Source organism: Enterobacter sp. RCC_40, from assembly GCF_041360735.1.
GTDB classification, from domain to species: Bacteria; Pseudomonadota; Gammaproteobacteria; order Enterobacterales; family Enterobacteriaceae; genus Enterobacter; species Enterobacter ludwigii.
The window spans coordinates 282,264-337,240 of sequence record NZ_JBFUPR010000002.1; the positions used below are offsets into that span (position 1 = coordinate 282,264).

Here is a 54,977-nt window from a genome sequence, read left to right on the forward strand (position 1 = left end):
TCTTCTCAGAGAGTTCTGCCTGGGTCATACCAAGCGCACTTAGTCTGGTTTTAGCCAGTTCGTTCCAGTGTTTTTTCATGACCTAAATAATACACCTTGTGTAGTTTACCTCAATGCACAATATGTACAATTTGTTTGATTGTGTAAACTACATAATGTACATTTGATTCTCCTTAGAGGAGGAACCATGAACAACCTTAGAAAATTAAGGCAATCGCTTCATCTTACTCAGCGTGGCTTGGCTGATGAAATTGGTCAAACGGTTAGTTCTATTGGCCATTACGAATCTGGTAGGCGAACTCCAGATATTAAAACATGCCATCACTTGGTAGAGGCTTTAAGCAAGAGTGGGAAGAAATTTTCTATTGAAGATATTTTCCCCCCAACGTCAGGAGGGTGACATGGCGGATGCAATCACTACCGAAGACCGATTTAAGCCGTTGGATATTGATTATCGCGATCCTCTCGGTGTGATTGTGCATATCACCGACTGGAATCGCGGTAAGCAGCAGGTTTTTTCGCTATGCCGGGCTATCAGCATGTGTGTGCAGCCGGTCTGGAAGTTTCAACAGTATTTCAGGAGGGTTGAGGAGTGAGCAATTTCTTACAACTCGTTGATCGCCCAATAGCCTTTCAGCGGTCGTTCGTTCGTCTTGGCGTTGGTATCACTGGTGCTTTGTTGCTGTCTCAGCTCGTTTACTGGCAAAACCGTATGGAAGGGCAATGGTTTTATAAAACCCAAGCTGATCTCGAGGAAGAGACAGGGCTTACCCGTTACGAGCAGGAAGGCGCTCGTAAAAAACTGGCTTCCTGTGGCGTACTGGAAGAAGCAAAGCGTGGCATCCCAGCGAAATTATATTTCAGAGTAAATCAGGAGCGTTTGGAAGAGCTTCTTGTCGGTAAAAGCCAACATACAGGTGTGGGGAAAACCAACAAACAAGGATGCGGAAATTCCGCAAACAGTGATGCGGAAAACCAGCATGCAGGTGTGGGGAAAACCAACGAGCAGTCATGTGGAAATCCCGCATCCATTCATACAGTAGATTACCAAGAGACTACACAGAAGATTAATACAGAGAATAAACCTCTTGGTGCATCGGCTGAAGCCGACACACCGAAAATGAAATCTTCAACTGACTATTCTCCTGCATTCGAAGAAGCTTGGCAGGCATACCCAAAACGTAGCGGTGGAAATAACAAGCTAAGCGCATTCAAAGCTTGGAACGCACGTATTAAGCAGGGCGTTCAACCAGAGACGATGTTGGCTGGTGTCAAACGCTATGCATCATTCATGGCTTCTGAAGGAAAGATCGGTACCTCATTCGTTAAGCAGGCTGCGACGTTCTTCGGACCGGACAGGCATTTCGATGAAGCATGGTTGGTAGAGACTCCAGCTGTCAAAGCCCCTACTCGACAAGAGCAGTCTCGTTACGAGTGGTACGCAAAGTCTGATGACGGCTCCGCTGAGGTGTTTATCAATCAGTCAGCGATCGATCGCATGAACCGTGGCGGGTACCGCCCATGAAGTTACTCCTCAAGCGTGTGCTGGTGGCCGGATATAACCACGGTGTTCTGCGAGAGGGATTCGTTACGTGGTGCTTTATCAAATTTGATTTACGGAGTGTCTGATGACCCCTGCTGAACTTTCAGAAAAACTATGGGATAACGCCGAGCGCGTCGCTAAATTTCTCCTTCCGAAAGGACATCTGGAGGGGAAAGAGTGGTGTGCAGGCAATACTAACGGTGACTCAGGTAAAAGCCTCAAGGTTAATATCGGTGGTAAAAAGTCATGGGCTGATTTCGCCAGCGGAGACAGTGGTGACCTGCTGGATCTCTGGGTGCTGGTGCGTAACTGTCAGTTGCATGACGCCATGCGAGAAGCGAAAGAGTTTCTTGGTCTGAAAGACGACGACCACCACTTCGAAGCGAAGAAAAAAACGTTCTCTCGTCCGACAAAGAAGGGTGTTAAATCGGCCAGTAAATGCTACGACTACCTTGCTTCGCGTGGCATTACCCGAGAAACAGCCGATCGTTTTAAAGTGACAGACGCGGTGGTCTGGTACCACGAAGAAAACCGCGAGGTGCCTGCAGTGGCATTCCCGTACATTCGGAACGGCGAACTGCTGCAGATAAAACGTATTGGTACCGAACGGCCAAACGGCAAAAAGCTGATCATGGCTGAAGCTGATTGTGAACCATGTCTATTTGGCTGGCAGGCGCTGGATAAAAACACCCGCCTGGTAGTGCTGTGCGAGGGTGAGATTGACTGCATGACCTTCACGCAGCTTGGCTATGATGCCCTGTCTGTTCCATTTGGTGGAGGCAAGGGTGCCAAACAGCAGTGGATTGAATATGAATACCACAATCTCGATCGCTTCCAGGAAATCTGGCTGAGCCTGGACAACGACGATGTAGGTCGTGAAGCTGCAAAAGAAATCGCCAGACGTCTTGGTGAGCATCGTTGCCGCATGGTTGAACTTCCGCACAAAGACATCAACGATTGCCTCATGAACGGCATGGACAGCGATTCCATTCTGGAATACATGGAGCGCGCTAAATTCTTCGATCCCGATGAGCTTTGCTCAGCAGGGGATTTGCTTCAGGAAACAATCGAGGCATTCGAACATCGTGATACCGGACTGTTTACAAGCCCATGGGCTTCGCTGAACAACAACTTTAAGTTCCGTGCCGGTGAGCTGACCCTCGTCAATGGCGTGAATGGGCATGGCAAAACAGAGCTCGTTGGACATATTGCGATTGATGCGATGAGTCAGGGCGTCAGGACTTGTATTGCTTCTCTGGAGCTTAAACCAGGCAAAATGCTTGCCCGACTAACGCGGCAAACCATCTGCACTTCCTCACCGAAGCGTGAAGAAATCATTATGACCAACGAATGGTTTTCTGACCGCCTTTGGGTATTCAAGCTCACTGGAACGGCCAAAGCAGACCGGCTTCTTGAGATTTTTGCTTATGCTCGGCGTCGATATGGCATTGAGCTGTTCGTCATAGATAACCTGGCGAAATGCGGACTGGACGAAGAAGACTACACAGGTCAGAAGGACTTCATCGATACGCTTTGCGACTTCAAAAACGAGCATAACTGTCACGTCCTGCTGGTTACCCATGCCAGAAAAACAAACGACTCCGCTCCAACCGGAAAGATGGACGTAAAAGGCACTGGTGCGCTAACGGATATGCCCGACAACGTGATGGCCGTCTGGCGCAACATTCCCCGCGAGCTGGCGCAGAGAAAAGCTGAACGCATGGGATATGAGAGTCTCGACAAAGATGAACAAGCCGCAATCAATCTTCCCGCTTCAATGATTCGTTTGTTGAAGCAACGAGAAGGGGAAGGATGGATCGGCGATATTGGAGCCAACTTTGACTCTCGCTCTCACCAGTTCTTGGAAGGCGAGAAAAAACCATTTAACTACCTGGTCGGTAAGCCGCAAAGCGAGCTTGATCTCGAATGGGAAGCCAGCAACGTGACGAGGGTTTGAGATATGGAACTGGAAGCATCACTAAAACATTTCAGCCCTCAGGGCATGCACATCAGCGACAGCGTAAATAAGACAGGAGCACAGAACAATGCGTGACATTCAGATGGTTTTAGAGCGCTGGGGCGGCTGGGCAGCAAGTGATAGCTCTGGTGTGGATTACTCTTCCATCGCTGCTGGCTTCAAGGGGCTTCTTCCTCAAACAAGTAAAACTCGTCTTTCATGCACCGATGATGATGCTCTGATTATCGAAGGGTGCTTAGCTCGGCTGCAAAAGCGTAAGCCCTATGAACATTCGCTCTTAGTTGCGCATTATCTCTATGGCATATCGAAGCGGAAAATTGCGAAAGCGCGAAAGAAAGATGAAAAGCTAATACGCATTGAGATTCAGATGGCAGAGGGTTTTATCGATGGTTGTTTGTCTATGCTAGATGTACGTTTAGAGATGGATTCTTAGTATTGATAGACTAAACGGTGTTCGAGGCCGTTTAGTCTTCTTTCGCTGTTCCGGAAGGTATGACTTCAACAGTTTTGCCAATATTGACAATTTTCCTAACGGTTTCCTCACGGTCTTGAATTAGCTCAGCTCTAAATTTCTCACTAACGTGGGGGCTTTTCAATTGTTCGTCGATGCCTTTCAAATCTCTTTCAAGCCTATTCCGTAGGGCTGCTTCAGCTGGTGATTCAAGTCCATGTCGATTAATAACGTACATCATTATATAGGTTGCACCAGCAGATACTAAAGGCGCGAGAGCGTACAAGAAAGGGCGCCACTCACTATTCTGTTCTGGTGCGAGAAGAGGGACTAAAGTCGTCAGAACAGCACCAAGGCCCCCAGTAGTGAGTCCGGAGTTGGTGCTTAAAATATTTTTCTTATCGTCGCTCATTTTTTTGAGTGCCCATGATTGGTTGCATCATCAATAAGATCAACGATTTTCTTGCCATCTTCTTGATCTAAACGAAGAGTGACAGTTTTTTCGAGCGAACGATTTTCACTGTAGAACCTAAGTTCCACAATCCTGGTAGGGAAAACCTTGCGCCACAGCAGCGAGGAGCCAGCATATACAAAGCGATAGAAGGTCGGAAGGCTTATGATTAGCCCCAACCAAAACACGATTTGTAAAAGCTGTTGCTGTATCATTAGTTTCTACCGTTGCTATATCAGTTTCTTCCCCTGCATCACTCGATGTCGAAGTACTTTTTTTATGACGTACTTTTCTGTCTTGCCACGGGCTGAAGTGGTACGGGTTGTTTCTAAAAGGACAGAGAACATGTCTTCACTAGTTACAGTCCCCTCGGCCATTCTTACTTTAGCTAAAAATTCATAGTCTGTAAGTAGTACGGAGTGCTCCTCTTGGTTGTAATCCATCCTCCAGCCTTTCTCGCTGTGGAAATTAACCTGAGTAAACTTAACATTAACTTCTTTTTCTTCAACGGTTTTTGTCAGCAGCGTTCCTCTTGGAAGCGGCTTAATCTCTTCGGTTTGATCGCCTTCAAGCTTCACCAATACTTCGTCATTCCCATCTACGATTTTGAAAACTGGAGACTCTTTTCCTTCAAGCGGACCTTGAACAACAGAGATCAAAGCATCACGAATCACTGGCTCAGTTACAAGTGTGGCAACAGCTGACGGACATTCGATATCTCCGTCCTCAAACTCAAGGACTGCCATATCTGTTCCAGCTCTTTTAGTTACCGAAACAACCTTTTTCGACCCCAGCTGCCTAATCAAAGACAACGCACTGGCGTGTGCAACTGCGCCAACAGTTCCCACTATCCCAATGGTTTTTAGAACATCTATTGCATCAGGTAAAAGTTGCACAACCGTATAGGCAATACCAACTGAACCTTTCTTGAGTGGCGCAGAAACTAAGACCTTAACCGATTTATTGCCATCGTTTAATAAATTATCGGCCTTATTAATTAGTGTCGTCATGGAAAGTATTGATTTTCCGAGATCTTCTGCGTCAATCGCATGTTTCGATAATTCTTTATCATCGGCGTCATAAAACACCTTAAAGGAAGTTGACTTCTCCATGACTTTCCTTGCTAGGCCCGATATCTTTAAGGCTCATAATGGATGGGGTTGGTTATTTAGATACGTAATTTACAGAGAAAAAAATACAAAATCACTAACGCGGTCCGCATTTTATCATTTACTGTGTTAAGAGTAGTCACTTCGACACACAGCTTAATCATCGAAACCCTGCTAGAAATAGTGGGGTTTTGTCGTATCTGGAGGCCAACTATGAAAGATAAAAAATGCTGGTAAGAGTCTCGGCAGATACCAGCATTCTGAAAGAGAAGGTTGATGCTTTACTTGAAGTGCTTCCCGAGCATGTCCCTGACGAGCTTCTCAGCATGATCACGGGCCTGCTTAGTGATATCGTCTTTGTGAACAGTTCGCCCACAATTGGTACAGGTGGAACCTTCAATATCGTCTACGCTCTTGATTTCAACGCCGCTGCGTACAGTCAAATTATGGCCGCAGCCAGGACACTTAAAATTAACCTTACTCATGAATAGCTTCCTTTTCTGATATGGTTACTTTTGGCGATTTAACGATATCAGACAGGATGCAAGGCAACCATAAAAACCACTGATATTGCGTGGGTAGTTTGACTTATGTATCATCTCGCCCCCGGCCATTTATCTCAGTTGGTCCGGGCGTGAGACTCATAATTGCCCGGTCGCTGGTTCAAGCCCAGCAAGGGCCACCAGACCGCCACTAGCTCATCGGGAAGAGCGGCAACTAAATGTTGTAGTACGAGGTTCGAGGCCCCGGTGGCGGACCAATGCCGACTTAGCTCAGTAGGTAGAGCAACTGACTTGTAATCAGTAGGTCACCAGTTCGATTCCGGTAGTCGGCACCATAAATAGATAAGGACTTCCAGATGATGGGATATGCGATTGGCAGCTTCTTCGGAATGATGATGATTTCAACCGCTTATGCATTCATATACACAAGGATTAGCAAAGCTTTATCTCTAAAGATAACTCAAGCTTGGGCTCATAGACCAGCAAGATTTATCATCCTCCTGATTTTCGCCGCCCAAGGAATAGTCTGTTTAGGAATGCACCTCATCAGCTTGTATCTTCTCTACCTTGGGGCGACATTTGAACCATATACTGGTTCCTATGGGTATGAATACACTGGAGAAGATAAAATATCGACAGCATGGATTTTCTTCGGTGCGGCCATGGCAACATGCTTGCTTGCAGACATTCTCAAAGGCATCTTCGTCTTAACGTTCGCTGACTAAGCCGCCTAAAGACACTAAGTGCAACAAATGAAGCTTTTCGGTCTGTGATGATGGGTTATCCTTAGTGGCTGAAAAGCGACCCAGTTTTGAATGGGCGCTGCTTTTCGCAAAATTGCTGTGTGAAAATACTGGCCTTTGGGTTCAGCGCTCATTCAAAAGCATCTCGTCAAAATCCAGTTAACCTCGGGTGGTTTGTTGGATGAGGTGCCTCATTCAGATAGCCTCGCCATCGTGCGGGGCTATTTACTTAATGCACCATGTAGTATTTCTAACGCCACTCCGTTCACGGCAGCTTTATACTCCTCTCGTTAGCTTGAGGAGATGAGTATGCAAGCAGGTTACTACTGGATTCAGCACTGCGGTACGGTACAGGTTGCCTATTACACCAATGATGTTGTTGATGACCTGGAAACGGGCAAGCCCATCACTGGAGTCTGGCATCTGACGCAGGGAGATGACATTTGTCATAACGGAGAAGCTGAGGTTCTCGCGGGCCCAATTTCTCCTCCAATTGGCTTATAAGATTTATTGCACTTCATCCTTTTCGAACTACTCTTCTAAATATCCGATGGAATGGATATGGAAGTGCTTGTACTTAGTGCTTTTTACTAACAGCGTGCATGCTGATAGTCTTTGATTGCCTGCTCTGTGAGTGGGCTTTTTTTTGCTCAAAGATAATCCATTGACCGGATGAATGAATGGCGCGTAAATTATTTCTGTGGTGAATCCCTTCTAAGCGAAGGGGCGTTCCAGTCAACTGCTATCTGCAGGTATGCGCGCGGCTTTGCTGACTGGGGTAGAGTCACCGGGAGGCACCCGGCACCATGACAACAACAATAAAAGATTCTAATTCCTTGAGAGCCTGCCATAAAAAGCAGGCTTTTTTTATGATTTTTTAAACTGCTGCTACGCTTGAAAAGTGAGTCGAAGTTAACTGTCTGATGGTTCTCCTGAACCATTGTGAATCAGCCCGATACTGCCTCACTCTGGCCAGTTAGCAAAACTCACGACTACCTACCTTACTTACTAATAGTCACTCATTAGCCCGCCTTCAAAAGCGGGCTTTTTTTATTTCAGGCTCCGGGAACCATCATCGACATGCCTACTTGTTAAATCGTCCCGAGGGCCTGATCCCTTACACACAGCACCCGCCCATAGCGAGGTGAGAGACGATGAAAATGCCACACAATCCAAACAACTGGCCTGACTGGCTCGAACTCTTCCAGAGCTGGTGGCGTGGAGAAACGCCGCTGGGTGCCGTACTGATGGCTTTCATCATGGCCGCACTTCGAATCGCCTACACGGGAGGTGGCTGGAGAAAAATATTTCTCGAAGGGCTCCTTTGCGGGGCGCTGACCCTGACGGTCGCCTCCGGGCTGGAATATATGGAATGGCCTAAATCGCTGTCGATTGCCATTGGCGGTGGCATTGGCTTTATCGGTGTTGAGCAGTTCCGCCGTTTGCTGCTTGGCATTTTAAACACCCGCCTGGGAGGTGGTAATGCAGCAAAATGATTTACGCTGGCTGGTTGAAGGCCGCAAATATATCGGGCAGATGGAAATCAAAGGCCCGCGCCATAACCCGTTAATTCTCCAGTTCTGGAAGGACATTAAACGAGGCGGTATTAAAGATGACGAAACTCCCTGGTGCGCTGCTTACGTCGGGTCAATGTTCGAACGCGTCGGCATCCGGTCAACCCGGTTCGAATCAGCCAAATCATACCTCAGTTGGGGAGTACAGCGTCGCGAACCAGCTTACGGATGCGTTGTTGTATTCAGTCGCGACGGCGGCGGGCATGTGGGGTTTGTCGTTGGACAGGCGGATAACGGTGATTTGATGGTGCTGGGCGGTAATCAGTCTGATGCCATCAACATTCGCGCCTTTGCCCGTTCCCGCGTCACCGGCTATCGCTGGCCTGTTAACGAACCTCTGGACAACAGGCCATTGCCGGTGATGAATGCGGCCAGTTCGGTAAAAGAATCATGATCCCGTTACTCCCGGCAGCGCTGAAATCCTCCTGGCGGGTGCTGGCGCTACTGCTCATAGCGGGAACCATTGCGATCCTCGCCATCAGGCTGGCGCACAGCCAGGCAGATAACCGCGTTCTGGCATCGGATAACCAGCTGCAGGGGCAGGTTATTGCGACGCAGGCGTTCAACTTCAACCGGTTCAATCAAATCGCTGAGCATGCCAACAGGCTGAACTCATTGATTGACACCGGCACAGAAGAAACCGTCATCAAATACCGGGAGATTCTCCGCCGTGAAAAAACATGTGATCTGCCTGTTCCTGCTGATATCGCTGGTGGGCTGCTCGAATACGCGCACCGTTTACGTGCCAGCGCCCTACACACCGATACCAACAGACCTGATGCAGCCGATGATCGTGCCGCTGCCGCCAACTCAATGACGTACTGCCAGGCGGTGCTGTGGGTTAAGCCGCTGCTGGCAGTCATTGAGAAGGGTAACAATAACTTCGCGGGAATTCGTGAAATCGAGAAAAACAGAGCTTCGCCGTAAGTATCCATAACGTATTGATATATCACCTTAATGATCTTGCCTTCGAAACATATAAGCACATAGTATCTGCAATATCGGTGGTCTATAATCCATATACAGTTATGGTAAAGGACAGTTAATCAACGATTGTCACCTTGCTGGAAGATGGGAAACGTAGATGAACCAGAAGAGGTTAAAATGAAAGTTGACGCTCTTACGCAAAAGGCAGAAGAAGAAATTGCCGCTCTGATAGCAAAAAGAATTTCAGAATTACGAAAAAAAACTGGAAAAGAGGTTTCTGAAATTCAATTTATAGCACGTGAATCGATGGCCGGTCTCGAAGGTTATGAGGTAAAGATTAAACTTATTTAATCTCTTCTTCAGTCACAAGGTCGCTAATGCGGCCTTTTTGATTGCCATTACACAATCAACTGCAGGTGGCTTGATAATGGTTATCTCCACCAGCTGAAATCACACCTACTTGCTCGACATTCATGTGTTACAGTTAAACCGTGGTGAATCCCCCTAAGCGGTGGGGCTAATTAACCTGACGACTCTTCTTTTTGGGGCATCGTGAATTTCTAGAGCAAGCGGGTCAAGGATGGTTAACCAAAAGACTCACCGGGAGGCACCCGGCACCACAATCATTTGTAAGGTAGTAGTCATACAGCGATATTGTTTATACTCTCAGTAAAGGTGGTCAGAAAATTCCTAAAGAACCAGTGTTCTTTCTGTACCGTTTGGTATAGATTTTTCTTTCGCTGCTACCTTTCTAAAGGCATTTGATAATGCTCTCGATACAATAATTATATCGCGCGGACTCCGGTTCGTAATGCAGAGACAACTGCATGACCCAATGACCAGGCAATTTATGCTGGTCATTTTTTTTACCGCCATTTTACAAGCGGCGATGAAGCAACAGCAACTCAAGGACATGAGCGTTACTCCACGAAACGGAGCACACAACATGTGATGGCTTTGTGCACAGCCACTTCCTTTGCGTCCAGGTGTACTTCCCTGGCAAGGCAGAGCCATCCTAGTTGTGGTGAATATCCTGATGGCGTCGCCAAACGATGGCCATGCATGCCGGATAGAAGCATCGGTCACCACCCCAACTATGAGCCACTTGAATCCGCTGGTGGGCTTGATAATGGGAATTCCCTAAAGAGGTCAATCAACTTGGTACCTCCGGAGTGGATTAGGCAACTGATATGCTCAGCAGGCGAATAAGAAAATAGGAGTTAAGCAGGGATGCCTACTACACTCAGTGTTACCGATTTCCTGTGGAGCAACATGATGCTTGAGGGACGGTTGGAAACCATGCACTGCGGAACGCCTTGCTTTGCAGTGTATGGTAAGGAAGGGTTCATAAACGACCTTATAGATTACATCAGGAGCAGTTCTAAGTTGCCGACTGAAATCCGCATTATTGGCGGGCTGGATGTGATGGGGCGAATGAAAATCACCATTACAGGTAAGATCATAGATGAATTGTCCCTAGAAGATTTTCAGTTAATGATTTTAAATAACTGCACCAGCAGCGATTAGCTATTCTCAACCGCCTTCGGGCGGTTTTTTTGCTATCACCATGATATCCAACTTGCTGGTGGGATTGAGAGGTACGCGCGCATAAAAAATGCCCCAGGTGCGGGGCAATTATGAGTTGTATCTTTTGTTATGTTTTTTGTGCTTCTTGCTCTAAGGCTGTGGAACCTTAACATCTTGTTCAAATAATGCAAATTAAATGCTCGTTTAAATGTAAAATAAAGCTCGCCTGCTGGTGGGCTTGATAATGGTTTTACTAATAAGATGTAAAAAAGCTCCCGTAAGGGGGCTAGAGGATTATCAGTATCACTTGCTCTGAAATATTACTTCGAGCAATAGACACGTGCTTCACGAGGGGTATAGATGCCGAAGGTGACAAATCCCAGCAGTCCGTTTACAAAAGTCTGCTGAACCTCAGTACGAACAACTTTATCAGCACCACCGCAAACCTGAGCAGCATCAATTTGCTTGGATTGACCAATGCCGCTGACGAAGAAATGATGTGTCGTGACTTGCTGAGGAGCGAATGTCGTCGCTTTGTTTACTGAGAATGATTGTTGAGCACAGCCAGAAACAGCTGCGGTAACCAGAGCTACCATAATTAACTTTTTCATAAATGACCTTATTGTTTGTTTGATTCGCAAAAATAATGGCATGTATCATTAAGTTATACATATCAGACCAGTAGTTTAGCTTAGTTTTGTGTTACTTCCCAAGTGATTAACTATCAACATCATCCATTGCTGGCGTCAGCTCATCCATTATCGCGAATGAGATGATTAATAAACTCCCAGAGGAAAATTATGCAGGTCACTATTGATGGTGTCCCGTTTGTGCCTGCCTGCGCTTCAGCGTCACGGATTGGCATTGCAATTAGTACCCACAACCGGCCAGACGTTTTAAAGCGCGCATTCGAACAGCACATGCAGCATCTGCCAGTCGGGGCGCTGGTGGTGGTTATCGACGACGGCTCTAAACCTGCCGCAGTAGTGCCTGACGGCGTGCAGCTGCTTCGCCATGAAACATCCCTCGGCATTGTTGCCTCAAAGAATGCCAGCTTAACTGCTCTGATGGATGCCTGGTGCGAGCATCTTTTTTTATGGGATGACGATGCTTATCCCATCGCCGATAACTGGCACCTTCCTTACATCGAATCACCCGAGCCTCATCTGGCTTATCAGTTTCTCGATCTGGCTGGCCGCAATAAGCTGAATGACCTTTCGGTCCTTTACCGGGACGATAAGCATGTTGCATACACCGGGCAGCGCGGCGTGATGCTGTATTACCACCGTAGCGCCATCGAGAAGGTGGGCGGATATGATCCGGTATACGGTCGCGGTATGTATGAACACAGCGACCTTGCCCTGCGCATCCATAACGCCGGAATGACTACGTGGGCTTACGCTGATGTGGCCGGTTCAGAAAAGCTGATTCATTCTCTCGATGAGCATGAGTCCGTGGAGCGTTCGGTACCGAAACCAGACCGACAGGCGCTGGTGGAACGTAACGTGAAGATCCACAACGAACGGCGCGATACCGGGCATACCGGTTACGTTGAATACCGCCAGCAGCGTGACGTAGTTATCACAACGCTGCTCACCAGTCAGCCAGACCCTCAGCGCGGTACCAAACTGACGGCCTCGCCTGACATGCTGGCTAAATGGGCCGCATCACTCCGGCAATGTGGACGTATCGCGCTGGTGGATGAACTGCAGACCGTCCCGGCAGATGTTGAACTTCACCGCGTCCCTGACGTGCAGATGAATGTCTATTTCCGGCGCTGGCTGCATATCTGGCAGCACCTGCGCGATCACCCTGAATACCGGTTCGTTTGGTGTACAGATGGTACCGATGTCGAAATGCTCCGCGCACCGTGGGAAGAAATGCAACCAGGAAAGGTTTATGTCGGATCTGAACCTAAGACATACGCGGACACCTGGGCAAAGCAGAATCATCCTGAGCGAATCTATCAGGAGTTCATCGAAGCGCACCGCAACGATGTGATGCTTAACGCTGGTCTGCTGGGTGGCACCCGCGCTGATGTAATGGCGTTCGCTCACGGCATCATCCGTCTTTACTACCGGATCGAGAGCTATCGTTTCTGGAAGAAAGAACAGGCTGGCGCCGCGGTGGGCGACATGCTGGCGTTCGGCATTGTTGCGAAGTCATTCGCTGACAGGCTGATCACCGGCCCTATGGTTCACACGGTATTCAAAACTGAGGGCATCGGCACAGAGTGCGCCTGGTGGAAACATAAATAAGTGAGGATAGTTATGATGCAAAACAAAGATATTGATGTATCTAAAAAAAATGAACATCCGCAAAAAGCGGTCCAGGATCGGACCGCTTGCATGCAAATCTCTAAAGATGAGATTTTAATCAAAATTAACAGTGTTAATTTTGTCCGTCTGTTAAGGTTTTAATCATAAGTCCAATTTGAGCTAATACATTTTGTGTTGCTGCCTGACCTTCATTCTGAACGTATACACGGTCAATATTGGTTAAAAGTTTCTCAGCAAACCCTGGCATCTCGTCATTTAATGTTCTTGCCAAGACTGCGTAAGCAGCTTGCATAGAATATATGGCGGTTTCGTTATCGGGCAGAGGCATTGTGGTGGAAATTAATTCTTCAAACCTGTAAGTCATTTCATTCCCTTAAAAAGAGGTAATCAGCCATCCCTCTTCATTGAGTGCGCCAGTGTCCCACCACTGACGGGCTGAATGCTTACCTTAACCAGGGTTAATGCAAAGTAACACCCTGATATTCAAACAGTAGCCGCCATCGTGCGGCTTTTTTTATGGAGATTTGCTGGTGGCTGAAAACATAAAGTTTGTGGTGGTCGGTCATCACGCCAGACGGCAGCAGGCTGAGGCGCTGGCCTCGGCTTTAGGCGCACATTTGCTGATTGATGACGGTAACCACGGAGCTAACTGGAATCATCGCCGTGCGCTTGAATGGGCAGCCAGTCAACCATGCCGGGTAGTGGTGCTGGAAGACGACGCGTTGCCGGTAATCGGATTCAACGAAAAGGTTACTGACTGGCTGACGCGCTTCCCTGACGACATGCTGAGCTTTTATCTCGGTACCGGCCGGCCGCCACAGTATCAGAAAGAGATAGCCGGAATGCTGGTGGAAGCAGACAGAGTAAACGCTGATTACCTTGTTCTGAGCAAACTGATTCACGGCGTATGTTACAGCCCTCCTCGGGGCAGACTGGTGCGCATGCTTAACGCATGGAATAAAACGCTGGCAGCTGATTACGCCGTCGGTGAGGCGTTCGGTGGTCGGGTGATTTATCCGTGTTACTCGCTGGTGGATCACGCCGACATGCAGACGGTCGAGCGTCACCCTGACAACGAGCCGAGGACGGAACGCCGCCGCGCATGGAGACTGGCATGAACAAAGAGCCCCGCATATATGGCAGCCGATGGGATAAGGCCCGTTTGCGTTTCCTGCAGCAGCATCCGCTATGTGTGATGTGCGAGCAGCAGGGACGCATAACCCCGGCGACAGTGGTTGACCATATCGAACCTCACAAACTTAAAGATGCGCTTAAGTCAGGTAACCCTCTGGCCATATCGAAGGCACAGCTCCTGTTCTGGAATAAAGAGAACTGGCAGCCACTGTGCAAAGCACATCATGACTCAACGAAACAGAGAATGGAGAAGCGCGGTGCTGTAATAGGGTGTGATGCCAACGGCTACCCACTCGATCCTGCGTCTCACTGGAGTACGTAATGAAAGACCTCATTATTGAATACCGCGACGGTAAGTTTGTTCAGCTGACAATTGATGGCATAGAGATGAAGCGCGTAACGTCTATCCAGTTCTCCCATACCGTAGGCGAGAACGTACCGACACTGACCGTCTCAGGGCATGCATTGCCCGAGTACGGGAAATGCGCTCACAAGCTCGAACAGGTAGACAAACATTCGGCATAGCGCGGCGGCAAGTCGATTACCTATCATGTGAAATCATTTCAAATGCAATGATTTGAAATGAGAATTAATCGCATCAGGGCAGGGGGGGGGGATCAAATCTTCAAAACCTTTGCCCCAAATGACCGCCGCCAAAGTTTGATTTTAACGCTAACCCGATTTTTTTAGTTTTAAGGTGTTGACATATGGCAGATAAACGAACCCGTTCCGACAGTTCGGCGGCAGCGGTTCAGGCCATGAAAAATGCAGCAGTGGACACCATCGATCCTCCGTCCCATGCAGGTTTGGAAAAAAAAGCCGAACCATTCTGGCATGACAATATCAGATCGAAAGCTCTGGACAGCTGGACGCCAGCCGACCTTCTGGCCGCCGTAGAACTGGCAAATAATCAGCTCTATATCACCGTTTTACGCAAGGATTTACGCAAAGAAGAGCGCATTCGCGGAGAAGGGCGAGACGAAGGGATAATCAAAGACCTTCGCAAGCAGATTGTTGAGCTGCAGCGAACTATCCTGGCTCAGCGCCGTGACCTGCAGATCCATTCCCACGCAACCAACGGTGAAAGCCGCGACCAGAAAAAACGCAATCAGAATGATCGTGATGCACGAAATACGAAAAATACGCATCAGGACCAGGACGATAACCTGATCGCCTTTCCCAAGCACGGATAAAAGACTATGACGCGAGGTGAGCGTGTAATAGCGTTCATTGAGCGCTTTTGCATCGTGCCTGAAGGCAAGCTTATCGGCCAGCCAATGCGGTTGGACCCCTTCCAGAAAGAATTCATCCTGGATCTTTACGACAATCCAGCCGGAACTGATATGGCGATCCTTAGTCTTGCCCGAAAAAACGGCAAGACAGGTTTAATTGCCGGAATCCTGCTGGCTCACCTGGTGGGGCCAGAAGCAGTGCAGAACACGCAGATAGTCAGCGGTGCACTCAGTCGGGAACAGGCTGCCATCGTTTTTAACCTCGCGGTGAAGATGGTTAACCTGAACCCCAAACTGCAGGAGATTGTGCACATTACGCCAAGCGGCAAAAAGCTGATTGGTTTGCCCTGTAACGTTGAATACAAGGCCTTATCCGCTGAAGGTAAAACCACGCACGGTCTCTCACCGATTCTGGCGATTCTTGATGAAACAGGGCAGGTAAGGGGGCCGCAGGATGATTTTATCGATGCAATAACTACCGCTCAGGGGGCGCACGAAAACCCGCTGCTGATTGTTATCAGCACCCAGGCGGCAAACGATGCTGACCTGCTGAGTATCTGGATTGATGATGCTGTCAGATCGAAAGATCCGCATATCGTCTGCCACGTTTACGAAGCGCCAAAAGACGCCGATATCAGCAAACGTGAAACCTGGCTGGCCGCGAACCCGGCGCTTGGAACATTCAGGTCAGAAAAAGACATGGCGCGCCAGGCTGAGAAAGCTGGCCGAATGCCAAGCTTCGAAAACACCTTCCGCAACCTCAACCTCAATCAGCGCGTGTCAACCGTATCGCCGTTTATCTCCCGCAGCGTTTGGGAGCTGTGCGGGGAGATGCCTGTTAACACTCCGAGGAAGTGGTATGCGGGGCTGGATCTGTCAGCCAGGAACGACTTAACGGCACTGGTTATCGCTGGTGAAGCAGATGATGGTGTTTGGGATGTTTTCCCCTTCTTCTGGACACCGCAAAAAACTCTTGAAGAGAGAACCAAAACGGACCGCGCGCCCTATGACGTTTGGGTGAGAGAGGGGCTGCTGCGCACCACGCCAGGTGCCTCGGTAGATTACTCATTCGTCGTTGCGGATATCGCTGAAATTATCGGTGATTTCGACCTTACCTCGATGGCTTTCGACCGCTGGCGCATTGACCAGTTCAGGAAAGATGCAGATGCCATTGGCCTGAACCTCCCGCTGGTCGAGTTCGGTCAGGGCTTTAAGGATATGGGGCCAGCTGTAGACACGCTGGAGTCTCTGATGCTTAACGGGCGCGTCAGGCATGGCATGCACCCCGTATTAACGATGTGCGCCGTGAATGCGGTCGTGGTGAAAGATGCTGCTGGCAACCGCAAGCTCGACAAATCCAAAGCAACGGGCCGTATTGATGGCATGGTCGCAATGACAATGTCCGTTGGTGCTGCTAATGGGGAAGTTACCGAACAGGGTGGTGACTTCGATGACTTCATTTTCCGACCGCTGAGCATGTGATGGAAGAACCTAAATACACGATTGACCTGCGCACCAATAACGGCTGGTGGGCAAGGCTGCAGTCCTGGTTTGTCGGCGGGCGTTTAGTCACCCCAAATCAGGGCTCACAAACGGGTCCCGTTTCGGCCCACGGACACTTGGGCGATTCATCCATTAACGATGAACGGATACTGCAAATTTCGACGGTGTGGCGCTGCGTGAGCCTGATTTCAACGCTCACGGCATGCTTACCGCTTGATGTTTTCGAAACCGACCAGAGTGACAACCGTAAAAAAGTGGGTTTGAGCAATCCGCTGGCGCGACTGCTGCGCTACTCACCGAATCAGTACATGACTGCCCAGGAATTCAGGGAGGCCATGACGATGCAGCTCTGTTTCTATGGTAACGCTTATGCGTTGGTGGACCGAAACAGCGCGGGTGACGTGATCAGCCTTCTCCCGCTTCAGTCTGCCAACATGGATGTGAAACTCGTCGGTAAAAAAGTGGTTTATCGCTATCAACGCGACAGCGAATACGCCGACTTTTCGCAGAAAGAGATTTTTCACCTTAAAGGCTTCGGTTTTACCGGGCTGGTCGGACTGTCACCCATCGCTTTTGCCTGTAAATCGGCAGGCGTGGCGGTGGCGATGGAGGATCAGCAACGAGATTTCTTTGCCAATGGCGCTAAGTCTCCGCAAATTCTCTCCACCGGCGAAAAAGTGCTGACTGAACAGCAGCGCTCGCAGGTCGAAGAGAACTTCAAAGAGATCGCCGGCGGCCCGGTAAAAAAACGCCTCTGGATTCTGGAAGCGGGCTTTTCCACATCGGCAATTGGCGTAACGCCACAGGATGCCGAAATGATGGCGTCCCGAAAATTCCAGGTTAGTGAGCTGGCGCGGTTCTTTGGCGTACCGCCTCACCTTGTCGGCGATGTCGAGAAGTCAACGAGCTGGGGATCGGGTATCGAGCAGCAGAATCTCGGCTTCCTGCAGTACACGCTGCAGCCCTATATCTCCCGGTGGGAAAACAGCATTCAGCGATGGCTGATCCCATCGAAAGACGTTGGCCGACTACATGCTGAGCACAATCTTGATGGTCTCCTGAGGGGCGATTCTGCCTCCCGTGCCGCGTTCATGAAGGCAATGGGAGAGTCCGGCCTGCGTACCATCAACGAAATGCGCCGAACAGACAACATGCCGCCATTACCTGGTGGCGATGTAGCGATGCGACAGGCGCAGTATGTGCCGATTACCGACTTAGGAACCAACAAAGAGCCCCGAAATAACGGGGCTTAATTTTTATGGGGGCCGTGATGCCTGAAATCGTAAAAACGCTGTCCTTCGACGAGACAGAAATCAAATTCACCGGTGACGGGAAGCAGGGGATTTTCGAAGGATATGCCTCTGTTTTTAATAACACCGATTCCGATGGCGACATCATTCTGCCCGGGGCGTTCAAAAACGCACTGGCGAACCAGACCCGCAAAGTGGCGATGTTTTTCAACCACAAGACGTGGGAGCTGCCGGTTGGTAAATGGGACAGTCTGGCCGAAGACGAAAAAGGGCTCTACGTTCGCGGTCAACTTACGCCAGGGCACAGCGGTGCCACCGACCTGAAAGCGGCAATGCAGCACGGTACGGTTGAGGGTATGTCGGTTGGCTTTTCGGTTACCAAAGACGATTACACCATCATCCCTACCGGTCGCATTTTTAAGAATATCCTGGCCCTGCGCGAAATCAGCGTCTGCACCTTCCCGGCTAACGAACAGGCTGGCATTGCAGCCATGAAAAGCGTGGATGGCATTGAAACAATCCGTGATGTGGAGAACTGGCTGAGGGATTCAGTCGGCCTCACCAAATCACAGGCAGTTGGGTTAATAGCCCGGTTTAAGTCAGCGATTCGGAGCGAGTCCGAGGGCGACGGAAACGAAGCACAAATCAACGCTCTGCTTCAGAGCATCAAATCTTTCCCTTCTAATTTAGGTAATTAATTATGTCTGAACTCGCTCTCATTCAAAAAGCTATCGAAGAATCCCAGCAGAAAATGTCCCAGCTTTTCGATGCGCAGAAAGCAGAAATCGAAAGCACCGGTCAGGTTTCTAAACAACTGCAGTCCGACCTTGCGAAAGTACAGGAAGAGCTGACCAAATCCGGTACCCGCCTCTTCGATCTCGAGCAGAAACTGGCCTCCGGTGCCGAAAATCCGGGTGAGAAGAAATCCTTCTCCGAACGCGCAGCGGAAGAGCTGCAGAAGTCCTGGAACGGCAGCAAAGGCAGCTTCGACGCGAAAACCTTTAACAAGTCGCTGGGTAGTGATTCTGATTCTGCAGGCAGCCTGATCCAGCCTATGCAGGTTCCAGGCATCATCATGCCGGGCCTGCGCCGTCTGACCATTCGTGATCTGCTGGCGCAGGGCCGCATTTCCAGTAACTCCCTGGAATACGTCCGTGAAGAGGTGTTTACCAATAACGCCGATGTGGTGGCCGAGAAAGCGCTGAAACCTGAATCGGATATTACCTTCAGCAAGCAGACCGCGAACGTGAAGACTATCGCCCACTGGGTGCAGGCGTCACGTCAGGTTATGGAAGATGCGCCAATGCTGCAGTCATACGTCAACAACCGCCTCATGTATGGTCTGGCGCTGAAGGAAGAAGGCCAGCTGCTGAACGGCGACGGTACCGGGGATAACCTGGAAGGTCTGAATAAAGTGGCAACAGCCTATGACACCTCGCTGAATGCCACCGGCGACACCCGCGCTGACATTATCGCTCACGCTATTTACCAGGTGACAGAGTCTGAGTTTAGCGCTTCCGGTATCGTCCTGAACCCGCGCGACTGGCACAACATCGCGCTGCTGAAAGACAACGAAGGCCGCTATATCTTCGGTGGTCCTCAGGCGTTTACCAGCAACATCATGTGGGGTTTGCCAGTTGTTCCGACTAAGGCGCAGGCCGCCGGCACCTTTACGGTGGGCGGTTTTGATATGGCCTCACAGGTGTGGGATCGCATGGATGCCACCGTGGAAGTCAGCCGTGAAGACCGCGACAACTTCGTGAAAAACATGCTGACCATCCTGTGCGAAGAACGCCTGGCGCTGGCGCACTATCGCCCGACGGCAATCATCAAGGGCGCTTTCTCTTCTGGCTCATGATGGAGGGGGCGGGGTGACCCGCCCTTTTAACGTATGGCGATAGATGTTCTGGATGTAATTGGCCTCCGCCTGTTCAAGCAGCAGATTGAGTTTGAGGAAGACGACAGGGACGAGCTGATCACCCTGTACGCTCAGGCCGCTTTTGACTACTGCATACGCTGGTGCGATGAACCAGCATGGAAGGTTGCAGCTGATATTCCTGCAGCCGTTAAGGGCGCCGTTCTCCTTGTCTTTGCTGACATGTTTGAACACCGCACCGCACAAAGCGAAGTACAGCTTTATGAGAACGCTGCAGCCGAACGCATGATGTTAATTCATCGCAACTGGCGCGGTAAATCTGAATCTGAGGAGGGCTCCTGATGGAACCTGGACGATTCAGGCACAGGGTAAAAATTCTCACATTCACGACTTCGCGCGATCCATCTGGTCAGTTGGTTGAATCGTGGAGTGGTGGTAACCCGGTCCCGGCTGAGGTGAAGGGGATCAGCGGCAGAGAGCAGATGTCTGGTGGCGCGGAAACGGCGCAGGCAACCATTCGCGTCTGGATGCGCTTCAGGGCTGAGCTGAACGCCTCTTCTCGTCTGGAAGTGCTCAGCGGCCCGTATAAAGGCCAGGTGCTAAATATCATCGGTCCTCCTGTAGCAAATACGACCGGCACTCGCCTGGAAATTCTTTGCAAAACGGGAGCTGAAAAATGATTGAGACAAGCCTCGATTTTTCCGGGTTGAATGACATCGCAAAGGATCTGGAGGCGCTTAGCCGCGCCGAAAACAACAAGGTTCTGCGTGATGCCACGCGCGCAGGCGCTGAAGTGCTTAAGGAAGAAGTGATCGCACGCGCACCAGTGCGCACCGGGAAACTGAAAAAAAACGTGGTGGTGGTGACCCAAAAAAGCCGCCGCCGCGGGGAAATTTCTTCCGGCGTCCATATTCGTGGTGTTAACCCGCGCACCGGGAACAGCGATAACACGATGAAGGCGAGTAACCCGAGAAACGCCTTTTACTGGCGATTCGTTGAAATGGGAACCGTTAACATGCCACCGCACCCTTTCATTCGTCCCGCGTTCGATGTTCGCCAGGAGCAGGCCACAGAGGTTGCGATCAGGCGTATGAACCAGGCCATAGACGAGGCATTAAGCAAATGACGGAAGACGATCTCTATCCTCTGCTGGAACCGCTGGCCGGAGGACAGGTTTATCCCTACGTTGCGCCGCTCGGCAGTGACGGGAAGCCTTCAGTCTCTACGCCCTGGGTAATTTTCTCGATTATTACCGACGTGGCCGCAGACGTTCTTTGCGGTCAGGCTGAATCTGCCGTTTCTGTGCAGGTTGATGTCTATTCCAGCACCATCATTGAAGCGCGCACGATCAGGAATATGGCGCTTGATGCTCTGCAGGTGCTGAAGCCGGAAAGCATTGTGAAAACGCCGGGCTATGAGCCTGATCTGCGCTATCACCGGGCAACGCTCGAATTTCAGGTAACCGTTTAACCTTACCCACCATAACAGACCGCTCCGGCGGTCTTTTTTTAACTGGAGAAACCATGACCAGTAAGTATGAAGTCACAAAGGGGATGACCTTTGCCGTCTCCGACGCACCCGTAACCGCCGATGATTTTAACGCCTCAGGCTTCCCGGGGGCTGGCATTACCTGGCTGGAAGCTGCCTGTGCAACAAAGGAGATCACCTTCACCGGCGGGCAGAAAGGGGATATCGACGTAACCACGCTTTGCTCAACTGAACAAGAGCAAACCAACGGCCTCGCCGCACCTGCTGAAATGAGCATTACCCGTAACTGGGTTGGCGATGAAGCAGCGCAGGAGGCACTGCAGACCGCTTACGAAAATGACGAACTGCGTGCGCTGCGTGTGGTATTCCCGTCTGGCAACGGTTTCTACGTGCTGGTGGAAGTACGCCAGAGCTCATGGTCTGCCGCAACCTCTTCCGTTGTTGGCGCTACCTATTCTCTGCGTGTACGCGGCAAACCTAAACGCATCTACGCGTCTGGTTCCTGAGCGGCTTCGGCCGCTTTTTTTATCCCTCCGACCATGTAACAAGAGAAAAATGAAATGGCGCAAAAAACATCACAGAATTCATTACGCAACGTGGCGCTTACAGCATCGAAAGCCTATCGCACCAAAGAAGGTATCACTGTCCCTGAATGGGATGGCGCAAGGGTAACGCTGCGTGAACCCTCTGGCGATGCCTGGGTGAAATTCCGGGAGATCGTTAATCCCCAGCTCGCCGAGGGCGAAGAAGCACCGACGCTGACGGAGGCGGAAAAGTTTCTGCGTAACAAAAAGGCAGATGTGGTTCTGTTTATTGACGTTCTGCTGGATGAAAACGGCGAGCGCGTATTCAGCGACGAGGATCAAGATCTGGTATCTAAAATTTATGGTCCCGTACACTCCCGCCTGCTGGCTCAGGCCCTCAACCTCGGCATGAGTCAGGAAGAAGCGGGAAAGCCGTAAAGCAGCCGCTGACCTTCTTCCTGATGTCGCTCGCGCTCCGAATGGGGCGCACTCTCCACGAACTGCGCCAGACTATTACCGCCAGTGAGCTAAAAATGTGGATCGAGTTCGACCGCATTAGCCCTGTGGGAGACTGGCGCGCCGATGCACAGGCGGCGCAGATCTCAGTTGCAATGCTGAACTCTCAGGGCGGGAAGTTCACTATCCCTGATGTGATGCTGAAATGGGGTGAGCAGGAAGGGGGCGCAGAAGTCTCAGAACTCGAAAAATGGATATCCGGTCTTTGACGCCCGCGGCTGCGGGCTTTTTTATGGGTGAAATATGGCAACGCTGCGCGAGCTAATCATCAAAATTTCGGCGAACTCTTCTTCTTTCCAGTCTGAGATCGCCAGAGCGTCCCGCATGGGAACCGATTACTACCGCACCATGGAGCAGGGCGGAAAAAAAGCTGCAGCGGCCACGCGTGAAACTCAGCGGTCTTTGGCTGACCTGAATTCTCAGCTTGCAACCGTGAGATCTTCTGCTGCCGGGCTTGCCGGTGCGTGGGCTGGTGCATTTGCAACGCATCAGCTGATTCAGTTTGCCGATACATGGAACCAGTTGAATGGACGTCTTCGCCTGGCGTCCTCGTCCAGTGAGGATTACGTGCAATCCCAGCGCGTGCTGATGGAGATCAGCCAGCGCACCGGAACATCACTCGAAGCAAACAGCAACCTTTACAGTCGTATTGCTCAGTCACTGCGTGATGCCGGTTACGCTTCCGCTGACGTCGCAAAAGTTACGGAAACCGTTGCAACCTCACTGAAGCTTTCTGGTGCCAGCACCGAAGAGGCGAGCTCTGTTATCACCCAGCTTAGCCAGGCGCTTGGCTCAGGCGTTTTACGAGGTGAAGAATTTAACTCCATCATGGAGAACGGCGGCCGCCTGGCTAAACTGCTGGCTGATGGGCTGGGTACCACTGTCGGTGGCCTGCGTAACATGGCCAACAACGGCGAGCTGACGACCAACAAGATCGTCCCATTACTGACCAACGTCGAGATCCTCCGTAAAGAGTTCGACACCCTTCCTGCATCCATCAGCGGATCTGCACAGAAAGTGCAAAACGCCTTTCTCGCATGGGTTGGCGGGGCGAACGATGCCGTCGGCGCATCATCAACGCTTTCCGGCGTGCTGGATGGTCTGGCGAATAACATCGATGATGTGGCAAACACCGCAGGCATTCTGGTTGGTGTAGGCCTGGCACGTTATTTCGGCAATATGGTTGGCAGCGTCGCGCAGTCAACCCGGGCAGTGCTCGCTAATACGGCCGCAGAGGTTGCGCTGGCGCAGGCTCAGGTTCGCGGCGCTCAGGTTAGCGTTGCTGCTGGCCGTCAGGCTGTTTACCGCGCTCAACAGGCGCGCGCAGCGGCGACGAGTATTGAGGCTCAGATTGTCGCTGAGCGTAATCTTGCTGCAGCTCAGGCATCACTGAATACGGCGCTTGCAGGCAGGTCCTCTGCAGTTAACAACCTCACCAACACAGCCTCGGTAATGTCCCGACTGGGTAGTGGGGTGCTGGGTATTCTCGGAGGATGGCCGGGAGTGATTATCGGTGCTGGCGCTGCGATGTATGGCCTTTATCAGCATACCCAGCAGGTGCACCGTGAGGCGGTAGGTTTTGCCAACAACCTTGACGAGATCAACACCAAGCTCCAGCAGATGTCGGTGCTTGGCCTACGTTCGACCGCAGCCGACGCCCGCACATCTTTACAGGCGCAAAAACAGGACCTGGCTGACCTTGATTCTCAGATCGCGAAGGTGAAAGACAGCCTCAAGGCGGTTGACCAAATCCAGCAGGACTACAACCGCCATCCGACGCTGACCCTGATTAACACCTTCATGGACCAGGCTGACATCACGGCCAAAAACATTGAGCTGACAGATAAGCTGAACCAGCTGGAGTACCAGCGCGAGCAGGCAGCCTCAAAAGTCGAGCAAACGCAGAAGCTGGTAAACAATGCCAGTGACCTGGCTACGCAAAAGGCTATCGAGCAGGCTGGTGCCGTCTCAATCCTGAAAGGTGCGTATGACCTGCTTAACCGCTCAATGTCAGCGACCGCTGGCGCGAAGCCTCCGCAGTATGCCGGGCCCGTCGTTTCACTGGCGAACGCAACGCCTCAACAGCAAACCGCACTGGAGCGCTCACGCCGCGATAATGAACTGGCCAGCCTGAGCGGTTTAGAGAAACTCCATCAGCAGCACGTGTATGAAGCAGAAGACCTGAAGCTGACGGGGGCGCTTTATACCCAGTACATCTACAACAAGGATCAGGCCGCCAAAAAGGATGCGGCAGCAGCTGAGGCCAAAAAGACCTCCACAGCTGCTTCGAATGCGCAGAGTAAAGCCGAGCGTGAAGCGGCCAGTACCGCTGAACAGTATTCCCGTAAGATGGCCGATCTGAGCGTGGCTATTGATGTGCAGCGTGTGCGTGCAACGGAGGGAGAAAAAGCCTCCGATCTTCATGCAGCGTCACATCAGGCAGGCACTAAATGGACAGACGAGCAGCGCAGGGCTATTCAGGCATCGTCTACAGAACTGGCAAAGTGGACCCAAAAGGCTGATGAGAACGTGCGCAAGCAGCGCGAACAGGCTGATGCCCTGAAGGATTTAACTGAAGCGACCAGGAAGTTCAGGGACGAGGCGACGCTGACAACCGAAACCAGAGGAATGAGTGATCGCCAGCGCAGCCGGTTCGATGAAACGCAGCAGATTGACCGTGTTTTTGCCAAAACTGACGGTGGTACCGAAGCCATCGCACAGCGTGCGGCGGCTCTCGATGCACTGGACAAAAAATATAAAGCAATCGCTGCTTCTGAAGCTGACTGGACTGCTGGCGCTGAGAAAGGATTTAAAAACTGGTTTGACACCGCTTCTGATTATTCCTCGCAGACAGCAGACCTTGTGAACAATTCAATGACAGGTCTTATCGGTAATATTTCCGATGCTTTATCGGGTAATAAAGTTGACTGGGAGGATTGGTCGAAATCGGTACTGGCTTCTATGCAAAAAATTATACTCAACGCAATGTTAGTCAATTCGTTGAAGTCTGCTGGGGGCGGCGGCCTGTTTGGTTCTCTTGGTAGTCTTTTTGGTGGGGGAGATGCAACCTCTGTCGGAAGCACACCATCAGGCGCATATACTGGCGCGGCAAGCGGACTGAAATTTGCCAAAGGTGGCGTCTTTGATTCCCCAAATCTTAGCCATTTCAGCAATTCGATCATTTCCGGCCCGACGATGTTCAAATTTGCCAAAGGCGATGGATTGATGGGTGAAGCTGGCCCCGAGGCTGTGATGCCACTAACCAGGACACCAAATGGCACTCTTGGCGTCAGGATGGTCGGTACTACAGCTGCTGGTGGTGGTAGTGAAATCCATATCACCCAGCATATCAATGTTTCTGGTAACGGTGACGCCGCGCTTAATCGTGCCATGCAGGAGGCTGCTGCAAAAGGGGCCGCAGATGGTGCGAAAAAGGCGCGCCAGGACATGCTGAGTGATTTTCAGACCAACGGACAGGCCAGGAGGATGCTTGGCGTTTAACTAAGGAGTGACTATGGCTGTGCTTGAATGGCCTGCAGATGTATGTCCGGCGTCGCTGACGTGGCGGCCGGAAAGTAATACCAAAACCTTTCGCTCCCCGTTTAATGGTGCATCACAGACAGTTCGTTTCCCCGGCACCCGCTGGATCTGTTCCCTGACATTTAGCAACCTTACAGACGATAAATCCAGACGCATCGATGCGCTGGTGGCCTCGCTCGATGGTGAGTATGGCAGGGTGAAAATTCACGACTGGGGCCGGGTGGGTAGAACGCCTGCCGGAAATCCGGTGGTGCAGGACGCAAACCAGACTGGAACACAGCTCAGCAGTAAAGGCTGGACGCCAGACAAGCTCGTGCTGCGCACCGGGGATTACCTTACTGTGAACGACGAGCTGAAGATGGTAACAGCTGACGTGACCAGTACATCAACCGGTACTGCAATCATCCCTATTGCGCCAATGCTACGTACCTCGCCGCCGGTTAACGGAAAAATTGAGGTAGGGAAACCCTACGGCATTTTTAAGCTGAAGGATAACCAGCAGGGCGCGGGTAATCGCGTCCCGGGTATCTTTACCAGCTACACACTGGAGTTTGAGGAGACTTTTTAATGCTGTATTCCCCTTTTTCAGATTCGATGATCACCTGGCTCTCGCGCGACAGGGTTACTGCGGTGCTGGCGGCAAATGTCCAGTTTGAGTCCGGGACCGCTTACGTCCATTCCGGCACCGGCACGCTGGTGCTCGGTGGATATGTCTATTACGGCATGGGAACGCTGGGGGCCATCGATGATGTGAATGAAACTAACACGACCAGCCCGACACAGCTCAGGATGACACTTTCCGGGCTGGATATGTCCCTTTTCGCTAAAACGCTCAACGAACGCTGCGTGGGCAAACCTGCAGAACTCTATCTGGTGGCGATGGATGATAACGGGGTTGTGCAGGTTGCAGACCTGATTTTTAAGGGGCGTATTTCCGGTACCGGGGCGACATCGGGCGAAACCAACGCCCTGCAGTACACCGTCAGTAATATTTTTGAAGACTGGCAGCGACCGTTCCCGGACCGCTATACCGACGAATCCCACCAGGCAGCCCAGCCGGGTGACCGAATATTTCGCTACGTCGCTCAAATGGCAGAGCGTTCAATTTACTGGGGCAGCAAAAAAGATGCGCCAGGGTTTACCTATTCGTGAGGAAGCATGAAGCATCCAGACTGGCATAACAGATTAATCGCCGTAATAAGGGCCGCTGAAAAGCGGCCTTTTTTATGGGGCGAACATGACTGCTGCCTGTTTGCAGCTGACTGTGCCGAAGCGATGACCGGCGATAATTTTGCCAACGGCTGGCGCGGTACGTATGACAGCGAAACGGGCGCGAAAAAGGCGCTGCTGCGTGGTGGTGGCTCTCTTGAGAACGTGCTGGCGAAGTACCTCGACGAGGTGCCTGTGAAGATGGCCCAGCGCGGGGATATTGCTGTTGTTGAAAACAGCGGTACCCGCTGTGCCGGGGTGATTTATGGCGGAGCTGTGTGGGTGCCGGGAGAAGCAGGCCTGGTCTGCCTCAGGATTAAACCACTGAGTACATGGAGGGTTCGCTGATGCCTGCAGCTATTCCTATCATTGCGACTGTTGCCGCTGGCGCAGCTGCAGCTAATGGTGCTTATGCCATCGCAATGGCTATCACCATAGCTGCGCAGGTTGCAACACAAATGCTGACGAAAAAGCCTTCACTCGGTGCCTATCGTGATACATCAGAGAGGAAGCAGGTTCTGCGCGCCGCTGCCAGCCCCAAAACGGTGATTTACGGAAGAACTGTATCAGCCGGTACGCTGTTTTTTTCGGAAGAACAGCCAGGTAACCAGACCGATGGGGAATGGCTTCACCTTGCCATCACTCTGGCTGGACATCCGCTTTCCGGCGTAGGGACCATTTACCTCGGTGATGATGATATTGGCTCATACCCTGATAACGCGACCTGGGAAGTGCATAACGACCGTCAGACCGCCGATCCCTTTATGCTGAAAAACTGCCCGTCATGGAAAACTGACATGATTGGCAAGGGAATTTCGTGGCTTCGTGTGTCCCTGAAGTTTAACGCTGAGAAATTTCCTTCCGGCATCCCAAACATCAAAGTGGAGAAAACGGGGCGCAAAGTCTATGACCCGCGCACCGGCCGCACGGAATACAGCAATAACCTCGCGCTTTGCGTGCTGGATTACTACCGCAATTATTTGAAAGTTCCTGACGCTGATCTGAACTGGGATCAGTTTCAGGAAGCCGCCAACATTTGTGACGAGACGGTAACGAATGGCGACGGTACCACGGAAAAACGTTACACCCTCAACGGTGAATTCGATCTCAGTGAAAACAAGTCCAGCATTCTTGAAGCGATGCTGGCTGCGGGTGCAGCTGAACCAACATACATCGCCGGTAAGCACGGAATTCTGGTTGGCGCGTATTACGGTCCGGCGACAGAAGTGATCACTGAAAGCCAGTTGGCCGGCAATATCGAAATGATGCCGGAAGTGTCTCAGTCTGAACGCGTTAACACCATTAACGGCACGTTTATCGATCCAAAACAGACGTATGCTGAAGCTGATTTCCCGGCGGTATCCGTCAGTGAATGGGTTACCGAAGATGGCGTTGAGATTTCACAGGACCTGAAGCTTCGCTTTGTGACCAGTGAGTTTCAGGCACAGCGACTGGCAGACATCAAGCTGAAGCGCACCCGAATTTCCCGCACGATGAATCTCACGCTGAACCTGAGTGGCTACCGCTACCGTCCAGGTATGTACGTTAAGGTAAACTTTCCGTCGCTCGGTATCGTTAATGTCGAAATGCGCGTTACTGACTGGAAATTCGGCGTACAGAACGGCGTGCAGATCACTCTGAAGCAGGAGACTGCTGACGTCTGGGGGGATGCGATTGGAAAACCGATTGAGCGCCCACCGTTTACGCAGTTGCCCCCGGGAGGCGTGGCGCAGCCGCAGAATCTGAAATACACCGTCGAGGAAATTGGGCAGGTGGTTCAGGGCGTGCTGTCCTGGCAGAACATTGGTCAGTTTGTTTATAACAAGGTGGTGATCCGCAAGGCTGGCCAGATGGTGTTATCTGCTCAGGTACCGGGTTCATTCACCCGCCTGACAGGACTTGTCCAGGCTACCTACACGGCTCATGTCACCGCGGTAAATCAGATGGGCGCGGAGTCGCCGGAGGCATATCTTGAATTCAGCATTCAGGCACCGCCTCCGCCGTCCAGAGTTGATATTGAACAGAGCTATTTTGCCATTACGCTTTACCCGCGCCTCGCTGCAATGACAAACGTATCAACCCAGTTTGACTTCTGGACGTCAGGAGAGACCAGGCTGCCGAATACCAGCACGCCAACGGTAGAAGGTGGGGCCACGCGCGCCGGTGTCGGTACCACCTGGAGCAGCCACGGGCTGAAGAACGGTCACACCTATTACTGGTATGTTCGCACAATAAACGCCTTCGGTACGTCTGCGTTTGTCGAAGTGGCCGCGCTGTGCCAGACAGATACATCGGATCTGATAGATGTCATTGACGAAGCTGTCAGAAATTCCGATGCCATGAAAAACGTCGAGAAGGGCGTTGATACCAACCTTGAAGGCATTCTGCAGAACGCGCTGGCAAACAAAGGCACTGTGGATCGCCAGTTCCAGCAACTGGGTGAAGTTAACGCTGAAATCCTGACTGTCAGAACAACAATCGCCACAGTAGACCAGGCGCTTGCGCAGCTGACGACCAGCGTTAAGTCTCAGTTTGATGGCGTTAATTCACAAATACTTCAGCAGCAGACGGCCATCAGCAATAACACGCAGGCAATCGCATCTCTTGATACGTATGTGCAGTCTCAGGTTGGTGATCTGACAGCAGCGGTAAATCAGAAGATGAACGCGGAGGTGACAAGCAACGGTTCTGCGAAGGCGTCCTATACGCTGAATCTGGGTATTGTCCGAAACGGGGTTAAATACAATACCGGATTTGGGATGTCCATTGAACCTTCCGGAGGCAGTTACAAGTCAACCGTAGTATTCGCTGCGGATCAATTCGGTATCTACTCAGGAAGCGATCCGGGAAATTATCAGGCAGCGTTCTTTGTCTTTAACGGGCAGGTCTTTATCCGTGACGCGATGATCCAGGATGGCAGTATCACGAACGCGAAGATCGGCAGTTACATCCGCTCGACAAATTTTGCCGCCGGTGTGCGTGGCTGGAACATCGACAAAAACGGCGATTGTGAATTCCACGGAAAGCTTTATGCCGACAGCGGTAACTTTGCTTTCAACGGGACCAATAACACGGTCGTTATCAACAATAACGGTATTACCGTCAATATCCCCGGCGGTGGCCGTATCGTCGTTGGCTCATGGTGATTTATGCCTTCAGGACTTTTAATCGATCTGAACGATGGCGGTAAGCCGATGGAGATCACCGCCGGATTACGCTGCCCCACTTATGGCGGGGCGATTTCCGGCGGTATCGGGAAAGTTAATACCGCGACGGTCGAGGGTTACGTTTCGGGTTCGAATGTTATTTTCATTCCCACCCAGACGGTAATCAGCGACGAGGGGATATTCAAACTGGACAGCGTCAGTATTTCCGGCGCGAACGTCACGCAAAACTGGAGCGGAAATTCAAACCCCGGATTACCCAATCCACAGCGCGTGGCGTTCTCCGGCACGCTGTGGCAGATACTGCCGGTGAGCCAGAATTCTAACGTTGGCCTGCTCGTTCAGAACAGCACCGACTTTACGGCGATTACAACGGCGTCGAGGGTCGGGTATTGCATTTATAAAGCCAGGGTAACCGTCGGTACGTCAGGCTGGGTCACTCCGACCATTGCAGGATTCGATCGCAGCAAATATCTGGTCTGCTGTAAGTGGAACAGCCCCTACACGCTGGACTATGACGGAAACCGGCTGCTGTTTCTTAACGACGGATCAAACACGGAAGATCAGCCCATGAGTGGCACTGTTGATGTGGTCATATTCGCAGGTGGCGTTTCACCGGTGGCCGCGAATCCCGGATTCAATATCTATAACGCGGCAGGCCAGTGCACGTTCTCAACGGCGAGAAGGCCATTTGTTTATCTTGGCGTAAATTTTGTGCCATCCACAACAGCACAGACCGTCCCCGGTGGCGGATATGTTCCGGTTGGCCGCTTTGGTCTCAGGGTGCCCAGCTACGGCGGTGGTCGCATTTACCACTATCACTATGGCCTGGTTATGCAGAACGGCACACTGAGGGCAGGGAGGGGGCTGTATGTCGGCTGGTCTGACAGGCAGCTCGCGAACGCCGGGGTTACGCCGATCTCGTTACCCGTAATCCCCGATATGTACGTCTGAACCTTTACAGTCTTAACACCAACCTCGCTCCGGCGGGGTTTTTTATTGCCTCAAAGGAGCATCTATGTCCGCAGGAACACTGACACTGACCAATAACTCAGCAGCAGTCACCGGCAGTGGCACTGCCTTTACCACCGAGCTGGTCGCTGGCGATTTTATTGTTGTAACCGTGGGCGGTATTCCCTACACGCTCGCCATCAAAACCCTGAACAGTAATATCTCCCTGACGCTGGTCAGCAACTTTACCGGACCCACTCAGGCAGGAGCGGCATGGTATGCCGTACCGCGCGTGGCAATGAACCTGGTAACTGCGGCTCTCGTGGCCCAGAGCGCGGAAGCCCTGCGTGGTCTCAATTACGACAAACAAAACTGGCAGAGCATTTTCAGCGGTACAGGAAACGTTACGGTGACCCTGCCAGACGGCAGCAGCTTCACGGGTCCCGCCTGGAACAGCTTTACATCGGAACTCAACAATAAAGCAAATACATCAGATCTTGGGACGGCAGCAAGTAAAGACGCTGGTTTAGCCAATGGGAACGTTATCCAGGTAGGCGGATTTGGTATTGGCGCTGATGCCTCTTTAGCTGCTCAGTTGGTAAGCCTTGCTGATGGTTATCGTGCAGGAATTTATCGTATGCGTGGTGATGGCACCAGTAGTCCTACTGTCGGGGTTCCATCAGGAAGTGGAAATGCCATTATTGGTATGATGTCTGTGCCGGTATATTCAAATGCAGGGTTTGGGTTTGCTTTTAACCAGAACAATATTTGGACTGGGACTTTTGATCCTGCAAACCCTGCTGCAGTGACATGGAAAAAATGGTGGGGTGAAGCAAACACTACGGTCGACACGAACGGTTTCATCAAGCGGGCCTCTCCGGTGGTTAAACTTTATGGCACGGGCCTGGTTGAATGTAATGAGGAGGCGGAGGGTGTAACCGCATCGAGAAAGGGTGAAGGGGTATATCGCGTAACTGGGAGCAGTGGCCTGAATCCTGAGGGATGGACAGTAGAGATCCCCCAGGATATCAACGGCAACTTTCTGTGCTTCGTAAACATCACTACCGCCGAAGATGGCGTGCTGACTGTTTCAGTTTTTCGTCGCCGCTTTGATGTAGAAACAGCGATGATTATTGCCGGTGCCCCGATGGATATTCCGGAAGGCCGATGGATTGATCTTCGCCTGGATATGCCAGAAGAAAGTATCTGGAATCGGCGCCAGAAAGAAGCGATAGATGTGGCATTGCAGGAGCCAGCTTCGTAAAGAAACCGCCGCCTGTCGTATGCAAGAACGGGCGGCGGCTGGTTGCTCAGTGTTCATGTCCGAGCTTCCGTGCAATAGTCTACGTGAACCGCTGGCTGGTGTCTCTTTTGTCAGTGTGCTTGGCTTTCCATTCAGAATAATCTGTAAGTAACCATCTCGAACTTCTGCCGAGCTTTATCGGGGCAGAGAATTCCCCGCTCTTTATGAACTTGTAGAAGTAGCGGGATGAAAATCCTGAGTCGTTTGTCATGTATAGCATGTCGATGAATGAATCATCGTTCAGCCCTGTGCGTCCTTTTTGAGGCATTTCTATTCTCCAGTCTAACGGTCATTATTACTTAGCTTCCTGCTTCTTTGATTTTGTCTGCTATCCACCTTTCCACATCACAGGAAGGCCATCGGGCACTTCTTCCTATCTTTATCGGCCTAGGAAACGTTCCTTTCCGCATCCATTCGTAAATTGTTGTTTTTTTGAAGCCCGTGGCAAAACAAACCTGTTCAATTCTCATTAAAGTGGTGTTCAATTGGTAATCTCCTTTCTCAGTGTTGTGTGTGAATATGGAAAATCAGGAAATTAAAGTCGTTCCCAATAAATGGGTTACTGAGTCGTTATTGATAATCGTTACCGGCCTACGTCCAGGAACGATTGAGCGAGCAAGAAAACAGTCATGGTTGGTCGGAAGAGAATATCTTCATATCGCCCCTGACGGCATACCAAAGGAGAATAGCGAGTGTATGTACAATCTTGAAGCCATTAACCGATGGATAGAAGGGCAAGCTAAACGACAACCGAAATAGGTCGAAGGAGTGAGTCAAAAGAAAACCCGACTCGGTGGCCGGGTTTATGTTAGTCAAGCCTGATACGCCATCTTGTACGCTTCAAAAGCATCTTTGTGGCGAACGGTTCCTGCTTGGCTCTCTGGTAGGTTGGCAAGAATGGAATCGTCGTTACACATTGGAATACCCTTGGCCTTGAGTTCCATTGCTCGTTATGCGTGTTTTGGTTTGCGAGGTGCAATGCCATGAACTATGCCATCGTATAAAATTTTGTTAGCGTAAGGTTGTAATTGAGTACGGATTACCGTGATGATTCTTGGCGCAGTATCCATGCAAACGAATGTGGGGGTACTTTAGGGGGTATGTATGATTATTGAATTTGATAATCTTATTCATTATCAATGAATTGATTTTTAATATTCAATCCTACAGGGGCCATTTACTGCCTTCACCCTTTTTGCTTACACTCTTCCGTTTTACGCTAAATACACGTTTATGCCGATCTCATTCTGTCGATTAAATAATCGGGAAATAAATAGAACGCTAATCAATATTTGTTATTTTTCCAGCCTAAGGTTTTCTTAATCTTTATTTCATCCATTTTTATAATCTGGATTTTTATCATATTTATCCGCTGTATAAGAATATTTTACACTTTTACGACTAAACTTGATTGATACTAATTATCATTAGTGTTTTTGTATGCTTTAATCCTGTCCCACAACGCTATGCGTGGTAAATCACCCTGGTCTATAAAGGATATGTTCATGAATTCTCGCCTGTTGTCATGCTTCTCGCTTGCCTTGTTGTCTTCATCTCTTTTCCTTTCCACACAAGCACTTGCCGCTGATAACAACGAAGGTATCGTTGTTTATAACGCGCAGCATGAAAATCTGGTGAAGGCGTGGGTAGACGGTTTTACCAAAGAAACGGGTATTAAGGTGACGCTGCGTAATGGCGATGACAGCGAGCTGGGTAACCAGCTGGTTCAGGAAGGCACGGCATCACCTGCAGACGTGTTTCTGACGGAAAACTCGCCTTCAATGGTTCTGGTGGATAATGCCAAACTGTTCGCGCCACTGGATGCAGAGACCCTGAAGCAGGTGCCTGCGGAATTTCGTCCTGCGCACGGCCGCTGGATCGGGATTGCTGCGCGTAGCACGGTGTTTGTCTATAACCCGGAAAAATTGAGCGAACAGCAATTGCCAACATCGCTGATGGATCTGGCGAAACCTGAGTGGAAAGGCCGCTGGGCGGCATCGCCGTCAGGCGCGGATTTCCAGGCGATCGTAAGTGCGATGCTGGCCCTGAAAGGCGAGCAGGCCACCCTTGAGTGGCTGAAGGCGATGAAAACCAATTTTGTGGCCTACAAAGGTAACAGCACCGTGATGAAAGCCGTTAACGCCGGCCAGATTGATGGCGGTGTGATTTATCACTACTACCGTTTTGTCGATCAGTCCAAAACGGGTGAAAACAGCAAAAATACCCAACTCTACTACTTCAAACATCAGGATCCGGGTGCCTTTGTCAGTCTTTCCGGCGGTGGCGTACTGGCGTCCAGCAAACACAAAGAACAGGCTCAGGCATTCATCAAGTGGATCACCGGTAAAGAAGGTCAGGAGAGCCTGCGCACCAACAACGCGTTTGAATATGCGGTTGGCGTGAACGCGGCCTCTAACCCGAAGCTGGTTCCGCTGAAAGATCTGGATGCGCCGAAAGTGGAACCTTCAACGCTTAACAGCAAAAAAGTTATCGAGCTGATGACGCAAGCTGGCCTGCTGTGATCCTGAGAGTTAAGTGAACGCCTTATGTCTGGTCTGAGTCTCGACATCGGAAAAAACAGGATGCAGGAGCCTGCCCGCAGGCGACCTGCGCTGCCGATGGTTGCGTTAGCTGTCTTATTTTCATTAATGGCGCTTCTGCCTCTGGGTTTTATCATTGCCATTGGCATTGAGACGGGCTGGGAGACCATTAAGACGCTGGTGTTCCGCCCGCGTGTTGCTGAGCTGCTCAGCAACACGCTGTGGCTGACGGCCTTAGCGGTTCCGCTTTGTATTGTGACCGGCGTGGCGATAGCCTGGCTCACGGAGCGTACCCGGCTGGCCGGGCGGGGAATATGGTCTGCGCTGGCGGTCGCCCCGCTGGCAATCCCCGCGTTTGTACAAAGCTATGCCTGGGTGAGCGTCGTCCCCTCCCTGCACGGTCTCTCCGCGGGAGTATTTCTCTCTGTTTTAGCTTACTACCCGTTTATCTACATGCCGGTTGCCGCAGTACTGCGCCGCCTCGACCCGACGCTTGAAGATGTGGCCGCGTCGCTCGGCACGCCGCCGTGGCGGGTCTTTTTCCGCGTAGTGCTGCCGCAGCTCAAGCTTGCTATCTGCGGCGGGGCGCTGCTGGTCGCGCTGCACCTGCTGGCGGAATACGGCCTGTACGTGATGATCCGCTTTGATACGTTCACCACCGCGATTTATGACCAGTTTCAGTCTACCTTCAGCGGCCCGGCAGCCAATATGCTGGCGGGCGTGCTGGCCTTATGCTGTCTGGCCATCTTAATGCTGGAAGGGGTGACGCGCGGAAAAGCACGCTATGCACGCATCGGCGGCGGGGCAGCACGTGAACAGAAACGCTGGCCGCTGAAGCCGGTCGCGGCCACGCTGGGCCAGCTGTTTTTCCTCACGCTGATCGTGCTGGCGCTGGGCGTACCGTTAATTGTGCTCTGTCGCTGGGTCTGGCTGGGCGGTATTGAGAACTGGATGAGCGCGGACCTCTGGCACTCCCTGCGCAAGACGCTCATGCTCGGCGTGGGTGGGGCACTGCTGACCACGGCCTGCGTGATCCCCATTGCGTGGCTCGGTATCCGTTATCCGCACCGCGTCTTCCGGATGCTGGAAGGGTGTATCTACATCACCAGCTCGCTGCCGGGGATTGTGACCGCTCTCGCGCTGGTAACGGTGACGATTCATTACGCCCGTCCCATTTATCAGACGGAAATTACGCTGTTCCTCGCCTATCTGCTGATGTTTATGCCCCGCGCGCTCATCAACCTGCGGGCCGGTATTGCACAGGCGCCGGTAGAGCTGGAAAACGTGGCGCGTAGCCTTGGCAGCACGCCTGCGAAGGCGCTGTGGAGCGTCACCATGCGGCTGGCCGCGCCGGGTGCCGCCGCGGGCGCTGCGCTTGTTTTCCTCGGCGTCAGCAACGAACTGACCGCCACGCTGCTGCTCTCCCCGCTGGGAACACGCACGCTTTCCACCGGCTTCTGGGCGCTGACCAGTGAGATCGATTATGTTGCCGCCGCGCCGTACGCGATGCTGATGATCCTGATTTCACTCCCGCTGACCGCCATCCTCTACGTGCAGTCGAAAAAAATTGCAGGACTATGACATGCTTGAATTGACGTCCATTTCTAAATCCTTTTCCGGTGTGCAGGTGCTCGACAGCTTAAACCTGAGCGTTGCGCCGGGGAGCCGGACGGCGATAGTCGGGCCGTCCGGGTCAGGGAAAACGACGCTGCTGCGCATTCTTGCCGGCTTTGAAACGCCGGACGCCGGGCGGATAGTGATGCAGGGCCGAACGCTGTTTGACGAAAACAGCTTTGTTCCCGCTCATCTGCGCGGCATTGGCTTTGTTCCCCAGGAGGGCGCGTTATTCCCGCATCTCAGCGTTGCAGACAACATTGCCTGGGGGCTGGACGGCACGCGCCACGAAAAGCGCCAGCGCGTAGAGGCGCTGATGGAGATGGTGTCGCTGGACAGACAGCTCGCGACCCACTGGCCGCATGAGATTTCTGGCGGACAGCAGCAGCGTGTGGCGCTCGCCCGCGCGCTGGCTCAGCGTCCTTCATTGATGCTGCTGGATGAGCCGTTCTCGGCGCTCGATACCGGTCTTCGCGCCATGACCCGCAAAGCGACCGCTGACCTGCTGGCGGAAGCGGGCGTTGCCTCGATTCTGGTGACGCACGATCAAAACGAAGCGTTATCTTTTGCCACCCAGGTGGCAGTAATGCGTTCCGGGCGCTTTACCCAGGTGGGTACCCCGTATGACGTCTACACTCAGCCCGTTGATGAAGAGACCGCGCTGTTTCTGGGCGACGCAGTGATCCTGCCCGCTCAGCTTACCGCCGGCCATGCGGTGTGCGCGCTGGGTGAGATACCCACCAACAATACGCATGCCACCGGGCAGGGCCGCGTCATGATGCGCCCTGAACAACTGCGCGTGACGGCGTGCGCGCCGCATGAAAGCCCGGTGTCGATAATTGATGTCGATTTTACCGGTCATTTGTCCACGCTCACCCTGGCGTTTGCCGGGCAGCAGGAGCCTGTTGTTCTGAAGACCGTAAGCCAGCCCGGCTGGAATCCGGGGACGGCTGTGCGTATTGATGTTGCGGGAACCGCCCGCGTTTTATCGTTCTCCCGCCGCGCCTGAAAGACCGTCCCGGAAACGGGGCGGTTATGCGCCATGCTATCCCGTCTATACGTCCTCCTGCTTTCCCACGCCTATTAACCGATTTTCTCACGCAGTGACGTGCGTTTACGCTTGCCAACAATCATGTAATGCGTATAGTTCTCATTTGCATTGCACTTGATTACTTTCTAAGGCCCGACAACGGGCCCTTTTTGCGCGCACGTTTAATGAGTTAATTATGAACAACACGAAAAGGCATAAAACGCTGCTGGCTCTCGCCATTGGCGCGGTCACGCACTCCGCCCTGGCGGCGGATGAAAAGAAAGAAGACACCCTGATTGTCCAGTCTGCGCCTGCCAGCGATTTTAAACCCGGCGGCGACCAGCTTGTGCCGGCGTTCCTTGACGGGCAGGTGGCGAACGGTGGACGCATGGGGATGCTGGGGCAGCAGAACGCCATGGACGTGCCGTTTAATATCATCAGCTACACCTCGAAGCTGGTAGAAGATCAGCAGGCGAAAACCATTGCTGATGTGGTCGCTAACGACGCGGGGGTGCAGTACGTGCAGGGCTACGGCAACAGCGCCGAAACCTTCCGTATCCGTGGCCTGAAGTTTGACGGGGATGACATGACCTTCGGCGGCCTGTCCGGCGTTCTGCCGCGTCAGGTGGTGGATGCGCAGATGGTCGACCGCATTGAGATTTTTAAAGGGGCAAACGCCCTGATGAACGGCGCGGCAAGTTCAGGCGTGGGGGGAATGATTAACCTTGAGCCGAAACACGCGGATGAAACGCCGCAGGCAAAAGTGGGCGTCGATTACACCTCCGATTCCCAGTTTGGCACTACGCTGGATGCGGGCCGTCGCTATGGCGACAACGACCAGTTTGGCGCGCGCGTGAACCTCGTCCATCGCGAAGGGGAAAGCGGGGTGCCCAACGATCGCCGCCGCACTACGCTGCTCTCCACCGGCCTCGACTACAAAGGCGACAATTTCCGCACCTCTCTGGATGTGGGGTATCAGAAGAAAACCTTCCATGGCAGCCCGACCAGCGTCAATATCTCCGCCGTGGATTTCGTGCCTGAACCGCCGAAAAACGATCGCAACTTCTCGCAGAAATGGGCCTACAGCAACATCGAAAATGAATTCGGGATGTGGCGCAGCGAGTACGACATTACCGATAACTGGACGGCCTATACCGGCCTCGGCGCACAGCACGCTCACGAAGAAGGGATTTACAGCGCGCCGAAGCTGCTGGATAAAAGCGGTAAGGCGACGGTCAGCCGTCTTGATACCAACCGCATCAGCGATTCCGTCAGCGGGATGGCGGGTATTCGCGGTAACTTTGCTACCGGCTTCGTAACGCATAAAGTCAACGTCGGTTACTCCGCGATGACCAAAAATGAAAAAATCGGCTGGAAAATGTCGTCGGCGGCGGATAACCCAACCACCAATATCTATCACAACACCGGTGTGGATATGCCGGACAGCTCCAGTTTCAACGGCTTAGGCGGAAAATACAGCGATCCGCTCACCAGCGGGCGTACCCGGACGCAGGGCTGGCTGTTGAGTGATACGCTGGGCGTGCTGGACGACAAACTGCTGTTTACCGCCGGGGCGCGTCATCAGAAGGTGGTCATTCGCGGATACAACAAAATTACCGGGCAGGAAAATAAAGCAGACGGCTTCGACGGCAGCCGATGGATGCCTACCTACGGCGTGGTTTACAAGCCGTGGGAGGCGATCTCCCTGTATGCTAACCACACTGAAGCGCTGCAGCCGGGTCAGGCAGCCCCCAACACCGCCACCAACTACGGGCAGAGCACCGGCATCGTTCACTCTAAGCAGAACGAAGTGGGCGTGAAGGCGGATTTTGGTCGCGTGGGCGGCTCCCTGGCGCTATTTGAGATCAAAATGCCGTCGGCGATCCTCAACAGCAACGGTCATTATGGTCTTGATGCCGAGCAGCGTAACCGCGGCGTGGAGCTGAATGTGTTCGGTGAGCCCCTGCTGGGCGTCCGTCTGAACGCCAGCGCTACCTGGCTGCAGGCGGAGCTGACCAAAACCAACAACGGCCTCAACCAGGGTAATGATGCGATTGGCGTTCCGAATTTCTATGCCGTTCTGGGCGCAGAGTATGACATCAAACCGATTGATGGCCTGACCGCTACCGCGCGCGTGAACCACTCCGGCACGCAATACGCGGACCTGGCGAATACCAAAAAGCTGGACAGCTACACTACGCTGGATCTGGGTATGCGTTATCGCTTCGCCGTTAACCACAATCAAAATCAGATGACGGTGCGTGCGGGTATCGACAACGTGACCAATGAAAACTACTGGTCCAGCGTGGATGATTCAGGTACCTACATCACCCAGGGCGAACCGCGTACCTTTAAAGTCTCGGTGGGCTACGCATTCTGAGAACGCCGCTCGTTATCCGGGGCAGGGATGCCCCATTCCCTTGCTACCACCAGCCTGAAGTGTTAAAACGTGCCCCTTCTAAAAAAGAGACAGGGGTAGGGCGTGAAAGACGCGTCATCCGCTTCAGGCACCGGTAGCGCTGAAGCTTCGTCGGAACAGAATCCGACGCTGCAACGTGGTTTGCAAAATCGACATATACAGTTAATTGCCCTCGGTGGGGCTATTGGTACCGGGCTGTTTCTCGGCATCGGTCCGGCCATTCAGATGGCGGGGCCGGCGGTATTGCTGGGCTATGCCCTCGCCGGGATTATCGCCTTCCTGATCATGCGCCAGCTTGGCGAGATGGTCGTCGAAGAGCCTGTGTCAGGCTCGTTCGCGCACTTTGCGTATAAATACTGGGGCCCGTTTGCGGGGTTCCTCTCCGGCTGGAACTACTGGGTGATGTTTGTGCTGGTGGGGATGGCAGAGCTGACCGCCGCTGGCATCTACATGCAGTACTGGCTCCCGGATGTGCCCACCTGGATTTGGGCAGCGGCCTTCTTCATTATCATCAATGCCATCAACCTTGTGAACGTCCGTTTGTACGGTGAAACCGAGTTCTGGTTTGCGCTCATCAAGGTGCTGGCGATTATCGGCATGATCGGTTTTGGCCTGTGGTTGCTGTTCTCGGGTCACGGCGGTGAGCGTGCCACGATCGACAACCTGTGGCAGCATGGGGGGTTCCTGGCGACCGGCTGGAAGGGGCTTATCCTTTCGCTGGCGGTGATCATGTTCTCTTTCGGCGGGCTGGAGCTGATTGGTATCACTGCCGCTGAAGCGCGCGACCCGCATAAAAGCATTCCGAAAGCGGTCAACCAGGTGGTGTACCGTATTCTGCTGTTCTACATTGGTTCGCTGGTGGTATTGCTCGCGCTCTATCCCTGGGTTGAGGTGAAATCAAACAGCAGTCCGTTTGTGATGATTTTCCACGATCTCAACAGCAATGTGGTGGCCTCAGCGTTGAACTTCGTTATTCTGGTGGCGTCACTTTCGGTCTATAACAGCGGCGTCTACTCCAACAGTCGAATGCTGTTTGGCCTCTCCGTGCAGGGGAATGCGCCGAAGTTCTTAACCCGCGTCAGCCGTCGCGGCGTGCCGGTGAATTCTCTGCTGTTGTCCGGTGCGATCACCTCTTTGGTGGTGGTGATCAACTACCTGCTGCCAAAAGAGGCGTTTGGCCTGCTGATGGCGCTGGTGGTTGCCACCCTGCTGCTGAACTGGATCATGATCTGCCTGGCGCACCTGCGTTTTCGTGCCGCGATGCGTCGCAAGGGACGTGAGACGCAGTTTAAAGCGCTGCTTTATCCGGCAGGAAACTATCTCTGCATCGCTTTCCTCGGGTTGATCCTTGTGCTGATGTGCACCATGGACGACATGCGGCTTTCCGCGATGTTGCTCCCGGTGTGGGTCATCTTCCTGTTTGCGGCATTTAAACTTTCCCGCAAGCAATAATGCATGCCGTCCTCTCCCGGTGGGAGAGGGCGAGCTATCCGGTTTCTCATCCCAACGCGATTAACCTCTTTATCGTGACCCCTCTCCCAAATCTCTCCTGATCCACAGGATCTTTATTTTGTAATCGATTACTTTTCATTTGAGGGTATTTGTAATCGATTACTTTTCTAGGGTGAGGCTCATTATGGTGTCAACAACTGAAAGTAGTGGAAAGGTGATAGCGCAGCACCGGCTGCTGGTTCCGCGTCTGTCGCTGATGATGTTTCTGCAGTTTTTTATCTGGGGTAGCTGGTCGGTCACGCTGGGTCTGGTGATGACCCAGCACAACATGTCGTTGCTGATTGGCGATGCGTTCTCCGCCGGGCCCATCGCCTCTATTTTGTCGCCGTTTGTGCTCGGGATGCTGGTGGATCGCTTCTTCGCCTCGCAGAAGGTGATGGCGGTAATGCACCTGGCCGGCGCGGCTATCCTGTGGTTCGTTCCGGGGGCGCTGATCGCTGAAAATGGTGCGCTGCTGATCGGCCTGCTGTTTGGCTACACGCTTTGTTATATGCCGACGCTGGCGTTAACGAACAACATCGCGTTTCACAGCCTGGCAAACGTCGATAAAACCTTCCCGGTGGTGCGCGTGTTCGGCACTATCGGCTGGATTGTCGCGGGGATCTTTATCGGCGTTACCGGCGTGGCCTCCAGCGTCACGATCTTCCAGGTTGCGGCGGCGAGCTCCGTGCTGCTGGCGCTCTACAGCCTGACGTTGCCGCACACGCCCGCCCCGGCAAAAGGGCTGCCGGTCCAGGTTCGCGATCTGTTCTGCGCTGATGCGTTTGCCCTGCTGAAAACCCGCCACTTCCTGGTCTTTTCCGTCTGCGCAATGCTGATTTCCGTGCCGCTTGGCACCTACTACGCTTACACCGCCTCGTATCTGGCGGATGCCGGGATTGCTGATGTCAGCACCGCGATGTCGTTCGGCCAGATGTCAGAGATTGTCTTCATGCTGGTGATCCCGCTGCTTTTCCGCCGTCTGGGCGTGAAAGTCATGCTGCTGGTCGGCATGCTGGCGTGGTTTGTCCGTTACGCGATGTTTGCCATGGGGGTGAGTGAGGAGGGACGTTTCCTGCTCTATCTCGGCATCCTGCTGCACGGTGTGTGCTATGACTTCTTCTTTGTGGTGGGCTTTATCTATACCGATCGCGTGGCGGGCGAAAAGGTGAAAGGCCAGGCGCAGAGCATGATCGTGATGTTCACCTATGGCATCGGCATGCTGCTTGGTTCGCAGATTTCTGGCGCGCTGTATAACCGTCTGGTGGCGGGACAGGCCGTGCCGCAGGCGTGGGTCACCTTCTGGTGGATCCCGGCGGTGGCGGCAGCGGTAATTGCGCTGATTTTCCTTCTCACGTTCAAATATGACGATGACAAGGCGTAACGTTCAGGAGGTGGTATGAGAACGATTAAGGGACCCGGTATTTTCCTGTCGCAGTTTATCAGCGCAGAAGCGCCGTTTAACTCGCTGGATGGGCTGGCAGGCTGGGCAGCAGGTAAGGGCTACAAAGCCGTGCAGATCCCCTGCAATCATCCGCACATTTTTGACGTGGAGAAAGCGGCTGAGAGCCAGGCCTACTGTGACGACATTACCGGCACGCTGGCGGAGCACGGGCTGGCGATCAGCGAGCTGTCGACCCATCTGGAAGGGCAGCTTATTGCGGTGAACCCGGTCTATGGAGACGCGTTTGACCATTTCGCGCCGGCAGGCGTGCGGGGTAACGACGCGGCCCGTCGGGCGTGGGCGACCAGCAAACTGAATCAGGCGGCGGCGGCCTCCGAAAAATTAGGCCTGACAGCACACGCCACTTTTTCTGGATCGCTGGCGTGGCCATTTTTCTACCCGTGGCCGCCGCACAACGCGCAGCGTTTTCAGGACGCTTTCCAGACGCTGGCAACCCGCTGGCGGCCCATTCTGGACACTTTTGATGAGCACGGCGTCGATGTCTGTTATGAGCTGCATCCGGGGGAAGATCTGCATGACGGCGTGACGTTTGAGCGTTTTCTGGCGCTGGTGGACAACCACCCGCGCTGCAATATTCTCTACGATCCCAGCCATATGCTGCTTCAGCAGATGGACTACCTGACGTTTATCGATCTCTACCATGCGCGCATTAAAGCGTTTCACGTCAAAGATGCAGAGTTTCGTCCCAACGGGCGCAGCGGCGTATACGGTGGCTACCAGTCGTGGCTTCATCGTCCGGGTCGCTTCCGGTCGCCGGGCGACGGGCAGATCGACTTCACCGGTATTTTCAGCAAACTGACCCAGTACGACTACGAGGGCTGGGCAGTGCTGGAGTGGGAGTGCTGTCTTAAGGATGGCGATACCGGTGCCCGCGAAGGCAGCGAATTTATCCGTCGTCATATCATTCCGGTATCCGGGCGCGCGTTTGACGATTTCGCCGCGGGAGTCAGCCATGATTAACGTCGGGATCGTCGGCAGCGGCTTTATCGGCCCGGCGCACATTGAGGCGCTGCGGCGTCTCGGCAGTGTGCAGGTGGTCGCCCTGTGCGACAGCTCGCTTTCACAAGCGCAGGAAAAGGCGCGCCAGCTGAATGTGCCCCATGCTTACGGGAACGTTGAGGCGCTGCTCGCCCATCCGGATCTGCACGTGGTGCATAACTGCACGCCAAACCATCTGCACGCAGAGATGAACCGTCAGATTTTGCGGGCGGGTAAGCATGTTTTTTCCGAAAAGCCGCTGTGTATGACCCCGGAGGAGGCCCGCGAGCTGGTGGCACTGGCTGAGCAGGCGGGCGTGGTACACGGCGTCAGCTTTGTCTATCGCCAGTTTGCGATGGTGCGCCAGGCGGCCAGCATGAGGCGCGAGGGCAGTCTCGGTCGGCTGTTTGCCACGCATGGCAGCTATCTGCAGGACTGGATGCTGCTGGAAACCGACTACAACTGGCGGGTGGATGCCGCGCTGGGCGGTGCGTCGCGCGCGGTGGCGGATATTGGCTCCCACTGGTGTGACACGGTGCAGTTTGTGACCGGGCGGCGGATCACTGACGTGATGGCCGATCTCGCCATCGTCTGGCCAACGCGCAAGGCCAGTGCGGCGGGAAACCGGACCTTCACGGATGATCGCAGCGCGAACGATGAAGACAAACCGGTCACCACCGAAGATTTTGGCTCGGTGCTGGTGCGCTTCGACGATGGCAGCAAAGGCAGTTTTAACGTTTCGCAGGTCAGCGCCGGGCGCAAAAATCGGCTGACGTTTGAAATTAACGGCAGCGAACGGTCCGTGGCGTGGGATCAGGAGGTGCCGCAGCAACTCTGGATCGGCCATCGTACGCAGGCAAACCAGATCCTCTCCGACGATCCAAACCTGATGAACCGTGACGTGGCCGAAAGCGCCCATTTTCCCGGCGGACATATCGAAGGCTGGCCCGATGCCTTTAAAAATATGATGGCGCAGTTTTACCGCGCCGTGATGCAGGGGGAGATGCCGGCACAGCCGCTGTTTGCGACGTTCCATGACGGCGCGAACGTCATGTATATCATTGATGCGATAGTGAAAAGCCATCAGCAACAGCGCTGGGTGCGCGTTGCGTATTGACGCGTTGCCCGGTTCGCCGGGCAACGAATTTATGGTAGCCTGCATAAAACGTTAACCGCAGGAAGTGCCGTCGCTATGTCCATTCAGAAAATCGCTCAGCTTGCCGGGGTGTCCGTGGCAACGGTCTCCCGCGTGCTTAACAACAGCGATACCGTGAAAGCGAAAAACCGCGAACGCGTCCTGCAGGCGATCAAAGAGAGTAATTACCAGCCCAACCTGCTGGCGCGCCAGCTGCGGACTGCCCGCAGCTATATGATTCTGGTAATGGTGTCGAACATCGCTAACCCGTTCTGCGCCGAAGTGGTGAAAGGCATTGAAGAGGAAGCCGAAAAGAACGGCTACCGCATTCTGCTGTGCAACTCCGGCTCTGACATTGAACGCTCGCGTTCGGGGCTGAGTTTGCTGTCCGGTAAAATTGTCGACGGCATTATCACCATGGATGCCTTCTCAAAGCTTCCTGAACTGGCCGCCCTGATTGGCACTGCGCCGTGGGTGCAGTGCGCCGAATACGCCGATGCCGGTGCGGTCTCCTGCGTCGGGATTAACGATGTGGACGCCTCGCAGCATGCCGTCAGCCAGCTTGCCGACGGCGGGCGCGGGCGGATCGCGATGATTAACCACGACCTGAGTTATAAATATGCCCGCCTGCGCGAGCGCGGCTATAAGAGCGTTATCCACCTGAAAGATCTGGCTTACCAGGCGGTGGAATACGCCAGCGATCTCAGCTTCAGCGCCGGAATAGCGGCGATGCAAAATCTGCTGAAGGAAAACCCGCCTGACGCGGTCTTTGCCGTTTCCGATACCCTGGCGGCAGGCGCATTGCATGCGATCCAGCAGGCGGGATTACGCGTGCCGGAAGACATTGCGGTAGTCGGGTTTGACGGTACGGAACTGGCGGAGATGATTTCGCTCACCACCATCGAACAGCCGTCGCGGGATATTGGGCGCAAGGCGGTCGATTTGTTGTTGAATAAAATCGATAACCCGGATGCGCCCACGGAAAGAGTGATGATGGACTGGCGCTTTATCTCCCGCGCCAGCGCCTGATTATTTCGCTATTACGCCAGCCAGCGAGCGAATATCGTTTCCGGTCGGAGACTGATGAATACGCAGACCAAATTCATCCACCACCGCGAATATATGGTCGAAAATATCGGCCTGAATCGCCTCATATTCCGCCCAGACGACCGTGTTAGTGAACGCGTATATTTCAACTGGCAGCCCGTTAGCTTCTGGCGCTAACTGGCGAACCATCAGCGTCATATCTTTGCGGATCCGCGGGTGATTACGCAGATATTCATTTAAATAGGCGCGAAAGGTTCCAATATTGGTCATTTTACGCAGGTTCAGCACCGATTCGCCTTCACCGTTTTCCTGATTCCAGAGCGAAATTTCTTCGTGACGCGCCGCCATGTACGGCTTAAGCAGCTTCGCCTGAATCAGCTGCTGCTGCTCCTGCTCGTCAAGGAAGTGGATGCTGGTGGTGTCTATATTCAGGCTACGCTTGATGCGTCGCCCGCCGGAGGCCGACATGCCGCTCCAGTTGATAAAGGCATCAGAGACCAGCGCCCAGGTCGGAATGGTGGTGATGGTATTGTCGAAGTTGCGCACCTTGACGGTGGTCAGGCCAATGTCCGTGACCGTGCCGTTGGCTCCGTATTTTGGCATCTCCAGCCAGTCACCGAGTTTAAGCATGTCATTGGCGGAGAGCTGGATCCCGGCGACAAGCCCGAGGATCGGGTCTTTAAACACCAGCATTAACACCGCAGCCATGGCGCCCAGGCCGCTAATCAGAATGGCTGGCGACTGACCAATCAGCAGCGAGATAATTAAAATCCCCACCAGAATAGCGCTCACCAGTTTTATTCCCTGGAAGATGCCCTTCAGCGGGAGCTGCGAGGCTGTCGCCATCTTTTGCGAAAGATTGAAAATGACGTCCAGCAGCGAGAAGAACGAGAGCAGGGCATACACCATCACCCACAGCCTGGCGCAGGTGGTGAGCATTTCCGCGGCTTCGCTGCCTTTTTGCAGCCACAGTACCGCCTGAACGTTGACAATTATCCCCTGCAGGGTAAAAGCGACGCGGTGAAATAACTTGTTCTGGGTAATGATTTGCAACCATAAATGGCTGCTGGCCTGCGCGCGCTTCTCAAAGGCCCGCAGGACCACTTTGTGCAGAATAAAATGAACGATGAGTGCGGTAAGAAAAATAATACCAAAGATAATCACTAAAGAGGTGGTGTGATTAATTTCAATGCCTAACTCTTCAACCTGAGCAATTAATTCCTGCATAACGTCTCCTGTATTGATGCAGCCCCATAATGGCGGCTGCGGATCTATTATGCAAATTCGTCAGGGTTATTTGACGGCGTGGCAGGTCGTCACCACCGGCAGGCACAGGTGATGGCGAACCCGCAGCGTCGCCAGCGCGAGGATCACCATCAGGCCAGTTTCCACCGCGAGGAAGAGGGTGATCGCCTGGGTGTAATCTCCGTGATGATTTTGCAGACCGTGCAGCAAAATCGCGCCAAAGATGGCCGGACCGAGTCCAAGCGCCGCCTGCTGCAGCGTGCTCAAAATGGCGCTCGCCGCCCCGGCGTCATCAGGCTGAATATCGCGCATGCCAATACGATAAAAACTGTTCACGATCAGCGCCTGACCGTAGCCGACCAGCCCGGTCGCGGGTGCCAGCGTCAGCGCGGTATTGTGCATTCCCCAGAGGCGGAAGGTGACAATCAGCGCCAGCAGGCCCGCTATCTGGATCGCCAGACCGGTGAGCAGAATGGTACTGGTGCTGTAGCGGGCAATCAGACGCGGGGCAAACCACGCTGAAATAAAGTAGGTGACACCCAGGGCGATAAAACTGTTGCCAGACTGCCACGGCGCCATCCCCAGACCAGTTTGCATGGTTAACGCCATGCAGAACATAAAGCCGGACCAGACGCTAAAAAAGAGCAACGCAATCAGCACGCCAAAACGGATACTACGCAACTGCAGCAGGCGCGGCGGGATCAGCGGATGCGCATCGTCCCGCTCTTTTTTGCGGGCGTTGAAGGCCATTAACCCGGCAAGCGGAATAATGGCGATAAGCGCGACCTTGAGCGGCCAGGACCAGTGCCACTGCGGGCCAAGCGCCATCGGGAACAGCAGGCAGCAGAGGATGATCGCCAGCAGGACGGTGCCCGTCCAGTCAATGCTTGATGGCGTGTCGCGGCGGGTTTCCGGCACGTAGCGGCGGCTCATGGCCAGCACCACCAGACAAATCGGCACGTTGATAAAGAAGGCGTTACGCCAGCCGAGGCCGGCAATGTCCGCCGATACCAGCCAGCCTCCGCCCATCTGGCCGACGATAAACGCGATGCCGCCGATGCCGCCAAAGAGGCTGATGGCCTTCGCGTGGGCCGTGCCTTTCAGCGTTACGTGCAGGGTGGCGAGAATTTGCGGCATGATCAGCGCCGCGCCAGCCCCCTGAAGAATACGGGCGCCCAGCAGTTGTTCAATGTTGCCTGCCATTCCGCACAGCAGTGAGGCCAGGCCAAAGCTCGCCACGCCCCACATGAAAAGACGTCGGCGGCCAAGGTTATCCCCCAGCTTGCTGCCGAGGGCAAGGCAGACGGCAAAGGCCACACCGTAAAGGGCCACAATTAATTCCAGCTCGGTGGCCGTAGCGTGCAGCGAATGGGTGATAGCATCCAGCGCCACGTTGGTGATTGAGGTATCAATCAGCGGCAGCATCTGGCCGGTTAACAGCAATATCAGGCCTGCACGGCCCGGTGAAACGACTGACGTATTCATGGTAACTCCATTGCGTCATTCAACAGATGGTCGTAGCATCAACGATCTGATAAACGGGTACCAGTTCTTGCTTATACTGGTACTGGCACTACCATGCAGGGGGATTTATGGCGCTGATGTCTGAACCCGTCGTCTCGCTCAAGGATGACACCCGAAAACAACTTGGTGCGTTTTTACGCGCCCGACGCGAAAGCCTCGATCCGCAGCGGCTCGGCCTGCCGCGCAGCGGTCGACGCCGCACGCCCGGGCTGCGCCGTGAAGAGGTGGCCCTGCTGGCGGACGTCGGGGTGACCTGGTACACCTGGCTTGAGCAGGGCAGGGACGTCAATCCGTCCAGCGCGGTGATGGCCGCCGTGGCAAAAGCGCTGCAATGTACCCCGACCGAAGCGCGCCATCTTTTTGTGCTGGCCGGGCTACCGCCGGGTGAAGCACCGCAGGCCACCTGCTGTGAAGGGATCAGCGAAGGCACGCGCCGCCTGCTTGATACGTTAATGCCGAAACCGGCCAGCATTCAGAAACCCAATTTCGACATCGTGGCGTGGAACGACAGCTTTGGTCATCTGATGGGGGTCGATTTCAATGCGATCCCCCCGGAAGACCGCAACTGTATTTATCTGTTCCTCACCCACCCGGCATGGCGCGCCCGTCTCGGCAGACGTGACGATGTGCTGCCCGTTTTTGTCTCCTATTTCCGGGCGGCGATGGCCGAGCACCGGGGTGACCCGCTGTGGGAAGCCAAACTGGCGCGCTTCTTTGCGGTGTCTGAGGAGTTTAAAAATCTGTGGCATCAGCGCAATGACGTGCGCGGTGTGGAAAACCAGCTCAAGTTGTTTACCCATCCGGAGCTTGGGGAATTTACCCTGCAGCAGATGTACTGGTACTCTGCTCCACGAAACGGTTCCCGGTTGCTGGTGTATCTGCCAGTAGATGAAGCCGGGGAGAGAGCAATGGAATGGCTGACGGAGCAGGCAAAATGAAGGTTACCGGCAAACAGGAGCGGCTGCTACGCCGCGCACTCAACGAGTGGCAACAGGAAGGCACATTAACCGCTGATGACCATCAGCGGCTGGCCGGTACGCTTCAACGCGTGACCATGGACTGGCAGCGGCTGAGCCGCTATGCCTTCTGGACGGCACTCGCCTGCGTCATTATCGCCATCGGCAGCCTGTTTTCGGACAGCGAAATGATGGCGCGCATTATCGAATTCTTCGCTTTTTCCTCCCTTGCCCGCATCGGGCTGCCGGCACTGATGGCCGTGCTGTTTTATTTGTGGGGCTTCAGCCGCCAGCGGCGGGAGACGCAGTGGCATTACAGTACCGAAGCGATTTTGTTCCTCGGAGTCTTGTTTACCGCCATCGCGCTCTGGCAGCTGGGTGAACGGCTGGATAACGGCAGCGGCCACATCGCGCCCCTGTTCCTGGCCGGCTGTGCCGTCTATGGCCTGGTAGGCTTTTTCGGCCGCTCCGGGCTGGTCTGGCTGTTCTTCTTGCTCTCGCTTGGCAACTGGTTTGGCGCGGAGACGGGCTATATGTCCGGCTGGGGCGCTTACTGGCTGGGGATGAACTATCCGGTGCGCTTTATCTTTTTCGGCGGCGCGCTGCTGGCCCTGTGCTGGATCCTGCGCGCTCTGCTGCAGTCCTGTCATCTCTACACCACCAGTAAAGCGATGGGGCTGACGTATCTCTTTGTCGCCCTGTGGATCATGTCGATATTTGGTAATTACGATATCGATAACTGGTACAGCGTGACCCAGGCCTCGTTGCTGCCGTGGGCGCTGCTGTTTGCGGTGGCGGCGGTTCTCTGTATTTACATCAGTCTGAAAACCGACGACGGCATGCTGCGCGGGTTTGGCCTGACGTTCCTCGCCATTAACCTCTATACCCGCTACTTCGAATACTTCTGGGATGGGATGAACAAGGTGGTGTTCTTCCTGATTCTGGCGGCGTCGCTGGCGGTGATAGGGCGGTATGCGGAGCGGATCTGGCATGCCGGGAGTGCGGAGAAGTAAGTTTTGCGCGTGTTGATCGGGAAGACGCAGAAAACGCCGTCTGCGTGAGATGCTGACTCAATGGCGAAACCAGGCAGATGACGCGTGATTGAAAACGGGCCGCAGTTGCGGCCCGTTTGTCTTAGCACTCGGTCACAATCGTGCTCAGCGGCAGGCGAGATTTTGGCAGCGTGGCGTTGAAATCTTCCACGCTGTGGTGTCCAACCGGGACCACCACCAGGCTGGTGAAGCCTTTCTCTTTCAGGCCAAACTCTGCGTCGAGGATGGCTGCGTCAAAACCTTCAATGGGTACGGCATCCAGGCCCAGCGCGGCCACGCCTAACAGGAAGTTACCGACGTTAAGGTAAACCTGTTTCGCCATCCACTGGTCGTCATCTTTCAGATCCACGCGGTGCATGTCGGCGAAATAGCAACGACCTTTGTGATTCGCCGCTTTTGCTTCTGGGGTATTGAAGCGACCGTCGGCCTCTTCCTGATCCACGACGCGCTCAAGCCACGCATCGTCCATGGCGGTTTTCGCGCAGAACACCACCACATGAGAGGCGTCCATCATTTTGCGTTCGTTGAACACGTAAGTGCCTGCCGCAGATTTGGCCACGCGCGCTTTACCTTCCTCAGTGCTGGCAATAATAAAATGCCATGGCTGGGAGTTCGTGCTGGACGGGCTGTACTGCAGCAGGGTTTTGATCTTCTCCGCTTCTTCAGCGGTCAGTTTCTTGCTTGGGTCAAACGCCTTGGTGGAGTGGCGTTTCAGGGCAACGGAAATGATATCCATAACAACTCCTGGTGATAAAGTTCGCCCGCGTGCGGGCGCGAAAAGGAGTGCAGATTACCGTGCGAAGCGGGAAAAGATAAGTGCATTTTGAGCGCTTAATCTGTTCGTCTCAGACGAACAATCAGCGCGGCCTGATCCATTTCTGGTCTTTTTTCGGCAGTTTATCGACGACCAGATTCCAGGAATCGTTGATGAGATCGGCCACCAGTTCCGGCGTAACATCGTCGGTGCCGTAGAGTGAAATCCAGTGCTTTTTATTGAGATGATACCCCGGCTCAACGCCGCGGTAGATCTGCTGGTTTAACAGGGATTTTTCCGGATCGGATTTCAGGCTGACATGCGGTCGCCCGTGAGCAACCGCAACAATCATGAAAATCTTGCCACCCACTTTAAACACATCAAATTCCGGCCCGAACGGCCAGCAGTGTTCGGTGAACGGCAGTTCCAGCGCCACGCGTTTGGCGTGTTCCTGCAGCGATTTACTGTCCATCAATATCCTCGGAGGCGAGTCCACGCCACATGGCTTCAAAGCCCAGCGCTTTAAAATCGACGGCGCGGGACGGATCGCGGGTGGCAAATTCCATGGTGGTTTCGGCAAGCGATAAGAACATGGCATCACCAAAGGTACGAAACTCATCGGACATAAATACCGGACGCACTGCACGACGGCACAGTTCATGCAGTTCCGGGAACATCTCCTGCACGGCCTGCTCCGTTTCGGCGCTGATCTTCTCGCTGACCCCAAGCTGGCGAATGGCGGCGTGAGCGACAGGATTACGGATGCCCCAGTCCACGTAGCTGTTCCAGATATTGCGGGTATGTTCTTTGGGAAGGGTGAGCGTGCGATCAAGCTCCGCCAGCATCGTCTGGCAGAGATCCTGCTTCAGGTGCAGATAGAGGGCATTCAGCAGATCGTCTTTGGTAGCAAAGTAGCGGAACAGTGTGCCTTCAGCGACGCCCGCATTCCGGGCAATTAAGGCCGTTGAGGCGGCAATACCTGACTGTGCAAATGCAGCGGTTGCTGCGTCCAGTAAGGCCTGTTTTTTATCTTCACTCTTCGGACGTGCCACTAAATTGTTCCTCCTGTCAATTGTAAAAACCTTGATTGAAACACGTGCTTTGACAGGCTGCAACGCGCAATGTCAAAGATCGAAAACGTCTTGACGACTTTATCATCATATCTATAATGAGTGCTTACTCACTCATAATCAAGTTCAACCCGCGTAAACCATCGGATGGGGCGCGTTTTCGGGTCAGGATATGAAAAAGCCTCTATTCATCTGCGTGGTGTTCGTCATGATTATTGCTTCAGCTGCGAGTTTACCTTTTGTCCTGAATCCTGGATTTGGCCAGCCACCGCAGGGTGCGCAGCTTACCGAAGTGGAGGCCTCCCCGCAGTATCGCGACGGGAAATTCCACAATACGTTGCCGACACCGGGCTTCACCGGCGAGCAAAATATGCTGGTGGCGTGGTGGCAATTTCTGACCCGCAAAACCGAAAATGCCCGTCCCGCGCAGCCGCTGCCGCTGGTGAAAACCGATCTCGCCAGTCTGCCGCTGGAGCAGGACACGCTGGTCTGGCTCGGTCACTCGTCGTGGTATATGCAGCTGGCGGGTAAACGTATTCTGATTGACCCGGTACTCAGCAACTATGCCGCGCCGTTCTCGTTCCTCAATAAAGCTTTTGCGGGCGAGTATCCCTGGCATGCGCAGAACATGCCGGAGATCGATCTGCTGATCATCTCCCACGATCACTACGATCATCTGGATTACGCCACCATCAGGGCGTTACTGCCGAAGGTGAAACGTGTGGTTACTCCGCTGGGCGTTGGATCTCATCTGCGCTACTGGGGCATGAAGCCGGAAATTATCGACGAGCGCGACTGGAACCAGTCGGTGCGCATCAGTGATGACTTAACGGTGCACGTCCTGCCGGCACGTCACTTCTCCGGACGCGGGATTAAACGCGATCAAACCCTGTGGGGGAGCTTTATGTTCGTCACGCCGGCGCAGAAGGTTTATTACAGCGGAGACTCCGGTTACGGCCCGCATTTCAGGGCCATCGGTGAGCAGTTTGGCGAGGTGGATTTAGCCATTATGGAAAACGGCCAGTACGATCGGGACTGGAAGTACATTCACATGATGCCGGCGGAAACGGCGCAGGCGTCGGCTGACCTTAACGCGAAAGCTGTCGTGCCCGGTCATAACGGACGCTTTGTGCTGGCGAAACACACCTGGAACGATCCGCTGATCCAGCTGGCGCAGGCCAGCAAAGATAAAAATTATCGGCTACTGACGCCGGAGCTGGGTGAACCTGTTCACGTGAGTGATACCACGCAAACCTTTCGTGAGTGGTGGGAATAATGTTTAAGCGAGAAGCAGAGGGGGAGAGCAGTATGACCATTTCCGCTCAAGTCATCGACACCATCGTCGAGTGGATCGACGACAACCTGCACCAGCCATTACGTATCGAAGAGATCGCCCGCCACGCGGGTTACTCGAAATGGCATCTGCAGCGTTTGTTTATGCAGTACAAGGGCGAAAGTCTCGGGCGTTACATTCGCGAACGCAAGCTGCTGCTGGCAGCGCGTGACCTGCGTGAATCGGACGAGCGCGTCTACGATATCTGTTTGCGCTACGGCTTTGATTCGCAGCAGACGTTTACGCGTATCTTTACCCGTACCTTCAACCAGCCGCCTGGCGCGTACCGCAAAGAGAACCACAGCCGGACACACTGAACGTGTCGTTATGCAGAAATCCGACCGGGTAAGGCGCAGCCGCACCCGGTTTTTTTACTTACGATGCCAGTGAAAACCAGCGACGCCAGACGAAACGCAGGATGAAGAATTCGAGGGCGCCAAGCAGTAAAAACCACACGCAGAACAAAATGGTGTACAGCTGGTTAAGATCGACCATGTGGAAGATCGTCATCAGCTTTTTCGCCAGCACCAGCCCAAGCGACGGCGCAGG

At 53.2% G+C, this 54,977-nt stretch carries 63 protein-coding genes, 2 tRNA genes and 1 pseudogene (2 of these 66 cut by a window edge); 53 read left to right on the top strand and 13 right to left on the bottom strand.

Annotation, left to right across the window (positions count from 1 at the left end; all coding sequences use genetic code 11):
- Window positions 1–79, bottom strand: the beginning of a protein-coding gene (locus tag AB6731_RS09405) for a LexA family protein (RefSeq protein ID WP_371006242.1). It extends 587 nt beyond the left edge of the window; 79 of the gene's 666 nt are visible here — the first part of the coding sequence; its start codon is at window positions 77–79; its stop codon lies off the left edge, out of view.
- Window positions 80–187: 108 nt separating this feature from the next.
- Between AB6731_RS09405 and AB6731_RS09410 the strand changes: the two genes are divergently transcribed.
- The 6 genes and pseudogenes from AB6731_RS09410 to AB6731_RS09435 all read left to right on the top strand — a co-directional run bounded on the left by AB6731_RS09410 (window position 188) and on the right by AB6731_RS09435 (window position 3,954).
- Window positions 188–400: a helix-turn-helix transcriptional regulator gene (locus AB6731_RS09410; protein WP_371006243.1), complete on the top strand. Its 213-nt coding sequence runs from the start codon at window positions 188–190 to the stop codon at window positions 398–400.
- A 1-nt stretch (window position 401) separates the two neighbouring features.
- Window positions 402–596: a DUF4222 domain-containing protein gene (locus AB6731_RS09415; protein WP_371006244.1), complete on the top strand. Its 195-nt coding sequence runs from the start codon at window positions 402–404 to the stop codon at window positions 594–596.
- On the top strand, window positions 593–1,525 hold the full coding sequence (locus AB6731_RS09420) for a hypothetical protein (RefSeq protein ID WP_371006246.1): 933 nt from the start codon (window positions 593–595) through the stop codon (window positions 1,523–1,525). Before AB6731_RS09415 ends, AB6731_RS09420 begins: the two co-directional genes overlap by 4 nt.
- A gap of 103 nt (window positions 1,526–1,628) precedes the next feature.
- Window positions 1,629–3,500 (top strand): toprim domain-containing protein, encoded by a 1,872-nt coding sequence (locus tag AB6731_RS09425; protein ID WP_371006247.1) that lies wholly within the window; start codon window positions 1,629–1,631, stop codon window positions 3,498–3,500.
- A 3-nt stretch (window positions 3,501–3,503) separates the two neighbouring features.
- Window positions 3,504–3,575, top strand: a pseudogene (locus AB6731_RS09430) (hypothetical protein); the annotation flags it as partial.
- 13 nt (window positions 3,576–3,588) lie between these two features.
- Window positions 3,589–3,954, top strand: coding sequence for an antiterminator Q family protein (locus AB6731_RS09435; protein ID WP_371006248.1), 366 nt, complete (start codon window positions 3,589–3,591; stop codon window positions 3,952–3,954).
- 31 nt (window positions 3,955–3,985) lie between these two features.
- Here the strand turns inward: AB6731_RS09435 and AB6731_RS09440 are convergent, their stop codons facing one another.
- From AB6731_RS09440 to AB6731_RS09450, 3 genes are read right to left on the bottom strand one after another with little or no spacing between them, the layout of a single operon-like run.
- Window positions 3,986–4,384: a hypothetical protein gene (locus tag AB6731_RS09440; RefSeq protein WP_371006249.1), complete on the bottom strand. Its 399-nt coding sequence runs from the start codon at window positions 4,382–4,384 to the stop codon at window positions 3,986–3,988.
- On the bottom strand, window positions 4,381–4,638 hold the full coding sequence (locus AB6731_RS09445; protein WP_371006250.1) for a hypothetical protein: 258 nt from the start codon (window positions 4,636–4,638) through the stop codon (window positions 4,381–4,383). The genes AB6731_RS09440 and AB6731_RS09445 overlap by 4 nt, the downstream gene beginning before the upstream one ends.
- Before the next feature lie 15 nt (window positions 4,639–4,653).
- Complete coding sequence (locus AB6731_RS09450) at window positions 4,654–5,535, bottom strand: hypothetical protein (protein WP_371006251.1); 882 nt, start codon at window positions 5,533–5,535, stop codon at window positions 4,654–4,656.
- Window positions 5,536–5,759: 224 nt separating this feature from the next.
- Here AB6731_RS09450 and AB6731_RS09455 point away from each other — a divergent pair, with 224 nt between their 5' ends.
- The 10 genes from AB6731_RS09455 to AB6731_RS09500 all read left to right on the top strand — a co-directional run bounded on the left by AB6731_RS09455 (window position 5,760) and on the right by AB6731_RS09500 (window position 10,806).
- Window positions 5,760–6,023, top strand: a complete 264-nt coding sequence (locus AB6731_RS09455; RefSeq protein ID WP_371006252.1) for a hypothetical protein — start codon at window positions 5,760–5,762, stop codon at window positions 6,021–6,023.
- Between the two features lie 117 nt (window positions 6,024–6,140).
- Window positions 6,141–6,217, top strand: a tRNA-Ile gene (locus tag AB6731_RS09460).
- A gap of 77 nt (window positions 6,218–6,294) precedes the next feature.
- Window positions 6,295–6,370: transfer RNA gene (locus AB6731_RS09465), tRNA-Thr, on the top strand.
- 21 nt (window positions 6,371–6,391) lie between these two features.
- Window positions 6,392–6,760, top strand: a complete 369-nt coding sequence (locus tag AB6731_RS09470) for a hypothetical protein (protein WP_371006253.1) — start codon at window positions 6,392–6,394, stop codon at window positions 6,758–6,760.
- 327 nt (window positions 6,761–7,087) lie between these two features.
- On the top strand, window positions 7,088–7,282 hold the full coding sequence (locus AB6731_RS09475; protein ID WP_371006254.1) for a hypothetical protein: 195 nt from the start codon (window positions 7,088–7,090) through the stop codon (window positions 7,280–7,282).
- 650 nt (window positions 7,283–7,932) lie between these two features.
- Complete coding sequence (locus AB6731_RS09480; protein WP_371006255.1) at window positions 7,933–8,274, top strand: phage holin, lambda family; 342 nt, start codon at window positions 7,933–7,935, stop codon at window positions 8,272–8,274.
- Window positions 8,261–8,746: a TIGR02594 family protein gene (locus AB6731_RS09485; protein WP_371006256.1), complete on the top strand. Its 486-nt coding sequence runs from the start codon at window positions 8,261–8,263 to the stop codon at window positions 8,744–8,746. Before AB6731_RS09480 ends, AB6731_RS09485 begins: the two co-directional genes overlap by 14 nt.
- Window positions 8,743–9,279: a hypothetical protein gene (locus tag AB6731_RS09490; protein ID WP_371006257.1), complete on the top strand. Its 537-nt coding sequence runs from the start codon at window positions 8,743–8,745 to the stop codon at window positions 9,277–9,279. The genes AB6731_RS09485 and AB6731_RS09490 overlap by 4 nt, the downstream gene beginning before the upstream one ends.
- 177 nt (window positions 9,280–9,456) lie before the next feature.
- Entirely contained in the window at window positions 9,457–9,630 is a 174-nt protein-coding gene (locus tag AB6731_RS09495; RefSeq protein WP_371006258.1) for a GnsA/GnsB family addiction module toxin, read from the top strand.
- Window positions 9,631–10,509: 879 nt separating this feature from the next.
- Window positions 10,510–10,806: a hypothetical protein gene (locus AB6731_RS09500; RefSeq protein ID WP_371006259.1), complete on the top strand. Its 297-nt coding sequence runs from the start codon at window positions 10,510–10,512 to the stop codon at window positions 10,804–10,806.
- A 320-nt stretch (window positions 10,807–11,126) separates the two neighbouring features.
- Here AB6731_RS09500 and AB6731_RS09505 read toward each other — a convergent pair whose 3' ends face one another.
- On the bottom strand, window positions 11,127–11,417 hold the full coding sequence (locus tag AB6731_RS09505; protein ID WP_371006260.1) for a Bor family protein: 291 nt from the start codon (window positions 11,415–11,417) through the stop codon (window positions 11,127–11,129).
- 189 nt (window positions 11,418–11,606) lie between these two features.
- Here AB6731_RS09505 and AB6731_RS09510 point away from each other — a divergent pair, with 189 nt between their 5' ends.
- Entirely contained in the window at window positions 11,607–13,064 is a 1,458-nt protein-coding gene (locus AB6731_RS09510; protein WP_371006261.1) for a glycosyltransferase family 2 protein, read from the top strand.
- A gap of 133 nt (window positions 13,065–13,197) precedes the next feature.
- Here the strand turns inward: AB6731_RS09510 and AB6731_RS09515 are convergent, their stop codons facing one another.
- Window positions 13,198–13,449 carry a hypothetical protein gene (locus tag AB6731_RS09515; RefSeq protein ID WP_057992063.1) on the bottom strand — a complete coding sequence of 84 codons (252 nt, stop codon included), beginning with the start codon at window positions 13,447–13,449 and terminating at the stop codon, window positions 13,198–13,200.
- A gap of 166 nt (window positions 13,450–13,615) precedes the next feature.
- Here AB6731_RS09515 and AB6731_RS09520 point away from each other — a divergent pair, with 166 nt between their 5' ends.
- The 22 genes from AB6731_RS09520 to AB6731_RS09625 all read left to right on the top strand — a co-directional run bounded on the left by AB6731_RS09520 (window position 13,616) and on the right by AB6731_RS09625 (window position 32,736).
- Window positions 13,616–14,203: a hypothetical protein gene (locus AB6731_RS09520; RefSeq protein WP_371006262.1), complete on the top strand. Its 588-nt coding sequence runs from the start codon at window positions 13,616–13,618 to the stop codon at window positions 14,201–14,203.
- Window positions 14,200–14,541, top strand: a complete 342-nt coding sequence (locus AB6731_RS09525; protein WP_060578663.1) for an HNH endonuclease signature motif containing protein — start codon at window positions 14,200–14,202, stop codon at window positions 14,539–14,541. Before AB6731_RS09520 ends, AB6731_RS09525 begins: the two co-directional genes overlap by 4 nt.
- On the top strand, window positions 14,541–14,744 hold the full coding sequence (locus AB6731_RS09530) for a hypothetical protein (RefSeq protein WP_371006263.1): 204 nt from the start codon (window positions 14,541–14,543) through the stop codon (window positions 14,742–14,744). Before AB6731_RS09525 ends, AB6731_RS09530 begins: the two co-directional genes overlap by 1 nt.
- Window positions 14,745–14,926: 182 nt before the next feature.
- On the top strand, window positions 14,927–15,412 hold the full coding sequence (locus AB6731_RS09535; protein ID WP_371006264.1) for a terminase: 486 nt from the start codon (window positions 14,927–14,929) through the stop codon (window positions 15,410–15,412).
- A gap of 6 nt (window positions 15,413–15,418) precedes the next feature.
- Window positions 15,419–16,933 carry a terminase large subunit gene (locus tag AB6731_RS09540; protein ID WP_371006265.1) on the top strand — a complete coding sequence of 505 codons (1,515 nt, stop codon included), beginning with the start codon at window positions 15,419–15,421 and terminating at the stop codon, window positions 16,931–16,933.
- The gene (locus AB6731_RS09545) at window positions 16,933–18,207 is read left to right on the top strand and encodes a phage portal protein (protein WP_371006266.1); all 1,275 of its coding nucleotides are present in this window, start codon (window positions 16,933–16,935) and stop codon (window positions 18,205–18,207) included. Before AB6731_RS09540 ends, AB6731_RS09545 begins: the two co-directional genes overlap by 1 nt.
- A gap of 17 nt (window positions 18,208–18,224) precedes the next feature.
- The gene (locus AB6731_RS09550; RefSeq protein WP_371006268.1) at window positions 18,225–18,902 is read left to right on the top strand and encodes an HK97 family phage prohead protease; all 678 of its coding nucleotides are present in this window, start codon (window positions 18,225–18,227) and stop codon (window positions 18,900–18,902) included.
- A gap of 2 nt (window positions 18,903–18,904) precedes the next feature.
- Window positions 18,905–20,062: a phage major capsid protein gene (locus tag AB6731_RS09555; protein ID WP_371006269.1), complete on the top strand. Its 1,158-nt coding sequence runs from the start codon at window positions 18,905–18,907 to the stop codon at window positions 20,060–20,062.
- 33 nt (window positions 20,063–20,095) lie between these two features.
- The gene (locus tag AB6731_RS09560; RefSeq protein WP_371006270.1) at window positions 20,096–20,422 is read left to right on the top strand and encodes a head-tail connector protein; all 327 of its coding nucleotides are present in this window, start codon (window positions 20,096–20,098) and stop codon (window positions 20,420–20,422) included.
- Complete coding sequence (locus AB6731_RS09565; protein ID WP_371006272.1) at window positions 20,422–20,760, top strand: phage head closure protein; 339 nt, start codon at window positions 20,422–20,424, stop codon at window positions 20,758–20,760. The genes AB6731_RS09560 and AB6731_RS09565 overlap by 1 nt, the downstream gene beginning before the upstream one ends.
- The gene (locus tag AB6731_RS09570) at window positions 20,757–21,206 is read left to right on the top strand and encodes an HK97-gp10 family putative phage morphogenesis protein (RefSeq protein WP_049133287.1); all 450 of its coding nucleotides are present in this window, start codon (window positions 20,757–20,759) and stop codon (window positions 21,204–21,206) included. The genes AB6731_RS09565 and AB6731_RS09570 overlap by 4 nt, the downstream gene beginning before the upstream one ends.
- Window positions 21,203–21,550 (top strand): hypothetical protein, encoded by a 348-nt coding sequence (locus AB6731_RS09575; RefSeq protein WP_371006274.1) that lies wholly within the window; start codon window positions 21,203–21,205, stop codon window positions 21,548–21,550. The genes AB6731_RS09570 and AB6731_RS09575 overlap by 4 nt, the downstream gene beginning before the upstream one ends.
- 53 nt (window positions 21,551–21,603) lie before the next feature.
- Window positions 21,604–22,074, top strand: a complete 471-nt coding sequence (locus AB6731_RS09580) for a phage tail tube protein (RefSeq protein WP_047345261.1) — start codon at window positions 21,604–21,606, stop codon at window positions 22,072–22,074.
- A gap of 54 nt (window positions 22,075–22,128) precedes the next feature.
- Window positions 22,129–22,530, top strand: coding sequence for a phage tail assembly chaperone (locus tag AB6731_RS09585; protein ID WP_086463388.1), 402 nt, complete (start codon window positions 22,129–22,131; stop codon window positions 22,528–22,530).
- Between the two features lie 23 nt (window positions 22,531–22,553).
- The gene (locus AB6731_RS09590; RefSeq protein WP_063214802.1) at window positions 22,554–22,817 is read left to right on the top strand and encodes a DUF4035 domain-containing protein; all 264 of its coding nucleotides are present in this window, start codon (window positions 22,554–22,556) and stop codon (window positions 22,815–22,817) included.
- A gap of 34 nt (window positions 22,818–22,851) precedes the next feature.
- Complete coding sequence (locus AB6731_RS09595) at window positions 22,852–26,109, top strand: phage tail tape measure protein (RefSeq protein ID WP_371006276.1); 3,258 nt, start codon at window positions 22,852–22,854, stop codon at window positions 26,107–26,109.
- Between the two features lie 13 nt (window positions 26,110–26,122).
- A complete protein-coding gene (locus AB6731_RS09600) occupies window positions 26,123–26,716 on the top strand; it encodes a hypothetical protein (protein ID WP_371006277.1) in 594 nt (197 codons plus the stop codon).
- Window positions 26,716–27,300: a hypothetical protein gene (locus AB6731_RS09605; protein WP_108647415.1), complete on the top strand. Its 585-nt coding sequence runs from the start codon at window positions 26,716–26,718 to the stop codon at window positions 27,298–27,300. The genes AB6731_RS09600 and AB6731_RS09605 overlap by 1 nt, the downstream gene beginning before the upstream one ends.
- A 6-nt stretch (window positions 27,301–27,306) precedes the next feature.
- A complete protein-coding gene (locus AB6731_RS09610; protein WP_371006278.1) occupies window positions 27,307–27,705 on the top strand; it encodes a hypothetical protein in 399 nt (132 codons plus the stop codon).
- Entirely contained in the window at window positions 27,705–30,503 is a 2,799-nt protein-coding gene (locus AB6731_RS09615; protein WP_371006279.1) for a DUF1983 domain-containing protein, read from the top strand. Before AB6731_RS09610 ends, AB6731_RS09615 begins: the two co-directional genes overlap by 1 nt.
- A gap of 3 nt (window positions 30,504–30,506) precedes the next feature.
- Window positions 30,507–31,475 (top strand): DUF6453 family protein, encoded by a 969-nt coding sequence (locus AB6731_RS09620; protein WP_333184516.1) that lies wholly within the window; start codon window positions 30,507–30,509, stop codon window positions 31,473–31,475.
- A gap of 64 nt (window positions 31,476–31,539) precedes the next feature.
- Window positions 31,540–32,736, top strand: a complete 1,197-nt coding sequence (locus tag AB6731_RS09625) for a phage tail protein (RefSeq protein WP_371006280.1) — start codon at window positions 31,540–31,542, stop codon at window positions 32,734–32,736.
- Between the two features lie 338 nt (window positions 32,737–33,074).
- On the opposite strand, the gene AB6731_RS09630 is transcribed toward AB6731_RS09625, so the two are convergent.
- Complete coding sequence (locus AB6731_RS09630) at window positions 33,075–33,245, bottom strand: helix-turn-helix transcriptional regulator (RefSeq protein WP_371006411.1); 171 nt, start codon at window positions 33,243–33,245, stop codon at window positions 33,075–33,077.
- Window positions 33,246–33,294: 49 nt separating this feature from the next.
- On the opposite strand from AB6731_RS09630, the gene xisR reads away from it, so the two are divergent.
- From xisR to AB6731_RS09680, 10 genes are all read left to right on the top strand, one after another.
- The gene (gene xisR / locus AB6731_RS09635; RefSeq protein WP_371006281.1) at window positions 33,295–33,534 is read left to right on the top strand and encodes an excisionase family protein; all 240 of its coding nucleotides are present in this window, start codon (window positions 33,295–33,297) and stop codon (window positions 33,532–33,534) included.
- 746 nt (window positions 33,535–34,280) lie between these two features.
- Window positions 34,281–35,297, top strand: a complete 1,017-nt coding sequence (locus AB6731_RS09640; protein ID WP_032677574.1) for an iron ABC transporter substrate-binding protein — start codon at window positions 34,281–34,283, stop codon at window positions 35,295–35,297.
- Between the two features lie 24 nt (window positions 35,298–35,321).
- Entirely contained in the window at window positions 35,322–36,896 is a 1,575-nt protein-coding gene (locus tag AB6731_RS09645; RefSeq protein WP_181240089.1) for an iron ABC transporter permease, read from the top strand.
- A gap of 1 nt (window position 36,897) precedes the next feature.
- Entirely contained in the window at window positions 36,898–37,938 is a 1,041-nt protein-coding gene (locus tag AB6731_RS09650; protein ID WP_032677576.1) for an ABC transporter ATP-binding protein, read from the top strand.
- A 217-nt stretch (window positions 37,939–38,155) separates the two neighbouring features.
- Entirely contained in the window at window positions 38,156–40,339 is a 2,184-nt protein-coding gene (locus tag AB6731_RS09655) for a TonB-dependent siderophore receptor (protein ID WP_014168958.1), read from the top strand.
- Window positions 40,340–40,441: 102 nt separating this feature from the next.
- Window positions 40,442–41,830, top strand: coding sequence for a phenylalanine transporter (gene pheP / locus AB6731_RS09660; protein WP_020885145.1), 1,389 nt, complete (start codon window positions 40,442–40,444; stop codon window positions 41,828–41,830).
- A 184-nt stretch (window positions 41,831–42,014) separates the two neighbouring features.
- Window positions 42,015–43,253, top strand: coding sequence for an MFS transporter (locus AB6731_RS09665; protein WP_025204781.1), 1,239 nt, complete (start codon window positions 42,015–42,017; stop codon window positions 43,251–43,253).
- Between the two features lie 15 nt (window positions 43,254–43,268).
- Entirely contained in the window at window positions 43,269–44,294 is a 1,026-nt protein-coding gene (locus tag AB6731_RS09670; RefSeq protein ID WP_371006282.1) for a sugar phosphate isomerase/epimerase family protein, read from the top strand.
- Window positions 44,287–45,429 (top strand): Gfo/Idh/MocA family protein, encoded by a 1,143-nt coding sequence (locus AB6731_RS09675; RefSeq protein WP_032677580.1) that lies wholly within the window; start codon window positions 44,287–44,289, stop codon window positions 45,427–45,429. Before AB6731_RS09670 ends, AB6731_RS09675 begins: the two co-directional genes overlap by 8 nt.
- Window positions 45,430–45,504: 75 nt before the next feature.
- Complete coding sequence (locus tag AB6731_RS09680) at window positions 45,505–46,476, top strand: LacI family DNA-binding transcriptional regulator (RefSeq protein WP_073395654.1); 972 nt, start codon at window positions 45,505–45,507, stop codon at window positions 46,474–46,476.
- Here the strand turns inward: AB6731_RS09680 and AB6731_RS09685 are convergent, their stop codons facing one another.
- Window positions 46,477–47,721 carry a mechanosensitive ion channel family protein gene (locus AB6731_RS09685; protein ID WP_020885139.1) on the bottom strand — a complete coding sequence of 415 codons (1,245 nt, stop codon included), beginning with the start codon at window positions 47,719–47,721 and terminating at the stop codon, window positions 46,477–46,479. It lies immediately after the preceding gene.
- A 66-nt stretch (window positions 47,722–47,787) separates the two neighbouring features.
- Window positions 47,788–49,224, bottom strand: a complete 1,437-nt coding sequence (locus tag AB6731_RS09690) for an MFS transporter (protein ID WP_020885138.1) — start codon at window positions 49,222–49,224, stop codon at window positions 47,788–47,790.
- A gap of 107 nt (window positions 49,225–49,331) precedes the next feature.
- Between AB6731_RS09690 and AB6731_RS09695 the strand changes: the two genes are divergently transcribed.
- Window positions 49,332–50,201, top strand: coding sequence for a helix-turn-helix transcriptional regulator (locus AB6731_RS09695; protein ID WP_014168966.1), 870 nt, complete (start codon window positions 49,332–49,334; stop codon window positions 50,199–50,201).
- Complete coding sequence (locus AB6731_RS09700; RefSeq protein ID WP_371006412.1) at window positions 50,198–51,232, top strand: DUF2157 domain-containing protein; 1,035 nt, start codon at window positions 50,198–50,200, stop codon at window positions 51,230–51,232. The genes AB6731_RS09695 and AB6731_RS09700 overlap by 4 nt, the downstream gene beginning before the upstream one ends.
- A 121-nt stretch (window positions 51,233–51,353) precedes the next feature.
- Here the strand turns inward: AB6731_RS09700 and nfsB are convergent, their stop codons facing one another.
- The 3 genes from nfsB to AB6731_RS09715 form a co-directional block, all read right to left on the bottom strand.
- On the bottom strand, window positions 51,354–52,007 hold the full coding sequence (gene nfsB / locus AB6731_RS09705) for an oxygen-insensitive NAD(P)H nitroreductase (RefSeq protein ID WP_020885136.1): 654 nt from the start codon (window positions 52,005–52,007) through the stop codon (window positions 51,354–51,356).
- Window positions 52,008–52,128: 121 nt separating this feature from the next.
- Window positions 52,129–52,497 carry an MmcQ/YjbR family DNA-binding protein gene (locus AB6731_RS09710; protein ID WP_020885135.1) on the bottom strand — a complete coding sequence of 123 codons (369 nt, stop codon included), beginning with the start codon at window positions 52,495–52,497 and terminating at the stop codon, window positions 52,129–52,131.
- Entirely contained in the window at window positions 52,487–53,077 is a 591-nt protein-coding gene (locus AB6731_RS09715) for a TetR/AcrR family transcriptional regulator (RefSeq protein WP_020885134.1), read from the bottom strand. The genes AB6731_RS09710 and AB6731_RS09715 overlap by 11 nt, the downstream gene beginning before the upstream one ends.
- 190 nt (window positions 53,078–53,267) lie before the next feature.
- Here AB6731_RS09715 and AB6731_RS09720 point away from each other — a divergent pair, with 190 nt between their 5' ends.
- Together AB6731_RS09720 and AB6731_RS09725 are read left to right on the top strand one after the other, a co-directional pair.
- Window positions 53,268–54,371 (top strand): MBL fold metallo-hydrolase, encoded by a 1,104-nt coding sequence (locus AB6731_RS09720; RefSeq protein ID WP_020885133.1) that lies wholly within the window; start codon window positions 53,268–53,270, stop codon window positions 54,369–54,371.
- A 32-nt stretch (window positions 54,372–54,403) separates the two neighbouring features.
- Window positions 54,404–54,745 (top strand): RamA family antibiotic efflux transcriptional regulator, encoded by a 342-nt coding sequence (locus AB6731_RS09725; protein ID WP_020885132.1) that lies wholly within the window; start codon window positions 54,404–54,406, stop codon window positions 54,743–54,745.
- 58 nt (window positions 54,746–54,803) lie between these two features.
- Here the strand turns inward: AB6731_RS09725 and AB6731_RS09730 are convergent, their stop codons facing one another.
- Window positions 54,804–54,977, bottom strand: the 3' portion of a protein-coding gene (locus tag AB6731_RS09730; RefSeq protein ID WP_025204775.1) for a DUF1158 domain-containing protein. 75 nt of this gene lie beyond the right edge of the window; the window shows 174 of its 249 coding nt (coding positions 76–249); its start codon lies beyond the right edge, outside the window — the gene reads right to left on this strand; the stop codon is at window positions 54,804–54,806.

What these genes read in the sequence shown, in the direction of transcription:
- AB6731_RS09415 (WP_371006244.1), top strand. Translation starts at nt 402, where the DNA reads ATGGCGGATGCAATCACTACCGAAGACCGATTTAAGCCGTTGGATATT.
- xisR (WP_371006281.1), top strand. Translation starts at nt 33,295, where the DNA reads ATGGAAAATCAGGAAATTAAAGTCGTTCCCAATAAATGGGTTACTGAG.
- AB6731_RS09605 (WP_108647415.1), top strand. Translation starts at nt 26,716, where the DNA reads ATGCTGTATTCCCCTTTTTCAGATTCGATGATCACCTGGCTCTCGCGC.
- AB6731_RS09650 (WP_032677576.1), top strand. Translation starts at nt 36,898, where the DNA reads ATGCTTGAATTGACGTCCATTTCTAAATCCTTTTCCGGTGTGCAGGTG.
- AB6731_RS09510 (WP_371006261.1), top strand. Translation starts at nt 11,607, where the DNA reads ATGCAGGTCACTATTGATGGTGTCCCGTTTGTGCCTGCCTGCGCTTCA.
- AB6731_RS09505 (WP_371006260.1), bottom strand. Translation starts at nt 11,417, where the DNA reads ATGAAAAAGTTAATTATGGTAGCTCTGGTTACCGCAGCTGTTTCTGGC.
- AB6731_RS09450 (WP_371006251.1), bottom strand. Translation starts at nt 5,535, where the DNA reads ATGGAGAAGTCAACTTCCTTTAAGGTGTTTTATGACGCCGATGATAAA.
- AB6731_RS09555 (WP_371006269.1), top strand. Translation starts at nt 18,905, where the DNA reads ATGTCTGAACTCGCTCTCATTCAAAAAGCTATCGAAGAATCCCAGCAG.
- AB6731_RS09535 (WP_371006264.1), top strand. Translation starts at nt 14,927, where the DNA reads ATGGCAGATAAACGAACCCGTTCCGACAGTTCGGCGGCAGCGGTTCAG.
- AB6731_RS09710 (WP_020885135.1), bottom strand. Translation starts at nt 52,497, where the DNA reads ATGGACAGTAAATCGCTGCAGGAACACGCCAAACGCGTGGCGCTGGAA.
- AB6731_RS09525 (WP_060578663.1), top strand. Translation starts at nt 14,200, where the DNA reads ATGAACAAAGAGCCCCGCATATATGGCAGCCGATGGGATAAGGCCCGT.
- AB6731_RS09685 (WP_020885139.1), bottom strand. Translation starts at nt 47,721, where the DNA reads ATGCAGGAATTAATTGCTCAGGTTGAAGAGTTAGGCATTGAAATTAAT.
- AB6731_RS09440 (WP_371006249.1), bottom strand. Translation starts at nt 4,384, where the DNA reads ATGAGCGACGATAAGAAAAATATTTTAAGCACCAACTCCGGACTCACT.
- AB6731_RS09620 (WP_333184516.1), top strand. Translation starts at nt 30,507, where the DNA reads ATGCCTTCAGGACTTTTAATCGATCTGAACGATGGCGGTAAGCCGATG.
- AB6731_RS09725 (WP_020885132.1), top strand. Translation starts at nt 54,404, where the DNA reads ATGACCATTTCCGCTCAAGTCATCGACACCATCGTCGAGTGGATCGAC.
- AB6731_RS09470 (WP_371006253.1), top strand. Translation starts at nt 6,392, where the DNA reads ATGATGGGATATGCGATTGGCAGCTTCTTCGGAATGATGATGATTTCA.
- AB6731_RS09425 (WP_371006247.1), top strand. Translation starts at nt 1,629, where the DNA reads ATGACCCCTGCTGAACTTTCAGAAAAACTATGGGATAACGCCGAGCGC.
- AB6731_RS09575 (WP_371006274.1), top strand. Translation starts at nt 21,203, where the DNA reads ATGACGGAAGACGATCTCTATCCTCTGCTGGAACCGCTGGCCGGAGGA.
- AB6731_RS09720 (WP_020885133.1), top strand. Translation starts at nt 53,268, where the DNA reads ATGAAAAAGCCTCTATTCATCTGCGTGGTGTTCGTCATGATTATTGCT.
- AB6731_RS09625 (WP_371006280.1), top strand. Translation starts at nt 31,540, where the DNA reads ATGTCCGCAGGAACACTGACACTGACCAATAACTCAGCAGCAGTCACC.
- AB6731_RS09530 (WP_371006263.1), top strand. Translation starts at nt 14,541, where the DNA reads ATGAAAGACCTCATTATTGAATACCGCGACGGTAAGTTTGTTCAGCTG.
- AB6731_RS09565 (WP_371006272.1), top strand. Translation starts at nt 20,422, where the DNA reads ATGGAACCTGGACGATTCAGGCACAGGGTAAAAATTCTCACATTCACG.
- AB6731_RS09515 (WP_057992063.1), bottom strand. Translation starts at nt 13,449, where the DNA reads ATGACTTACAGGTTTGAAGAATTAATTTCCACCACAATGCCTCTGCCC.
- AB6731_RS09700 (WP_371006412.1), top strand. Translation starts at nt 50,198, where the DNA reads ATGAAGGTTACCGGCAAACAGGAGCGGCTGCTACGCCGCGCACTCAAC.
- AB6731_RS09655 (WP_014168958.1), top strand. Translation starts at nt 38,156, where the DNA reads ATGAACAACACGAAAAGGCATAAAACGCTGCTGGCTCTCGCCATTGGC.
- AB6731_RS09410 (WP_371006243.1), top strand. Translation starts at nt 188, where the DNA reads ATGAACAACCTTAGAAAATTAAGGCAATCGCTTCATCTTACTCAGCGT.
- AB6731_RS09580 (WP_047345261.1), top strand. Translation starts at nt 21,604, where the DNA reads ATGACCAGTAAGTATGAAGTCACAAAGGGGATGACCTTTGCCGTCTCC.
- AB6731_RS09485 (WP_371006256.1), top strand. Translation starts at nt 8,261, where the DNA reads ATGCAGCAAAATGATTTACGCTGGCTGGTTGAAGGCCGCAAATATATC.
- AB6731_RS09680 (WP_073395654.1), top strand. Translation starts at nt 45,505, where the DNA reads ATGTCCATTCAGAAAATCGCTCAGCTTGCCGGGGTGTCCGTGGCAACG.
- AB6731_RS09675 (WP_032677580.1), top strand. Translation starts at nt 44,287, where the DNA reads ATGATTAACGTCGGGATCGTCGGCAGCGGCTTTATCGGCCCGGCGCAC.
- AB6731_RS09560 (WP_371006270.1), top strand. Translation starts at nt 20,096, where the DNA reads ATGGCGATAGATGTTCTGGATGTAATTGGCCTCCGCCTGTTCAAGCAG.
- nfsB (WP_020885136.1), bottom strand. Translation starts at nt 52,007, where the DNA reads ATGGATATCATTTCCGTTGCCCTGAAACGCCACTCCACCAAGGCGTTT.
- AB6731_RS09695 (WP_014168966.1), top strand. Translation starts at nt 49,332, where the DNA reads ATGGCGCTGATGTCTGAACCCGTCGTCTCGCTCAAGGATGACACCCGA.
- AB6731_RS09490 (WP_371006257.1), top strand. Translation starts at nt 8,743, where the DNA reads ATGATCCCGTTACTCCCGGCAGCGCTGAAATCCTCCTGGCGGGTGCTG.
- AB6731_RS09595 (WP_371006276.1), top strand. Translation starts at nt 22,852, where the DNA reads ATGGCAACGCTGCGCGAGCTAATCATCAAAATTTCGGCGAACTCTTCT.
- AB6731_RS09540 (WP_371006265.1), top strand. Translation starts at nt 15,419, where the DNA reads ATGACGCGAGGTGAGCGTGTAATAGCGTTCATTGAGCGCTTTTGCATC.
- AB6731_RS09645 (WP_181240089.1), top strand. Translation starts at nt 35,322, where the DNA reads ATGTCTGGTCTGAGTCTCGACATCGGAAAAAACAGGATGCAGGAGCCT.
- AB6731_RS09500 (WP_371006259.1), top strand. Translation starts at nt 10,510, where the DNA reads ATGCCTACTACACTCAGTGTTACCGATTTCCTGTGGAGCAACATGATG.
- AB6731_RS09670 (WP_371006282.1), top strand. Translation starts at nt 43,269, where the DNA reads ATGAGAACGATTAAGGGACCCGGTATTTTCCTGTCGCAGTTTATCAGC.
- AB6731_RS09665 (WP_025204781.1), top strand. Translation starts at nt 42,015, where the DNA reads ATGGTGTCAACAACTGAAAGTAGTGGAAAGGTGATAGCGCAGCACCGG.
- AB6731_RS09480 (WP_371006255.1), top strand. Translation starts at nt 7,933, where the DNA reads ATGAAAATGCCACACAATCCAAACAACTGGCCTGACTGGCTCGAACTC.
- AB6731_RS09455 (WP_371006252.1), top strand. Translation starts at nt 5,760, where the DNA reads ATGCTGGTAAGAGTCTCGGCAGATACCAGCATTCTGAAAGAGAAGGTT.
- AB6731_RS09495 (WP_371006258.1), top strand. Translation starts at nt 9,457, where the DNA reads ATGAAAGTTGACGCTCTTACGCAAAAGGCAGAAGAAGAAATTGCCGCT.
- AB6731_RS09475 (WP_371006254.1), top strand. Translation starts at nt 7,088, where the DNA reads ATGCAAGCAGGTTACTACTGGATTCAGCACTGCGGTACGGTACAGGTT.
- AB6731_RS09585 (WP_086463388.1), top strand. Translation starts at nt 22,129, where the DNA reads ATGGCGCAAAAAACATCACAGAATTCATTACGCAACGTGGCGCTTACA.
- AB6731_RS09600 (WP_371006277.1), top strand. Translation starts at nt 26,123, where the DNA reads ATGGCTGTGCTTGAATGGCCTGCAGATGTATGTCCGGCGTCGCTGACG.
- AB6731_RS09445 (WP_371006250.1), bottom strand. Translation starts at nt 4,638, where the DNA reads ATGATACAGCAACAGCTTTTACAAATCGTGTTTTGGTTGGGGCTAATC.
- AB6731_RS09590 (WP_063214802.1), top strand. Translation starts at nt 22,554, where the DNA reads ATGTCGCTCGCGCTCCGAATGGGGCGCACTCTCCACGAACTGCGCCAG.
- AB6731_RS09435 (WP_371006248.1), top strand. Translation starts at nt 3,589, where the DNA reads ATGCGTGACATTCAGATGGTTTTAGAGCGCTGGGGCGGCTGGGCAGCA.
- AB6731_RS09570 (WP_049133287.1), top strand. Translation starts at nt 20,757, where the DNA reads ATGATTGAGACAAGCCTCGATTTTTCCGGGTTGAATGACATCGCAAAG.
- AB6731_RS09550 (WP_371006268.1), top strand. Translation starts at nt 18,225, where the DNA reads ATGCCTGAAATCGTAAAAACGCTGTCCTTCGACGAGACAGAAATCAAA.
- AB6731_RS09640 (WP_032677574.1), top strand. Translation starts at nt 34,281, where the DNA reads ATGAATTCTCGCCTGTTGTCATGCTTCTCGCTTGCCTTGTTGTCTTCA.
- AB6731_RS09545 (WP_371006266.1), top strand. Translation starts at nt 16,933, where the DNA reads ATGGAAGAACCTAAATACACGATTGACCTGCGCACCAATAACGGCTGG.
- AB6731_RS09610 (WP_371006278.1), top strand. Translation starts at nt 27,307, where the DNA reads ATGAAGCATCCAGACTGGCATAACAGATTAATCGCCGTAATAAGGGCC.
- AB6731_RS09690 (WP_020885138.1), bottom strand. Translation starts at nt 49,224, where the DNA reads ATGAATACGTCAGTCGTTTCACCGGGCCGTGCAGGCCTGATATTGCTG.
- AB6731_RS09615 (WP_371006279.1), top strand. Translation starts at nt 27,705, where the DNA reads ATGCCTGCAGCTATTCCTATCATTGCGACTGTTGCCGCTGGCGCAGCT.
- AB6731_RS09630 (WP_371006411.1), bottom strand. Translation starts at nt 33,245, where the DNA reads ATGAGAATTGAACAGGTTTGTTTTGCCACGGGCTTCAAAAAAACAACA.